The organism is Staphylococcus sp. GDH8C109P (assembly GCF_017893405.1).
GTDB lineage: Bacteria > Bacillota > Bacilli > Staphylococcales > Staphylococcaceae > Staphylococcus > Staphylococcus cohnii.
Genome location: NZ_JAESMX010000014.1, coordinates 285,359 through 343,029, shown reverse-complemented (window position 1 = coordinate 343,029; position 57,671 = coordinate 285,359). Strand labels below are relative to the sequence as shown.

The 57,671-nt window shown below is 31.9% G+C and carries 49 protein-coding genes and 3 pseudogenes (2 of these 52 running past the window's edge); 15 read left to right on the top strand and 37 right to left on the bottom strand.

Features of this window, described 5'->3' with window-relative positions; translation table 11 throughout:
• The 3 genes from KA867_RS08380 to KA867_RS08370 all read right to left on the bottom strand — a co-directional run.
• A protein-coding gene (locus tag KA867_RS08380) for a DUF488 domain-containing protein (protein WP_210137669.1) crosses the window boundary here: on the bottom strand, positions 1–8 show its start. It extends 544 nt beyond the left edge of the window; the window shows 8 of its 552 coding nt (coding positions 1–8); it begins with the start codon at positions 6–8; its stop codon lies off the left edge, out of view.
• A 635-nt stretch (positions 9–643) separates the two neighbouring features.
• A complete protein-coding gene (locus KA867_RS08375) occupies positions 644–1,084 on the bottom strand; it encodes an antibiotic biosynthesis monooxygenase family protein (RefSeq protein ID WP_230623014.1) in 441 nt (146 codons plus the stop codon).
• Between the two features lie 21 nt (positions 1,085–1,105).
• The gene (locus KA867_RS08370) at positions 1,106–2,479 is read right to left on the bottom strand and encodes a cryptochrome/photolyase family protein (protein WP_056936126.1); all 1,374 of its coding nucleotides are present in this window, start codon (positions 2,477–2,479) and stop codon (positions 1,106–1,108) included.
• Positions 2,480–2,662: 183 nt separating this feature from the next.
• Between KA867_RS08370 and KA867_RS08365 the strand changes: the two genes are divergently transcribed.
• Positions 2,663–3,088 carry a pyridoxamine 5'-phosphate oxidase family protein gene (locus tag KA867_RS08365; RefSeq protein ID WP_016911010.1) on the top strand — a complete coding sequence of 142 codons (426 nt, stop codon included), beginning with the start codon at positions 2,663–2,665 and terminating at the stop codon, positions 3,086–3,088.
• A 176-nt stretch (positions 3,089–3,264) separates the two neighbouring features.
• Here the strand turns inward: KA867_RS08365 and KA867_RS08360 are convergent, their stop codons facing one another.
• From KA867_RS08360 to KA867_RS08300, 13 genes and pseudogenes are all read right to left on the bottom strand, one after another.
• A complete protein-coding gene (locus KA867_RS08360; RefSeq protein ID WP_204170906.1) occupies positions 3,265–4,770 on the bottom strand; it encodes a phytoene desaturase family protein in 1,506 nt (501 codons plus the stop codon).
• A complete protein-coding gene (locus tag KA867_RS08355; RefSeq protein ID WP_204170909.1) occupies positions 4,767–5,648 on the bottom strand; it encodes a phytoene/squalene synthase family protein in 882 nt (293 codons plus the stop codon). The genes KA867_RS08360 and KA867_RS08355 overlap by 4 nt, the downstream gene beginning before the upstream one ends.
• Positions 5,649–5,703: 55 nt before the next feature.
• Entirely contained in the window at positions 5,704–6,747 is a 1,044-nt protein-coding gene (locus tag KA867_RS08350; protein WP_239441456.1) for a glycosyltransferase family 2 protein, read from the bottom strand.
• Between the two features lie 66 nt (positions 6,748–6,813).
• On the bottom strand, positions 6,814–8,304 hold the full coding sequence (locus KA867_RS08345; protein ID WP_210137668.1) for a phytoene desaturase family protein: 1,491 nt from the start codon (positions 8,302–8,304) through the stop codon (positions 6,814–6,816).
• A complete protein-coding gene (locus tag KA867_RS08340) occupies positions 8,305–8,778 on the bottom strand; it encodes a glycosyl-4,4'-diaponeurosporenoate acyltransferase CrtO family protein (protein ID WP_204170936.1) in 474 nt (157 codons plus the stop codon). It lies immediately after the preceding gene.
• 4 nt (positions 8,779–8,782) lie between these two features.
• On the bottom strand, positions 8,783–9,283 hold the full coding sequence (locus KA867_RS08335; protein WP_204170916.1) for a TspO/MBR family protein: 501 nt from the start codon (positions 9,281–9,283) through the stop codon (positions 8,783–8,785).
• A gap of 48 nt (positions 9,284–9,331) precedes the next feature.
• The gene (locus tag KA867_RS08330; protein ID WP_204170918.1) at positions 9,332–10,831 is read right to left on the bottom strand and encodes an NAD-dependent epimerase/dehydratase family protein; all 1,500 of its coding nucleotides are present in this window, start codon (positions 10,829–10,831) and stop codon (positions 9,332–9,334) included.
• 191 nt (positions 10,832–11,022) lie between these two features.
• Positions 11,023–11,217, bottom strand: a complete 195-nt coding sequence (locus KA867_RS08325; RefSeq protein ID WP_204170938.1) for a hypothetical protein — start codon at positions 11,215–11,217, stop codon at positions 11,023–11,025.
• Positions 11,218–11,355: 138 nt separating this feature from the next.
• Positions 11,356–11,670: pseudogene (gene isaB / locus KA867_RS08320) on the bottom strand (immunodominant staphylococcal antigen IsaB family protein); the annotation flags it as partial.
• Between the two features lie 316 nt (positions 11,671–11,986).
• Positions 11,987–12,352, bottom strand: coding sequence for a DoxX family protein (locus KA867_RS08315; RefSeq protein WP_204170920.1), 366 nt, complete (start codon positions 12,350–12,352; stop codon positions 11,987–11,989).
• 9 nt (positions 12,353–12,361) lie between these two features.
• On the bottom strand, positions 12,362–13,366 hold the full coding sequence (locus KA867_RS08310) for an NADP-dependent oxidoreductase (protein WP_204170922.1): 1,005 nt from the start codon (positions 13,364–13,366) through the stop codon (positions 12,362–12,364).
• Positions 13,367–13,369: 3 nt separating this feature from the next.
• A complete protein-coding gene (locus KA867_RS08305; RefSeq protein ID WP_204170924.1) occupies positions 13,370–14,035 on the bottom strand; it encodes an SDR family oxidoreductase in 666 nt (221 codons plus the stop codon).
• Positions 14,036–14,056: 21 nt separating this feature from the next.
• Positions 14,057–14,740, bottom strand: a complete 684-nt coding sequence (locus KA867_RS08300) for a type 1 glutamine amidotransferase domain-containing protein (protein ID WP_002511752.1) — start codon at positions 14,738–14,740, stop codon at positions 14,057–14,059.
• 77 nt (positions 14,741–14,817) lie between these two features.
• On the opposite strand from KA867_RS08300, the gene KA867_RS08295 reads away from it, so the two are divergent.
• The gene (locus KA867_RS08295) at positions 14,818–15,165 is read left to right on the top strand and encodes a helix-turn-helix domain-containing protein (protein ID WP_021339344.1); all 348 of its coding nucleotides are present in this window, start codon (positions 14,818–14,820) and stop codon (positions 15,163–15,165) included.
• Positions 15,166–16,050: 885 nt separating this feature from the next.
• Here KA867_RS08295 and KA867_RS08290 read toward each other — a convergent pair.
• On the bottom strand, positions 16,051–16,506 hold the full coding sequence (locus KA867_RS08290; RefSeq protein WP_107383505.1) for a MarR family winged helix-turn-helix transcriptional regulator: 456 nt from the start codon (positions 16,504–16,506) through the stop codon (positions 16,051–16,053).
• 85 nt (positions 16,507–16,591) lie between these two features.
• Positions 16,592–19,441, bottom strand: a complete 2,850-nt coding sequence (locus KA867_RS08285) for a YhgE/Pip domain-containing protein (RefSeq protein ID WP_107386111.1) — start codon at positions 19,439–19,441, stop codon at positions 16,592–16,594.
• Positions 19,442–19,658: 217 nt separating this feature from the next.
• Here KA867_RS08285 and KA867_RS08280 point away from each other — a divergent pair, with 217 nt between their 5' ends.
• A complete protein-coding gene (locus KA867_RS08280) occupies positions 19,659–21,752 on the top strand; it encodes an amidase domain-containing protein (protein WP_210137667.1) in 2,094 nt (697 codons plus the stop codon).
• A gap of 183 nt (positions 21,753–21,935) precedes the next feature.
• On the opposite strand, the gene KA867_RS08275 is transcribed toward KA867_RS08280, so the two are convergent.
• From KA867_RS08275 to KA867_RS08235, 9 genes are all read right to left on the bottom strand, one after another.
• Positions 21,936–23,912, bottom strand: a complete 1,977-nt coding sequence (locus KA867_RS08275; RefSeq protein ID WP_107386113.1) for a GA module-containing protein — start codon at positions 23,910–23,912, stop codon at positions 21,936–21,938.
• Positions 23,913–24,229: 317 nt separating this feature from the next.
• A complete protein-coding gene (locus tag KA867_RS08270; protein WP_210137666.1) occupies positions 24,230–25,384 on the bottom strand; it encodes a nitrate/nitrite transporter in 1,155 nt (384 codons plus the stop codon).
• Between the two features lie 146 nt (positions 25,385–25,530).
• Entirely contained in the window at positions 25,531–26,232 is a 702-nt protein-coding gene (gene narI / locus KA867_RS08265) for a respiratory nitrate reductase subunit gamma (protein WP_115347134.1), read from the bottom strand.
• 42 nt (positions 26,233–26,274) lie between these two features.
• Positions 26,275–26,874, bottom strand: coding sequence for a nitrate reductase molybdenum cofactor assembly chaperone (gene narJ / locus KA867_RS08260; RefSeq protein WP_210137665.1), 600 nt, complete (start codon positions 26,872–26,874; stop codon positions 26,275–26,277).
• Positions 26,871–28,388, bottom strand: coding sequence for a nitrate reductase subunit beta (gene narH, locus KA867_RS08255; protein WP_181187305.1), 1,518 nt, complete (start codon positions 28,386–28,388; stop codon positions 26,871–26,873). The genes narJ and narH overlap by 4 nt, the downstream gene beginning before the upstream one ends.
• Positions 28,378–32,058, bottom strand: coding sequence for a nitrate reductase subunit alpha (locus tag KA867_RS08250; protein WP_181187306.1), 3,681 nt, complete (start codon positions 32,056–32,058; stop codon positions 28,378–28,380). Before KA867_RS08250 ends, narH begins: the two co-directional genes overlap by 11 nt.
• Positions 32,058–32,330: a hypothetical protein gene (locus tag KA867_RS08245; protein WP_096808007.1), complete on the bottom strand. Its 273-nt coding sequence runs from the start codon at positions 32,328–32,330 to the stop codon at positions 32,058–32,060. The genes KA867_RS08250 and KA867_RS08245 overlap by 1 nt, the downstream gene beginning before the upstream one ends.
• Before the next feature lie 18 nt (positions 32,331–32,348).
• Positions 32,349–32,651 (bottom strand): hypothetical protein, encoded by a 303-nt coding sequence (locus KA867_RS08240; protein ID WP_210134301.1) that lies wholly within the window; start codon positions 32,649–32,651, stop codon positions 32,349–32,351.
• Position 32,652: 1 nt separating this feature from the next.
• Positions 32,653–33,072, bottom strand: coding sequence for a hemerythrin domain-containing protein (locus KA867_RS08235; protein ID WP_210137664.1), 420 nt, complete (start codon positions 33,070–33,072; stop codon positions 32,653–32,655).
• Positions 33,073–33,288: 216 nt separating this feature from the next.
• Between KA867_RS08235 and KA867_RS08230 the strand changes: the two are divergent.
• Both KA867_RS08230 and KA867_RS08225 read left to right on the top strand, forming a co-directional pair.
• Positions 33,289–34,258 (top strand): annotated as a pseudogene (locus KA867_RS08230) (FAD-binding oxidoreductase).
• Positions 34,259–34,273: 15 nt separating this feature from the next.
• Positions 34,274–34,447, top strand: coding sequence for a hypothetical protein (locus KA867_RS08225; RefSeq protein ID WP_096808003.1), 174 nt, complete (start codon positions 34,274–34,276; stop codon positions 34,445–34,447).
• 131 nt (positions 34,448–34,578) lie between these two features.
• Here the strand turns inward: KA867_RS08225 and KA867_RS08220 are convergent, their stop codons facing one another.
• From KA867_RS08220 to KA867_RS08195, 6 genes and pseudogenes are all read right to left on the bottom strand, one after another.
• Positions 34,579–35,133 (bottom strand): DUF488 domain-containing protein, encoded by a 555-nt coding sequence (locus KA867_RS08220; protein WP_096808002.1) that lies wholly within the window; start codon positions 35,131–35,133, stop codon positions 34,579–34,581.
• Positions 35,134–35,531: 398 nt separating this feature from the next.
• Positions 35,532–36,152 (bottom strand): hypothetical protein, encoded by a 621-nt coding sequence (locus KA867_RS08215; protein WP_210131811.1) that lies wholly within the window; start codon positions 36,150–36,152, stop codon positions 35,532–35,534.
• Positions 36,153–36,280: 128 nt separating this feature from the next.
• Positions 36,281–37,054 (bottom strand): HNH endonuclease, encoded by a 774-nt coding sequence (locus tag KA867_RS13435; protein ID WP_232165827.1) that lies wholly within the window; start codon positions 37,052–37,054, stop codon positions 36,281–36,283.
• Positions 37,055–37,077: 23 nt separating this feature from the next.
• Positions 37,078–37,703, bottom strand: a pseudogene (locus KA867_RS08205) (type I restriction endonuclease); the annotation flags it as partial.
• A gap of 136 nt (positions 37,704–37,839) precedes the next feature.
• Positions 37,840–38,496, bottom strand: a complete 657-nt coding sequence (locus tag KA867_RS08200) for a hypothetical protein (RefSeq protein ID WP_245340663.1) — start codon at positions 38,494–38,496, stop codon at positions 37,840–37,842.
• Positions 38,497–38,640: 144 nt separating this feature from the next.
• The gene (locus KA867_RS08195; protein WP_210131807.1) at positions 38,641–39,804 is read right to left on the bottom strand and encodes an AlbA family DNA-binding domain-containing protein; all 1,164 of its coding nucleotides are present in this window, start codon (positions 39,802–39,804) and stop codon (positions 38,641–38,643) included.
• Positions 39,805–40,020: 216 nt separating this feature from the next.
• Here KA867_RS08195 and KA867_RS08190 point away from each other — a divergent pair, with 216 nt between their 5' ends.
• From KA867_RS08190 to KA867_RS08150, 9 genes are all read left to right on the top strand, one after another.
• A complete protein-coding gene (locus tag KA867_RS08190) occupies positions 40,021–41,448 on the top strand; it encodes a DUF6038 family protein (protein ID WP_064209798.1) in 1,428 nt (475 codons plus the stop codon).
• A 125-nt stretch (positions 41,449–41,573) separates the two neighbouring features.
• Positions 41,574–43,367 (top strand): cassette chromosome replicative helicase, encoded by a 1,794-nt coding sequence (cch1, locus tag KA867_RS08185; protein WP_210131803.1) that lies wholly within the window; start codon positions 41,574–41,576, stop codon positions 43,365–43,367.
• Between the two features lie 62 nt (positions 43,368–43,429).
• Complete coding sequence (locus KA867_RS08180) at positions 43,430–43,687, top strand: hypothetical protein (protein ID WP_210131801.1); 258 nt, start codon at positions 43,430–43,432, stop codon at positions 43,685–43,687.
• Positions 43,688–43,864: 177 nt separating this feature from the next.
• Positions 43,865–45,214 (top strand): cassette chromosome recombinase CcrA, encoded by a 1,350-nt coding sequence (gene ccrA, locus KA867_RS08175; RefSeq protein ID WP_210131799.1) that lies wholly within the window; start codon positions 43,865–43,867, stop codon positions 45,212–45,214.
• Positions 45,215–45,234: 20 nt separating this feature from the next.
• A complete protein-coding gene (ccrB, locus tag KA867_RS08170; RefSeq protein WP_210131797.1) occupies positions 45,235–46,863 on the top strand; it encodes a cassette chromosome recombinase CcrB in 1,629 nt (542 codons plus the stop codon).
• Positions 46,864–46,950: 87 nt separating this feature from the next.
• The gene (locus KA867_RS08165) at positions 46,951–47,685 is read left to right on the top strand and encodes a glucose 1-dehydrogenase (protein ID WP_070038608.1); all 735 of its coding nucleotides are present in this window, start codon (positions 46,951–46,953) and stop codon (positions 47,683–47,685) included.
• A 566-nt stretch (positions 47,686–48,251) separates the two neighbouring features.
• Positions 48,252–48,590 carry an SAUGI family uracil-DNA glycosylase inhibitor gene (locus tag KA867_RS08160; RefSeq protein ID WP_114604135.1) on the top strand — a complete coding sequence of 113 codons (339 nt, stop codon included), beginning with the start codon at positions 48,252–48,254 and terminating at the stop codon, positions 48,588–48,590.
• Between the two features lie 97 nt (positions 48,591–48,687).
• Positions 48,688–48,996, top strand: coding sequence for a DUF960 family protein (locus tag KA867_RS08155; RefSeq protein ID WP_210123757.1), 309 nt, complete (start codon positions 48,688–48,690; stop codon positions 48,994–48,996).
• A 20-nt stretch (positions 48,997–49,016) separates the two neighbouring features.
• Entirely contained in the window at positions 49,017–49,529 is a 513-nt protein-coding gene (locus KA867_RS08150; RefSeq protein ID WP_210123758.1) for a DUF1643 domain-containing protein, read from the top strand.
• Positions 49,530–49,724: 195 nt separating this feature from the next.
• On the opposite strand, the gene KA867_RS08145 is transcribed toward KA867_RS08150, so the two are convergent.
• The 3 genes from KA867_RS08145 to KA867_RS08135 are packed head-to-tail and all read right to left on the bottom strand — an operon-like array spanning position 49,725 to position 55,534.
• Positions 49,725–52,847, bottom strand: coding sequence for a type I restriction endonuclease subunit R (locus KA867_RS08145; RefSeq protein ID WP_210123759.1), 3,123 nt, complete (start codon positions 52,845–52,847; stop codon positions 49,725–49,727).
• Positions 52,831–54,030, bottom strand: a complete 1,200-nt coding sequence (locus KA867_RS08140; protein ID WP_210123760.1) for a restriction endonuclease subunit S — start codon at positions 54,028–54,030, stop codon at positions 52,831–52,833. Before KA867_RS08140 ends, KA867_RS08145 begins: the two co-directional genes overlap by 17 nt.
• The gene (locus KA867_RS08135) at positions 54,020–55,534 is read right to left on the bottom strand and encodes a class I SAM-dependent DNA methyltransferase (protein ID WP_210123761.1); all 1,515 of its coding nucleotides are present in this window, start codon (positions 55,532–55,534) and stop codon (positions 54,020–54,022) included. Before KA867_RS08135 ends, KA867_RS08140 begins: the two co-directional genes overlap by 11 nt.
• Positions 55,535–55,997: 463 nt before the next feature.
• Here KA867_RS08135 and KA867_RS08130 point away from each other — a divergent pair, with 463 nt between their 5' ends.
• The gene (locus KA867_RS08130) at positions 55,998–57,116 is read left to right on the top strand and encodes a phospholipase D-like domain-containing protein (RefSeq protein WP_210123762.1); all 1,119 of its coding nucleotides are present in this window, start codon (positions 55,998–56,000) and stop codon (positions 57,114–57,116) included.
• Positions 57,117–57,510: 394 nt separating this feature from the next.
• Here KA867_RS08130 and wecB read toward each other — a convergent pair whose 3' ends face one another.
• Positions 57,511–57,671, bottom strand: partial view of a non-hydrolyzing UDP-N-acetylglucosamine 2-epimerase gene (gene wecB, locus KA867_RS08125; RefSeq protein ID WP_210137663.1) — the 3' end only. It continues 970 nt past the right edge of the window; the window shows 161 of its 1,131 coding nt (coding positions 971–1,131); its start codon lies off the right edge, out of view; the stop codon is at positions 57,511–57,513.

Sequence of the window (57,671 nt, the reverse complement as noted above, 5' to 3'; positions counted from 1 at the left end):
ATTGTCACTTCTAACCAATCCCTCCGTCATTTTTAAAGTATAAGTGATGTTATTACAATACCTAATTATCATTATTATTTCGCTTATTAAAGATAAGATAAATTATTACTATTGCTATAGGAATGAAAGCAGAAAAAATAGCCGAATAACTACCATTTTTAATTAAAAACGGTAAGCAGACTGCCATAATTATTAAGCATATAGTTAACACTATAATGGCATAAACTTTACTTTTATTCATCCTGTAACTCTCCTTCAACTTATTATTTTCATAAATATAACAGGTTTTCTTGTGTAAAAGGAGTTCTGTACGCTCCTCTCATTTTCTAAGCTGAAATAAAACATTCTGTATAGATTGGATAAAGTATTTCTAAATTTAACTTTGTATTCGCAATTCTGATACCCACGTATAATCTAATCCATTTCTTAGAGCCATAAAAAACACTCCAGTTATCAAGGCTGTCCATATATTATTTTCCATCAATTCACTTCATATTTTACACAATCTATTTTTTATTTGTGATACGCTTCCCCTTATCAGTGATTTTGCTAAAATTTTTATATCGCTTAAAAAATAGGCAAGTTAGTATTTAAATAACTCGCCTATATGTTTGCAGAAATATCATTTAATTCAAAAATTATGTTATTTAAATTCTAAACTAATATTAAATGATAGGTTTCTGTTTACAATAGATTTATCAGCACCTTGTTTGGTTCCTCTATTTTTATGGGATGCTTTATATTCCTGAGACTCTTGCCAATGTTTGTAAGCTGCTTCGTCTTGCCAAAACGTAATGATAACATGATGTTCATGTGTACTATGTGGCTTTAGAAATAATAGATTTTCAAACCCTTCAGTATTCTCTAGATGTTTATCTCTATTTAAGAACACACGCTCGAAGTCTGCCTCTAAACCAGGATTAGCATATAAATGGTTTAAAACTGCATAACCATATTGTGGCAAATCATTAATTTGTTCTAATATTGTATAGTGATATGTCACATTAAATCTATTAATAGTTACCTCATTATTATTTTTGTCTAAATAAATACGATGTATTTCATTTTTCAACAAATGAATCACTCCTTTTTATTGGATGATATGTCAAAATTGCTTAAATTTATCCATAACATAATCTCTACTATTTTTATGATTCACGATAGTCTGTGGATAATCTTTTCCAATTTCAATATGATAAATTTCTTGTAACTTGTCTTTATATTTAGTTGGATCATGAATGTATTTACTGCTCACATCATTAAATATTTCTAGCTGTGTTTTAATAAAATACCCTTGCGCATCAAAACGCTCACTTTGACGTATAGGATTAAACATTCTGAAATAAGGCACTGCATCTGTTCCAGTTGATGCTGACCACTGCCATCCATGTACATTAGATGCATTATCATAATCTATCAAATACTGTCTAAAGTACTCCTCCCCCCAAGTCCAATCAATAAATAAATTTTTCGTTAAAAATTGTGATACGACCATTCGTAAGCGATTATGCATATATCCTGTACGATTCAGCTTCTTCATTGCAGCATCAACGATTGGGTAGCCAGTTTGACCTTTTTTCCATACTTCAAAATGTGTTTTATTATAAGACCATTGCATGTTTCGATATTTTTCAGAAAAAGATTTAGTTGCCGTTTCTGGATACTGTGTCATTAACACATAATAAAATTCACGGAATAGAACCTCTCTTATAAAAGCTTCATAATTTTTTTCATCGCTCTCATAATCTTCAAGTAAATCATTTATAATTTCACGAATATCGAGTAGTCCATATGCTAAATATTTACCTAATCCACTTACAAAATCCTGCGACACATCGTCAGTCAATTTATCATAATGAGCTATGTCACTATTTAAAAAATCATCCCAAGCTTTACGCGCTAACTTTTCTATATCTTTATTATTTTCAAATTTTAAGTCACTTTGATTTGAACCCTTTTCTGCAATTTGAGACAACTGCTTAAATTGATAACTTTTTTTAGGGGTGTGTACTAAATCCTGACGATTTGCTTTATAAAAACTAGTAAATACTTTATAAGGCTGTTGCTGTTTATTAAAAGTCTTTGTTGGCTCAAAATAATGATTCACGCGCTGTCCAATTACTGTAACTTGGTGATTTTCAAAAGCCTTTTTTACATGAGGATAGTCATATATTTCTTTGTGATAACTCATAATATCTTTTGCTACTAATACGTGAGATAACGCCAATGTTTCGGCTAATTCACCTAGCTTTTCATATGTGACAATATGAGGTTGTATATCATGCTTATCTAAAGCATTTACAAATCCTTTTACAACTTTATAGTAATATTCACGTTTTACTTCTGATGCGTCAGTTAAATCTTCTAAAGGTAAGATAAAATACAATTTATTTATCTCATTTTGATGCTTCACTATATATTGAAAAAGTGGATTATCTTTCGTTCTAAAAACTCTGTTAAGTATGACTCCTAAATGCATTTTATTGCCTCCCAGCTTGTTTCATACAAATTCACTTTATAATTGTCCTTTAACTTAAGATTGTGTTTTCAATCATATACCCGTTTTAACTTTTGTATAATTCACTAAAAAATAAAATAAATTTTAATACCTTACATATTATAGGCAACTTCAGGGTATATTATTATCAGAGGTGATTAAATTATGAATAACGAACAATTACAAAATGAAATTGAAAATATATTAAATACATCAAAAATAGGTGTCCTATCTACTGCACATAACAATACACCTAATAGTAGATACATGGTATTTTATAATGATGGACACACACTTTATACTAAGACAAGCATTGAGTCTAAAAAAATTGCTGAATTTAAAGATAATCCCAAAGCTCATGTACTTATAGGTTACGATGAAACGAATAATCGTAGTTTTCTAGAAATTGATGCTAATGTTGAAATACTGAAAGATCAAGAGACTATTGATTGGATTTGGAACAAACAAGATAAGTCCTTTTTTGACTCTAAGGATGATCCAAACTTGTGTGTAATTAAAGTAATACCAAAATCCATAAAAATTATGAACGATAAAAAATTAGACACACCACAAACCATTACGTTCGATTAGTTAAAAAGGCGAGCCTGGGACATAAATAGATGTCTCAGGCTCGTTTTCAATTTGGCAGTAGGTGACTGAATTGAAAATGCTATTATATCAAGCTTTTTTCAATCCTAGTCACCCTTGCCGGGGTGGGACTACGAAATCTATATTAGAAAATTTGATTTCTGTCCCACTCCCGTTTTTTATATACCATTATTAATATCTTCTAACATAGCATCAACTGTAATTTTAGCACTCGTCAGTACAATTGGCACTCCTGCCCCTGGATGAACACTAGCTCCAGCAAAATACAAATTTTTGTAATCTCTGCTCACATTAGGCGGTCTGTAATAGTTACTTTGCGCTAAAGTAGGCATTAAACCAAAGGCTGCTCCAAATTTTGCATTATAATCTCCTTCAAAATCCTTAGGTGTATAAATAATTTCTGTCACAACTTGCTTTTTCAAATCTTCTAACGCTTTAATCGTAGAAAGCTTATTGTAAATAATATCTTTCACTTGTGTGATTGTTGACTCATCAGACCAATCCGTATCACCTGTTTTCAATTCTGAAACAGGCATCAGCACATAAATACCTGTTTGACCTTCTGGCGCTAACGACTGATCTTCCACACTAGGAGCGTATACATATATTGATGGATCTTGGGATATTTCCCCGGAAAATATTTCATTGATATTATTATCAAAATCCTTTGAGAATATAACATTATGTAACAAGATATCTTCAGATAAATCTTTATCAGCCCCTATGTACATTAAAAAGGCTGAGCAAGAATAGTCCATATTATCAATTTTCTGTGTCGTATACTTCTTAGGATGATGTTCATTTTTAATTAAAGATGAAGTAGCATATGGGAAATCAGCAGTACAAATTATTTTGTCATACTTTTCTATATGTCCGTTTACTTTTAGTCCCTCCGCACACTTATACCTACCATCAATGATAATTTCTTCAACGTTTGCGTTGGTATAAATTTGAGTACCTAATTCTTCATTTAGCGTTTGAAGCGCTCTGACAAAGCTATACATACCACCTTTTATAAAGTGAACACCAAACATTAACTCTATCATGGGTATAATTGAATACAATGACGGGCTTCGTTTAGGGTCGATACCTATATATAATGTTTGAAACGCTAAAATCTTTTGGATTTTTTCATTATCAACATATTTTTCAATTAAATTATCTGCTTTATCAAATGTTTTGAGTTTCATACCTTGATATATAGTAAAAGGATTATAAAAATCTGTAGGTTTCCTAAACGTACGTTCTAGAAAATATTTTCGTGCTATTTCGTATCTTTCGTATATATCTGTTAAAAAGGACATAAAACCATGTGTAGAGTTAGGTTCAATACTTTCAAGCATATCTCTTAATTGAGCAAGATCTGTGGGAACGCGAATTTGATCTGTTTCACTAAAATAAACATCATATATATGTGATAATTGTTTAATTTCCAAGTAATCATTCATATTTTTTTGAGCGTAATTAAAAACGTCTCGATAAATCTCAGGCATCATTACGATGGTTGGTCCCATATCAAATGTAAATCCATCTTGCTTGATCTGATTCATCCTGCCACCTATTTGTTGGTTCTTTTCATATAAATCTACTTGGTGACCGTTTGCTGCTAATCTTGAAGCTGCAGCTAAACCTGAAACACCGCCGCCTATAACTGCAATCTTCATAATGTTTCACTCCTATTATATTTCGCACTAAGTTCACGATAAATTTTCATTTTTTTCAATTTGCTTACATATACTTTCTTATGCAACGTATAGTTTGCCTTCCTTACTTCCACAAGTATTTCATGATAAGCTATCGCAGCTAATTCGATAATGTAACGTACCTCTTCGTCAAAATAATTAATACCGTTTAATGCAATATCATATAACCTAACTGCCTCTGTAGCGTAACTTTCCCACAGTTCTATATAATTTGGCGTAACTCCTTCATAATATATAGAATGTAGATTAACTCGATATTGAGCTAATTCTTCTACACTTAGATAAATTCTTCCATTTTGAAAATCTTCGCCGACATCTCTTAAAATATTAGTTATTTGCATTGCCTTGCCTAAAGCTATCGCAGCTTCTTCAGCTTGCTCGAAATTATTTTCATTTGATGAAGTTAATATAGGAGTTAACAATTCACCGACAGTACCTGCCACACCATAGCAATACTCATATAAATCTGAATCAGTTTTCATTTCTTTTAAAACTAAATCTTCCTTCACATATTGAATTAAAGATTCAAAAGGTTTTTTAGGTATTGAATATGTATTCAATGTATTACTTAAAGCATTCATAATAGCTGCATCACTTTGATACGCTTGAATATAATCACAATCGCTATAAATCACATCTAAATCTCTAGCTATGCCGTTTAATTGCTCAAGATCTTTGTGTTTATCAATACTGTCATCTATAATTCTGCAAACTGCATAAATAGCCCAAATTGCTTTTTTCCTTTTTAAATCCAAAAAATCAAAGGCATATGAGAACGTTTTTGAATGTTCTTTCATTATATTGTGACAATGGTTATAATCTCTCTCTAATTGATTCATTTATTGGCCTCCTCAGTAAGCCTAGAACTTCTTGACATTTGTATAAAAAACTAAGCTATAAATCTATTCTACGGCCTTTCCAATATATACGTTTGAATACATTGATATCTAACCATGATTTAAAAAATATCACGACAAAGCATATGAAGAGCAGTGGATGACATAAACTCGCAACGATATTAAAATTTCCTGTTCTTCGAATAAATATATGAAATTGTATCGCATATATAAAATATAGAGTAATAGCTAATAATATATATAACGAGCCTAAATTAATTGAAAAAATTATCGCTAAAACTGTTGTAAGTGAACCAAATAGCCATAAAAATACAAACGTAAGCGTAGACTTTTTAGTTACTTGAGAGCCAAGTGCAAAGTGTTTACTCCAACCCTCTAGTAGCGCTTTATATCCTTGAGAATACATTCTAAAATTCACTACGCCTTTGCCTTCATGCAAACTAACTGGCAAACCTTGCTGATTATATGCTTTACTTATTGCAAAGCCTTCAATGATTTGATTTTTAGCTTTCAAATGTCCTTGTGTCAATTTATAATCTTGCTTATTTGTCACAAGGACTGGTCCAAACGCGCCTTGCTCATTATTTGCTGATTTCGTGATTGAAAATTGATTCATACCTACGATTGTCATTAAATTAAAAATCGCCGATATATTTTCATATAGCTTTTTTATCTTGTGATAAGGTTGTATTGACAACAAACCTTTACCACCTTGTAAATCATATTGATTGGCTATATTTTGAATACTATCATCACAAGCAAACTGAACATCAGCATCAACAAACATTAATAAATCATGCGTTGCATATTTGCTACCTTGCCAACAAGCATGTGACTTACCTTGCCATGTAGTATCATTTTCAACAGTATATACGCTCGCACCATAATATCTAGCGACAACTTGTGTCTCATCAGTTGAACCATCATCCATAACAATTACTTCTATTTCTTGCTCTTTACTTATACTGTTAAGTAATTTAGGTAAGTTCTCCGCTTCATTTCTAGCAGGTACAATAACACTGACGGCTGTCTGACCTCTTCCTTTTCCGGAGTTATTTATAATCGCTCGACGCGCATACATACACATTCCACTTATTAGTGATAGTATCGTCAATACTATTGCTATTATATAAAGTATCATTCAGCCTCAACTACTTTCTCCATTAATAATAGCTTCTGCTACTTGCATACCACTCAAAGTAACCATAGGCATACCAGCGCCAGGATTTACAGAACCACCTACAAAGTACAAATTTTTGAAGTACTGACTTTTTTTAGGAAATTTAAAACCTTTATTTTTCTTCTTATTGGATACTACGCCATATATAGCTCCTTTATTAGAATTGTATGTATTTTCTATATCATGTGGTGTCCATACGTCTTCATATACAATGTGCTTTCTCAAATCTTTCAAGCCCATGGACTCTAATTTATCCAATATACGTTCTTGGAATTGCAGATATTCTGCTTCACTAAATGACTTACTCTGAATGTACGGTATGTGTGGCAATATTTTTATATTCTCGTGTCCCTCTGGCGCCTGTGTCTTATCTGTTTTATTTGTATTCACTACATAAATAGTCGGATCTTCAGGCAAAACATACTGGTGAAAAACTTGATCATAATTAACTTTAGAATTACTTGAAAAGAAAAAGTTATGATGTTGAAGCTCTGGATAACTTTTGTCCACACCAAGATGCATGACATAACCTGAACTAGCTGGCTCAAATTTACGTTCCAATTTGTTTATTTGGTTTGCATCAAAATTCAATAAATACTTATAAACAGGGATTACTTCCATATTAGATATAATGTAATCTGCATATATTTCCATATTACTTTCTATTGTTATCCCTGTCACCTTATTTTGACTATTATAATTGATACGTTTTACAGGGGTGTTAAAATGTATGCCCACACCTAATTTTCTCGCTAATTGTTCCATCGCTTCCGCTAACTTATGAATGCCACCATCTACGTACCACAAACCTTCCTCATGTTGCATTTGAGGCAATAAACTCAATACAGCCGGAGCATCATAAGATGAGGAGCCGACATATTTTATGAAATAACCTAGCATTTCTCTTAAATAAGGGTTATCCACCCTTTTATTAATGGCTTGTTGCATTGTGTGAAAATAGTCGAATTGTTTTAAAGCTGAAAATGGACCATGATAACGAATGATTGCATACATCGTATCTAACCCCTTATCAAAGTAGCTTTTTTCAGCCACTTGATGTATCTTTTGTGCGTAACTAAAAAACGAAGAAAGTTGCTCTATATCCTTATTTGTTAACGATTCATTATTTGTTAACATATCTTCCATGGATTCATATAAATCTAAAATTTGGCCATCTGGATAAACGTTTCTAATCTGTAAACTTAACTTACGAATGCTAACATAATCTTCTAGCCTTTCATCACATCGTTGAAATAGGCGTTGAAATACTTTAGGCATGGTTAAAATTGATGGACCGAAATCAAATCCATAGTCATCTATGTCTAACCTATTTACCTTTCCACCGATATGCTTATTTTGTTCATATAAATCCACTTGATAGCCTGCTTGAGCCATACAAATTGCACTGGCAATCCCTCCCAAGCCACCTCCTATGACAACCACTTTCTTATTTCCCATTTAATCACCTTTTCTTTTTTGTAATTTATTATAAATACGTATTAACTTAGGGCGATTATAGCGCTGAACAATCATACAAGGCACATTAGCTATAATGACATATATAAAATTAATTATTTTAACGCTTTTTGACGCTTTAAAAAACGCAATAACAGGAAATATGGATAGCAGATGAACCACCTCTGCACGTCTAGTTTCTAATATAAATCGCTGTATATCATTCATATTTTTAGATAAATCGAAAGTCGCTTTACTATTGATATTAGGGTTAAGATTTTGACCGTCTGGCAAATAATCTTTCCAATATTGCACTTTAACTAATTGTTGCCATAATTGACCCTCTTGTTCAATATTCCAACTTCGAAAATACTTATTATCTTTTTCTAAGAACTTATAACTAATACGAGTACCAAGTTGAGCAATAATCATTTGAACTATAAACCAATATAGCGCAATATATATAATCTTTTTCATCAATTTAATGCTCAGATTTCGCTGTATAGCTTGGGTTATCTTTATTTAAATACCAATTACCAGCTGTTAAATAAGTAGCAAAAGCGCTCCAAAGCATATATGGAACTAGTAAAATGCCAGCAACTTTTTTTACATTGAAAAATTTTACAGTTGTTGTAACTACTGCGCCCAGTAATACAACACTCTCTATCAACGCACTAAAGCGTAATTTATATTTGAAGTATAATATCGACCATAGATAATTCAGGCTTAATTGTGAGTAATAAGCACCTTTCAAAGCCTTACTATTAGATTTATTAGTCACTAATGCATAAGCTACGCCCATCGTTGTATAAAGTATTGGCCACACAATTGGAAAGACATAGCCGGGTGGTGAAAAAGGTGGTTTAACATTATTTTTATAATCTTTTCTCGCGTTTTTCACTGCAAATTTCCCTATAAATTTACCACCTGTAATTGGTGTTATAACTTTTATAATTGTTTTAATTATCTCGTTTGCTTTCATAGTTGATCCCCTCTTTTTTGTAAAAGTAACTAGCCTTTATTTTAGCCGTTACAATTCGGCATTGGACATGTTATTTTTTCTAGCTAAATACTTTTTCAATCCATATACTTTCAAAACAATTGCACCTGTAATAACAATTGGCAAAATAAACTTCTTCATATTAAAGTATTCTCCTTTATTATTTTTTTGGCTATTAATCTTGAATTTAAAAAGATTCATTACACTTTTATGAACTTTTGCTTGGGTATACTTATATACCCACCAAGGTAACGTCGGTTCATATTCTTGTAACGCTATGATACATGCGTCACTATTAGGTAATCTTCTAAACTCTAATCTCGCATTACCACCATCTGAATCTAAAGCGAAATCTCCACCAACAATTCGGTATAAAATTCTCTCATTATTAGAAGCTTTAAAATCTTTACTTAATAATAGTAAGTCCTTATTTAAACACGGAACACTAATCGTAAAGTTATCTTCGTTAAAATCACTATTAACGACATTTAATGTAATTCTATTTAAAAAATTTGCATATGATTCTGCCAATTGAATCATATTTACATCTTTAGGTAAGACTACCCTTGATATTGCTCTAACATCTTTAATATCGCCCTTACGTGATGACTTCCCTTTCTTTTGTGTCTTAGTTTCTTCTTCCAAGGCATTACGCACACTTTCCTTATAATCAATCTTGCCTATAGAAATGTCTTTCACAATATTTTCATCATTTCTAATCATATCATGAATTAAGCTATCCATTAGTGGATAAACCATTTCTTTTGGGACACCTGAAATAAGTTTCACCCAATATTTACTTAGCCAAATGGGAATAATAGGCAAATCTATCGTAGGTAATCGTTTATCTAGTACCTCTGCAGTTTGCTTGAATAGATCTTTATAAGTCATATGACTAGGTCCACCAATATCTATCGATTCGTTCTCATTTGGATTACGCTCTACAATTTTATATAAACCGTCAATCACGTCGTCTATTGCAACTGGCAATGTTGTATTATAAGCCCATTTTGGCAGTAACAGGCCAGGTAATCTATCCACTAATTTTTTTAATATAGGGTAAGAACTTCCTTTAGAGCCTATAATCAAACCCGCTCTTAAAGTACTTACTGGTACACCATATGATCCTAAAATCTGTTCGCACTCTAAACGGCTTCTTAAATGTGGTGATAATTCACTTGTATTAGGTATCAAACCACTCATAAATACAATATGCTGAACTTTGTTATAACTAGCGGCTTTAGCAAAATTATCAGCTAATAATGCATCCATATCTTCAAAGCTCGCCTGCGTCAACTTAGCTGAAGGCATCATAGAATGGACAAGATATATAGCGATATCAATATCCTCCATTACCTCAGTGATTTCATTTAAATCAAACAAGTCAGCTGCCTTCCAAGTAACATTGTGTTCATTTGATTTATTTTCTATATTTCTAGAAATAGCTATAATTTCATAGTTATCTTTTAATTTATTCATTAAGTGACTACCGATATATCCCGAAGCGCCTGTTAATAATATTTTTTTCATATATTTAGCCTCCAAATAGAAAAAGATGGGCAGGTAAACTTTACCTCAGCTCATCTTTAACTTAACGAGCTCACTTGCTCATTATCTTAATTGACAAGAGCTCCAAGTCTCTTACTTAATATTGTACCCTTCTTAAAGCTTTTCAGTCTTTATTAGCAAGAATTATGAATTAAGTCTACGAATCATCACAATTATCTAAAAAAGGGGATAATCTTACTTGCTTTAATGATGTCACTAGTATAAAAAAACTCTTTCCCCTTTCCTGTATAAGCTAGAATTAGTATCATATTTGCTTTAGCGCTATATAACCATTCTGGATTTAAACCAGAATTCAATATATCTTGATATTCTTGAAAAATATTTTCCCAATTTAAGTTTATTTTCATTAATTTACCTCCTGAAAAAGCTCCCATTCGATTGTCATCAATTTCTACACTCACTTACCTATTTCCACTTCACAAAAAATTTAAAACTGAAATGAACAATTTTTCGAAAAAGGTTTTTCAAAACCTAAATAAATGTAATAATGGAAACAATTCATTATTCGTTTTATGATTAGAAACCTCGTAATATGTTGGATCGTGTAAATCTTTATTATTTTTAGCTAATGCATTTTTAGTAATCTTGTGATTATTAATCTTGAAGTTATCAGCTTTTTGAGATGTTTTAAAATTCTTATCTAGAATAAAATTACTTTGATTTGCTGTATAACCACTGTAACTATAATAAGGTTTCACAGATTCTTGCGCATGTGCTTGAGTGATATTAAATAATTCGGGCGTTACGAAAAAGCACAAAACTAAACTACTAGCTAAAATAAAGTTAGAAACTTTTTTCATAAAAACCCTCCCTCATATTTGTCTTACAGGTCACGTTATTACATTAATGTTACAATGTTGCGATAGCATCACATGATAAAATACATTTTTTTATTTCTTCTTACACTCATACACGCAAATTAACTTATGCTTTTCTTAATTTAGAAGCTTATCACTATAGAAAAATTGAAAAGTAAATGTCTGATATGAGCTTATTTAAACAAAGAGCCCATAAGCGTTGTCAAGAGAATCATTTGATATACGTCGATTTTAAGTGTAAATATTAAAAAATCGCCTGGAACAAAAAGTAATGTTCCAGGCGTGGCTATGATAAGTCTTATAATAGTTTCGCAAGTGCGACCATGACAAATTGTAATGGTAAACGAATGACATGCTGCTTAACACTATCTGTTTCATCTCTTTCATCTTTGTAAGAGATGTTCTTACGTGCAGCGTAAATATTTGCAGGAAATACGAGCCAAAGGAATCCTTGTACTACTTTTCTTACGCGTGATCTATTTTTATCACTGAGTACATAAAAAGCAATTATAAATTCTAATATGCCCGAATACTTAACTATTGCGTGTTTGAAAGGTAAATAGGACGGCACGATTTTTAAAAACATATCTTTATTTTTAAAGTGTGCAACACCACTTTTATAAAACAGTAAACTAAATATGAATCTTACGATGATATTTTTCATAGTCTTCTGCTATTCTTCAGCGACTTTGACAACTTGTTTACCAAAATTCTCTCCTGTGAATAACTTTCTAAATGCAGAAGGTAAATTGTCAAAACCTTCATCTATCGTCACTTCAAATTTAATTTTACCTTCAGACACCCATTGTGCGAGTTGTTCGCTTGCTTCTTTAAAATGATCAGCGAATTGTGCTACTACAAAACCTTGCATCAATGCTTGATTTTTAATCAACGTTCCTTGGATACGTGGTCCAATATCGTCTTTTTCATTATTATATGCTGAAATTGCACCACATACCGGAACGCGTGCAAATCGATTTAAGTATTTAAACACTTTATCAGAAATTGCGCCGCCTACATTTTCAAAATACACATCAATACCATCTGGTACAGCCGCTTCGAGTTGCTGTGCGAAATCATCTTGTTTATAGTCAACGGCCGCATCAAATCCTAATTCATCTGTTAAATATGTTGTTTTCTGCTTACCACCAGCAATACCGACAACTTTTGCGCCTTTAATCTTAGCAATTTGTCCTACGACAGAGCCTACTGCACCTGATGCAGCTGACACGACAACCGTCTCGCCAGATTGTGGTTGACCAATTTGAAGCAATCCTGTATAGGCCGTCATTCCCGGCATGCCTAAAACACTCAAATATAAATGTAATGGTACATCTTTTGATGGCACAGGGGTCACATCGTCTCCATTCACTGTATTTATCTTTTTCCATGGTAATACGCCTGTGACATAATCGCCGACAGATAGACGTTCATCGTTCGATTGTGTGACTTTTCCAACAATATGACCTTGTAATGGCTCATTCACTTGGAAAGGTTGAACATAACTTTTTGTATCATTCATTCTGCCTCTCATGTAAGGATCTACAGATACATAAATGGATTCTACTTGAACCTCACCTGCATGTGGTTCTCGAGTTTCTATTGTTTCAAATCTAAATACATCGTCTTGAGGGATACTTTGTGGTCGTTTTGCAAGTACAACTTGTTGATTATTCATTTATTATTCCTCCAGATATTTAGTCGTAGCGTCTGATAATGACAAATCACCGTTGATGATTTGGAATTCGTGACCTTGTAATGCTTCATCAGTTAATACAGAAACAAGCACTTCTGCTACATCTTCTCTTGTAATAGACGGATTTTGTACATTTTCAAATTGCGCACTCATATTGAATTGTTGCGTTTCATGTTCGTTTGTTAAAGTGCCTGGATGTACGATGGTATATTTTAAATTTGCATGTCTTAAGTAGTCATCCGCATAATGTTTTGCAATGGTATATGGTTTCAAGTCGCCTGACGCATCAAACGCTTCTCGACGTGAGTCGTACGTTGATACCATAACAAAGTGTTGACGACCGACGTGTTCACTTGCTTTAATTGCTTTCACTGCACCGTCTAAATCTACTATGATTGTTTGATCGTCACCTGTGCTTCCACCAGAACCGACGGAAAAAAGGATTTGATCATACGGTTTAAATAATTCTATTAATTCATCAATAGATTGTTTTGCGACATCAATGTAAGTTGCATCGATACCATCTGCTTTTAAAGATTCAACTTGTTCTTCTTTTCTAACACCGGCAGTAAAATCAACATCTCGTGCTTTCAGTTTACGTATAAGATGTTGACCGACGCCACCATGAGCGCCAATAATTAATGATTTCATGTGTATCGCTCCTTTATGAAATTATTGATTAGCTAAGATTTTTAAAGCATGTTCAGCAACAGCATGTCCTGATTGAGGATTTTGACCAGTCACAATGCGACCATCTACGACTGCGAAATTGCTCCAGTCATCCTCTTTTTTAAAATGTGCACCGTTACTAATAAATTCGTCTTCTAATAAATATGGCATGTATTCAGTTGTACCATTTGCTTGTTCTTCACTATTTGTAAAACCAGTCACGTCTTTATGACGAACCAGGTAATCGCCATTTTCTTTAATATCGAGTAGACCAGCCGCACCATGACATACAGAAGAGAGAATGCCTTGGTTATTGTAAATACTTAACGCAATGTCGTTAAGTTCTTTGTTATTTCTAAAATCCCAAATCGCACCATGTCCACCTGCAAAGTAAATGGCTTGATAGTCGCTAGGATTAACCTCTTTTGGAGATAATGTTTGTCCAAATTTATTCATATAATCATGATCCGTGTAGTATTCCCAGTCCTCAGCTCCCATCATTTCAGGGTTAAGACTGATAGGATCAAGAGGCACATATCCACCGTTCGGACTTACGAAATCAACATCATAACCTGCGTCATAGAAATCTTTCGCAAAGTGTGTAACCTCTGAGAACCACGCACCCGTAGGTCTGTCTAAATTATCGTATTTCGCAATGTTTGTTACAACAATTAAAGCTTTTTTCATTGTATTTCCTCCTCATTCATGTTTATATAGAGTACAATATCAGTTAAACCTTGGTTTAAGAGAAAGGATATGCTTACATGAAACAATATTACATTGAATATGTCTCAGATTATTGCAATATACCTAAAAGCAAACTGCGTTATTACGAGAAAAAGAATATCTTGAAACACATCGACAGAGATAGAAATAACAAGCGTTTATACACAGACGACGATATCGAAATGATTAAATTTATCCAGTGCCTAAGCAATTTGAATATGCCATTAAAAGAAATCCGAAAAAACACAGACATGCTTTATCAAAACAAAATAGATGTCCCAAGCGTTTTACGCGCACACCTAGAATTCTTGAACGAACAACGGAATTTGATCAGTACACATATCTACTTAATTGAACAAGAATTACAAACTGCCATGACCGAGTGACGAAGGAAAAGGAGGGTGTGAATTAAAAGAACGATGAGAAGAGTATGGAGGGTTAGTGAATGAATAAGCATAAGGAAGTTGTAGATTTTAAAGGTGGAGTGCGTAGATAAAGGACGATAGGTGGATAGGCAAAGCTAGAATGAGTCAGAAAATTGCGTCGGGTGGATAAGCTAGAATAGAATTAGTGGGCGATGGATGGATAGACTAGAACAGATTACACAAGCAATGGCGATGAAGGATAGGCATTGCTTGATTAAGGAAGTTTAACAGCAATTATTTTATTATTACTTAGTAATTTATGTGGCTTTGCAATTCTAATAAATTTATCTCCTAGAAACTTACGTGCATTATGAATAAAAGCAACTTGTGGATCTTTCGTAAGTTTATTGTTTATCTGTAAGTCCCTACTTTTTATTTGTGCTTTAATATGTTGATAATCTAATAAATCTTCACCTTTTTCTAAAAAGATATTTACAGGTTAAAGCTTACCTAAAAAAGTTTAATAGTCTTCACATCCACTTCTAAGTTAAGTACAACTTAATTTCTTGTTTTATTTATTATAGGGCTCTGCTTATCGATTTATGATGCGGTTTTTGGTTAATAAATAGCCGGTTTCAATATGAAACCGGCTAAACAAATTTTATGATTTTTATATATTGGGATAGTAACTACAATAATCTTTTAGCAATATGAACAGTAATTTTAGGATGAATGAATTAACTGATAGCAATCTACATGTATAATACAAATATGTAGCGGTTGGTTTCTTATAATAAATGACTCAATGTTCTTACTAATATGATTACGATTAATAAACGTTAAATTTTTATTTTTTTAAATATCTAAGTTACAGCGGATACTTTAATTTAGTGAAATTAACTTACTCTAGTAGTACTTTTTTAAAAATGTCTTTTCAAAATTCATGAGCTGATACATAAATTTTTCAAAATCTTCTCTAACAAAACAGCTTAATAAAAGTAATTTTATTTCTTTTGTTAAGTTGTTTTTTATTTCTTTTAATAAGCGTTCTCCATTATGCGTCAAACTCACTAATTTAGTACGTTTATCATTAGAATAAACTCGTTGCACATAACCTTTGTATTCTAACTTCTTAACACGTTTTGATGCAGCTGTCTTATAAGTACGTTGCTTATTTGCTAAGTCGTTAATCGATACTTTTTCATTATGCTGAATAAAATACATTGTTTCTATTTGTTCATAAGATAAGTAACGACCTGGTTCCAATTCTTTAACCATGTTAGTAATTGCTTTATTAATATTCGCTGTAGCATCATAGAATTGGTTAATTAATATTTCTAAGTTTCCCTCTTTATCCTCCATATTAACCTTCCTTACTAAACTATCATTTTTCAACCATCATTTATTTTTTAAAAATTAAATATTACTTATTATAAGCATAATAACTTTATTCCATTACATCACTTTCTTCAGCTTTTTCAGTTGCTTTTCTCATCAGTGGATCAGTAATTGGTTTAAAGATAACACCAATTAATAAAAATCCTATACCAAATAATGAAAGTACCACTAATTTTTTAGTTAAAATTTCAGGTACAGGTCCTCCAACTGCTTCTCTTAAAGCATCTATTGAATAGGAGAAAGGTAAATAAGGGTGAATGACTTGGAAGAACTCTGGTGTAACTTGGATTGGGAAGGTTCCACCACCACCTGCTATTTGTAGTACAAGGAAGATGATTGCAATTGCTTTCCCTGGATTTCCTAACAATGACACTAAAGTATATACAATTGAAATAAATACAAGTGATGAGAATACTGATATAGCAATAAACCATACAACAGATTCAACTTGCGCTTTCAGTATCACTATATCTCCAATTGATACGATGAGTGCTTGGATAATACCCAACGTGTAGAACAACCCACTCTTTCCTAGATAAATTTCTCTTGTCGTTAGATGTGGCTCTAATGTTTTATGTTTATTATCTGTCGTTAATAAACTTACTAGTAATAAAGCTCCTACCCATATTGCTAATGCTGTGTAAAATGGTGTGCTTGCTGAACCGTAGTCTTTCACAGGAAATATATCTTTTTGATCTATATTAATTGGATTTGCGATTACATTAGCTTGTTTTTTCAAATCATTTTTCAATAGGTCTACCATTTTATCCACTGCATCGTCGTCTTCAATCTCATCAAATAGTTTGTTCGCTTTAGCCAGATCTTTTTCAACATCTGGTAATTGATTACGGGCAAAATCTGCCAAATTGTGCAAGCTTTCTTTTGCACGTGGTTGATTTGTATCTAAAATATCTACCAAATTATCATAGCGATTAAACAGTGTTGGTATTGTATTGTTCACAGTTGCTGTTGTATCAGATAACTGTTGTTCTAAACCTGGCAAGTCATTTTCAATAAATGATGCTGCGTTAGAAACACTTTGTTTAAATTGTGGATAATAATTTTGAGCAATAGACATTGCATCCATATATCTTTGCTCAATGACTGGTAGTGCACTTTGAATCGTCTCAATTCTATCCTTACCAGTAGTTAAAATACTTTCTCCTGAATTTATAACTTGATCAATTGTGTTTAATTTCGATTGAACAGTTGATAGTTTTATATCGCCGTCATCTAATAATGACATCACATCATTAGATACATCTAATAATTTTTGGTTTAGTTCTGACTTAATATAGTTTCTTAAATCATCTAAGCTACTATTCACGCGTGGAATTTCTTTAAGTAATTCTACTGCTTCTTCTTTACCAGAACTTCCATTCGAAAGTGCTTCACTAAGTTGATTTTGTGTCTTAATTAAATTATTAATTCTATTATTTGCTGATTCTAATTCCTTAATCTCATCAGAAAGATCTACCTTTTCTCTATCTTCAAGCTCTGATAATATATCTATAAACTTTTGATTGGACTTACTTGTTACTTCAAGTCTAGATTTAATATTATCTAAAGTTTCTTTGAAATCTTTTGGCTTATCTGTAGATATAATACCGTAAGTGACATTTTTTAGCGCATTAATATCTTCTTGACTACTTTCCGCTTGTTTGTCGGTATAATTGGATAAAGATAATAATGATTTTGATAGTGAAGATTCCATTGCGCTTACATCTTCACTACTTATTGCTGTTCCATTTTGATTATTCCCAGCATTGTCGCTATTACCATTACTTATTTGCGAAGTTTTAATATTTGAATAACTATCTGACCCTTTAGAACTTTGCTGCTCAGTTTCAACATTTTCTTGTAATCGATTATTAGCATTTTGATTTGCTTCTTGTGCATTATCAACGACTTCTTGATAGCCTTCGACACGCTGTTGCACTGCAGGTAAATATCCTTGCGCTTCATTCAGGCCTTGTAACCCTGCGTCAACCCCTGCGCTTGCAAGGTCTACACCACGATTAATTTTTGGAAAAGCTTCTGGTACATCATTAGATGCAACATTCAAGGCATTTTCAATATTTGGCATGTAGTCATTTAATGCCAATATCAATTTAGCTCGCTCATTTAATGTCGGAATGGCCGCATTAACTTGGTTTAATTTATCTGCAGCATCTATAACTTCACCTTTATGATTTCCTAACGCTCTAAATTCATCAGCATAATTGTCAATCTCATCCTGATTTTCATCTAAATATATTATTTTATCAGCAAAATCATTAATTTTAGGTATAGAATCATTAGCTTTAGATACTGCATCTTCAATTTTATTTATGGTTGGAATTTCTTCCTCAAGTTTCACGCCAAGTCGATTTGCTTCATCTAATAATGCTTTTGTTACTGTCTCATTAAATTGTTCATTTGCTTTTTGAACAATGGCACTCGTCCCTGCATTTGTCATTTTAGGCGCAATCGCATTAAGTTTTTGATTCACTTTGTATTCTACGTCTGCTTGCTGTGGGTTTTTTCGAAGTGTGCCGGTAATTTGGTGCGTAAACTTCTCTGGTATGTAAATGGCCGCGTAATAATCGCCCATCTTCAAATCATGATCGGCTTTTTTTCGACTTACAAATTGCCAATCAAAGTTATCGTCTTTCTTTAGTTTATTGGTAATTTTATTGCCCACGTTCACACTTTTATCTTTAACTGTATCTCCCTTATCCTCATTTACAACAGCTACTTTAATATTTTTAGTATTACCATATGGATCCCATGTCGCTTCTAAGTTAAACCAAGCATAAAAAGAAGGAAGAAGTGCTAAACCTCCTAAAATCACTAAAACAGCAGGCGTCTTAGCAATCTTTTTCAAATCCATTATAAATAATTTTATTGCGTTCTTCATTTATACACCTCTAAAACTGTATCTATTGATTTTTCTTACATAAATTTAAAATTACTATTTGTTAATTTCATATAAGTTGATATAATGAATGCATTAACGAATTTTTCCATTTTTTAGTTGATACACATCAACTATATCTAAGTCTGTTTACAGTGTACCAAGACAAACCATAGTTTGTACATAGTAAAGTAATATATTTTAGAAAAGAGGTATTTTCATGAAGCAACAAAAATTATTAGTCTGTTTGCTTTCAACTTCTTTACTTATTCCATCATTTTCTATCAACGATGTTAGTGCCGAATCTTTAGAAAAAAGTGCCACAACTTCTGAATCAAATGACGTGTATAAGGAAAAAGATGAGGAGCAAGCTAAGCAATCGCATTTATCAAAAAATGGAAATGATGAAAAGAATAAGTCTAGTGATGAAAAGGAAAATAGTACAAAAGATGAAAGGACTACAAAAGATATTAATAATAAAAGACATAAAACTTCTGATAATGAATCATCCAACGAAAAAATACCGAGTTCATTTGAAAATTCATTTAATGATTCATCGTCTTATGATAGTTTGAATGTTTTCAAGCCAGAACCTTTTAAGAGTGACAATGATGGGCTATCTGAATTATTAAATCAACTGTTCTCTAATAATAAAATGAAACAAACTTCTACTATAGAGAATAACAATGTACAAAACGAGAAGAATGAGAGTAAAAATGATGATACATCTATAGATCAAATAAATCCAAATACGACAAATTCGGATGATAGTGACGAATCAAATACTAACAATTTAGAAAAAAATAGTGATAAGGGTTCACTACAAGGTGACATTGATGATGTACAGTCATCTGAGAAGTCAAAGAATGATGATATAGATAATAAGTCTGAATCAAACAAACTTCCAATTGATAAAAATCAAAAAAAAGATGATGGTGAGTCAAAACGATCTTCCCAACAAGATCGATCTTATGAAGAAGCAAATAATGATGCTGATGATCTAGACAACAAAGATAATGACACACCTGCTACTGAAAACGATAATGCCAACAGTGATAACGAAAATGCTGATAAATCAGATACAAAATCTGACGATAAAGTATTAGATGCAATTTTAGACGAGTATAGTGAAAATGCTAAAAATAATAAAAAACAATATGATGCTAAAAAAGATGATTTATCAAATGGAAATAGTAAAAGTAAGGAAAATAATTCTGAGAAACAGGCATCTAATACAAATGCTAACCCTCAATTACCTTCTGAATCACAATTAGCTAAAAAAGAAAAGCCAGCTCAATCATTTGAAAACGACATAAACCAATCAAACATCAGATCTACTGCAATTTTCCAACAATTGCCAAATTTATCGGATGATAGTAAAAATTCTAACGATATAACAATTACTGAAAATAAAAACACACGAGGTTTTATTAAATCAATTGCACAAGACGCTCACGACATAGGTCAAGATGAAGATATTTATGCATCTGTTATGATTGCACAAGCCATATTAGAATCTGACTCAGGAACTAGCAATCTTGCTAGTTCACCACATTTCAATTTATTTGGAATAAAAGGAGCTTATGAAGGTCAGTCGGCTACATTTAATACACTTGAAGATAATGGCAGCCATACGTTTCAAATTTCAGCAAACTTCCGTAGCTATCCAAGCAAAAAAGAATCATTGGAAGATTATGCCAATTTAATCAAACACGGCATCGATGGTAATCAGGACATTTATAAACCAACATGGAAAAGTGAAGCTTATAGTTACCGTTCAGCAACAATGCATTTGGCTACCACATACGCGACTGATTCACAATACGCGGACAAATTAAATAGTATTATCAACCACTATGACTTAACACAATTTGATAATAAAAATATGCCTGATTTAGATAAATACAAAGCGAACAACGATGATTATGATTCAGCTTTCAAACCATTTTCAGAAACAACAAATGACTCTCCTTATCCTCATGGGCAATGTACATGGTATGTTTATAATCGCATGGCACAGTTCGAGAAATATGTGAGTGGTGATTTAGGCGACGCACGAAACTGGAATAATCGAGCAGAAAGAAAAGATTATGCTGTTTCTTCAACACCAAAAGCACACACTGCCGTTGTATTTGAGGCAGGTCAACAAGGGGCAGACCAGATTTACGGTCATGTAGCTTTTGTAGAAAAAGTTAACGATGATGGTTCTATCGTTATATCAGAATCAAACATTAAAGGACTTGGTATCGTTTCTTACAGAACAATTGATGCAGATGCTGCAACTGAATTGAGTTACATTACAGGTAATAACTAGTATGTTTAAATATTCCCTTTATTTTATTTATTAAAGTGTTTAATTTAGCTTTTATTCATTCAAAATACAAATGCTCCATTCAAAGTCCCACTTACTAGTGTTCACTTTGAATGGAGCATTTTAAATATACTATATGAATTAACTCATACTAAAATACAGTATGAGTTAATATTTACAATTTTTCTATTTATTTCGTTTGGTGAACCATATTAATCCACCACCTATAATGAAAAGTAGAATCCCTAATGGAATCGTTGATTTTTTTACTACTGTTCCTGTATCAGGTAAAGAAAAATCACCATTATTGTCAAATAAACCACTTAAAAAGCTACCCGAGGAATCACCTAGAGATAAAGCACGACCAGGCGAAGGATTAGATATATCCTTAATTCCATCTAATATACTGTTTCTATTGAATAAATCGTCAAATAGACTTGGTGTACCAAGTAATTTTGAATTTCCACTTAATTTTCGCATCTGTTCAGCTCTGTCTAACAAACTCCCATCAAATTTATTAGATAAACTTGGCGTATATTTTAATGGTTCAAACAAACCATGCATATCATCTTTAAATTTACTTATGTCTTTATCAGCCTTTAATAGATCATTCAACTCATTATTAATTCCCGATTTCATTAGATTTAATAAGTTATGCTTAGAATCTTCTTTTTTGGCAATAACGTCAGCAAGCGCTTTAGCTTTAGCATCATTTAATTTCGTAGCTAGCATTGTTTCTAAAGCTTTACGTTTATCATGAGATTGGTCCAATATATTTTCTAAAATATCATCACTTGTAACATTGTGCCCAAAATGATGTTTGATTAAAGCTACAATTTGTTCGTTACTAGGATTTTTATGCATTATTTCATCAACGATTTTTGATGTATCTATATGATCAAATTTAGTTAATAGAATTGTTTTAATAAGTTCTTGCTTATCAGTTGTTTTATCAAACATAGATTTTAAAATATCATCACTCGTAGTAGTAGATAAGTTATCTAACTCACTAACAACTTGACTCGCGATTTGTTGATCTGTTTTACCTTTTGTATCTATACGTTCTAAAATAGATTGTGCACTCTTTTCATCAAAAGTACCACTAACAATATCTTTTACAGCTTGTTCTTTATTATTTACAGATTGTAAATGATTTAATACAACGTCATTTTGTTTTTTTAGACTTTGTTGCGTTTTTTCTATTTCCTTTTTCAATTTTTCTTTGTTTTTAGCAGATATTGAGTCTCGTTCAGAAAGCTTTGAATCCAATATCTTTAAATTATTTTCTTTATTTTCGACATAATAATCTAAATTATCTTTTACTTTTGAATGGTTTGTCGTAACTTTATCGATGTCTTTTTTAATTTTGTCTGATTGTTGCATTTGATTACTCTTAGTATTAGATGTATCTTTAAATGCTAAACCGTCTTGGTTGTTTTCTTTAACAGCGCCTTCGTCTTTTTCTGAAGCCGTATTTTTATTTTCTTCACTATCATTCATATCTGCTATATCTTTACTTTCTTCATTTAGTTTACCCATATCAACTAAATTGGAAAAATTAACACTATCATCAAACAAATGAGCTGTATCTTGCTTTGTATCTCTTTGATTTAAATTAGCATCAAACGTATTATCTTGCAGACCTTCTTGATCGAACAATTCATTACTATCTTGTTCTTCAATATGGTTAGACTTTTCTTTGACAGAAGAGGCTATATTTTTTTGACCATCTAACTCACTTTTTACACTTTCCTTATCTTCAGATACTTCCTTTTTGTCATTTTCAATTAAATGACTCTGCACTTTATTCTGTTCAATGATTTTATTATCAACCTTTTTTGCTTTCTTCAATATTGCTTCAACTTCTTCTGTACTTTTAGCTTTTATAATTTCATTAATAGAAGCATCTTTCTGACTATCTTTAATGTTTTTTAGTTTATCAATTTTCTCTTTACCTTCTTGAATGCGTTTTTCTAGCGTATTTTCACTATTCGAATGTGTCTCAATATTTAAATCAGCCTTATCTTTTGCTTCTACTGATGGTGTTGAAGTCACACTATATCCCATTAAAGAAGTGCTAATAATGAGGGCCACACTAGAAAATTTAAATTGATGATTTAATCTAGTTTTATTATTTAAATTATTATACCTTAACTTTTTCATTAAATTCACCTTTCTTCTAATTATTCATCCTCATTATATAGGTTATATAAATTTATTCAAATAGCAATATTGAAATACTATCTCATTTAAAGTAATAAATATTGTACAACTCAACTTTTAGCTTTATTTATTATAGGGTTCTGCTTATCGTTTAATGATGAGGTTTTTGTAAAGTTTAAATAAAGCTCTTATTCATTAATTTATCAATTGAAAAGAAACATAATAAAAAGTATCAACCTTTTAAAGCTGATACTTTTCTAAATATTTTTAAAGCTAAGACTTCGCACAGTAAAGCTTTTAGCTTTAATTTCATTAAATTATATATTATATTCTTTTTTATATAAATGAGTCATTGTAATAAAAGCAATAACACCAAATATAGCTAATAAAATAAATGCTAGGTGACTTGAACCTGTCAAAGATGAAGTATATGTAATTACTAGTGGAGGGAAAAATCCTCCTAATCCTCCCATCATCGATACGACACCATTTGCTGATCCTGCTGCATTTTGAAAGTATGTTGGTACTAATTTAAATATTAGCCCATTACCAATACCTGCGCAAAAACTAATTAGCAGACACCCTATTGTAAATAATGCAATGTGACTTGAGACACCTAATATGACAGAACCAACAATTAAAAATACAAAGTCCACCATTAATGATTTTACAGCATTTATTTTATCACCAATAACACCACCTATAGGTCTTAGAAATGTTGCTAATGCAATAAAAATGCCTGTGCGAATACCTGCGTCTACTTTATCTATACCAAAATGATTGACTAAGTAATTAGGTAAAAATAAACCAAATGCTACAAACGAACCAAAAGTAATAAAATACCAAAAGCTTAAATAATATGTTTTATAGTTAGCGGCAAGTCCAAATATCTGTTTTATTGAAACTTTTACTCTTTTCTCTTTGCCATCACCAAGGAAAAACATCAAAATGGCAAACAAAGCAATTATAATTAAATAAAAACGTACAGTGATTTGCCAACCAAATACACCAGCCATTGGTGGAGCCAAAAATGCAGATATAGCAGTTCCAATGTTACCTATTCCATAAATACCATTTGCTAGACCTATCTTATTTTTGTCGAAATATTTCGGCACAGAGGTAACACCAACCGAGAAAACAGCACCTCCAACACCTAAAAAAAATCCAGAGATCATTAATACACTTGACGATTGTGCTTGTCCTAATAAATAAATCGGGAAAAGTAAAATAACAAAACTCCAGAAAAATACCCATTTAGCACCAATAAGATTGGTCAGGTATCCAAACGGTACTCTTAATATTGAACCAAGTATAACAGGTATGGCTACAATTACAGATAATTGTGTTTCAGAAATTTTTATATCTTGTGATATATAAGGCATAAGTGGAGATATAATACTCCATGCCATAAATCCCACTACTAAACTTAAAGTTTGCAAACCAAGTTGAAAACTACCATTTGTCTTATACATGCTATCACCTTCACCCATTTGTATTTTGTTGATATTTCTAAAATAGATAACCTTTAATTTGAATTACACAAATGAATACTTATAACGCAATTAAGTCAAATTTTAAATGTAAAAAATATCGAATAACTTTCCCTATTTTTAATATTTTATAAATTCTTTTTTCTGCTTTGGTATTGGTTTCTAGCTCTATACTGTTGAGGTACACGTTTTAAGTATTTTATAGGAAAACTGAATATGTGTATCAAATTTGTAAATGGAATAGAAGCAAACAATAAAAATGCTGAAATCACATGTAATCTAAAGATTAAAGGAGCTTCCCCCATTAAATTATATTTAGGTTGGAAAATAAATAAACTTCTAAACCATGGACCTATTGTAGCTCTATATTCATATGCAATGACAGTAGTATTATATATAATTGTCATATAAGCACCTATTGCTGCAACTACTAAAACCATTATCAATGAGAAATAATTACCAAAAGACGTATGAGCGCGAATTCTTTCGTTTGTTATTTTTCTATATAATAAAATAATATCACCTACTACAATCATCAGTCCTGCGAAACCACCGGCAACAATAGCTCCAAAATGATACATATGATCCGTAATACCTATAAGTTCATAAAATTCCATAGGTATAATCATTCCCATCACATGACCAACAAAGGCAAAGACAATACCCCAATGAAATAATAAAGACCCAAATTTTAGTTTTTTTCTCTCAAAAAATTCGGTAGAAGGAGCTGTCCAACTCAATTGTCGAAATGCATATCTGTATAAAACACCCAAAATCATTATGGTAAGCGTAATGTAGGGGAAGATTATCCACCATATAATATTTGTCATAGAATTTCCTCCATATTAATTGGGATGATAAAACAAAATTCCTTATTCATACATTATTGGATAAGGCATATTTTCAGTGTCAGGATCTTCTTTTTTGATTTCTTCCATTTCTTCAGTTGTAGGTTTATCAAACACAAAATCAGTAAGTAAATTTAAAATATTTTTATAAGGATTCTTTTTATCTAGTGATTGATTAACTTGCCATGTAGCCTTTCCTAAACGTTTCATAAGTTTGTTGTGAATCTTCTCATCAGTAGATACGGCTAAAAGTTCATATAAAGATGGTAGATAATCAGCAAGTTGTTTTTCGTCTCGTTCCAATCCAGCTTGACTAATAATAACTTGGATTTGAATTAATCCGCCACCTCTCATAGAATCATCACCATACTCATGAGCTGTTAAATAAAGCCCTGTATCTTCTTGCCAATCAAAAGTACTTACATATAATTGTTGGATGTCTTTTAAAGAATAGCTTTCTAAATCATTAAATACTAAATTCATTAAATTTTTTGCATCTTGTGAATCAACGTCATTTTTATATAAATCTTTCAATTCTCTATATTCACTCAGTCTATTTTTTTCAGGATAATCGAGAAGATATGCCGCGATAAACAAAATAACTTGCTGTTCTTCGCTTATCATTTTCTAGCCTCGCTTCCATATTTCATTCTCATCATAGCTGGATGTAATCCTTCTGGAGGCGCTAAATCTTCTAAACTACAAGCCCCTTGTTCATAATAATTTTCTTCTTTATTTTCTCGACGTCCTGTAGGAATAACAAATCGTTTTTCATATTTCGCTACCCCGAGTAAATCTGCCATATCTTCTAGTTCATCAACAGTCAATCCAGACTCTTTTAACAATTTGCTATGCTCTACTTCACTTATACCACCAACATTTTTTGAACGCATATGAACGCGCATTGCTGCTGTTTTTAGTAAAGTTTGTCGTATAACTTCTGTATCCCCCGCCGAAAGAATAGAAGCTAAATATTCAAGCGGTATACGCATATCATCAACTGCTGGAATATAACCATCTGCACTCAATTGATTTTCATTTGTAATATGACTCATAATTGGGCTTAATGGTGGAACGTACCAAACCATTGGCATCGTTCTATATTCTGGATGCAACGGTAAAGCAATTTTCCATTTTATAGCCATTTTATAAACTGGTGATTGCTGGGCAGCTTCAATCCAAGCATCAGTAATACCTTCTTCTTTTGCTTTTGCAATGACTTCTTCATCAAAGGGGTCACAAAAACAATCTAGTTGTGCTTGATATAAATCTTGTGGATCTTCAACTGAAGCTGCTTCTTTCACTTTATCTGCATCATATAGCACTACACCAATATATCTAATACGTCCTACACACGTTTCTGAACATATAGTAGGCAGCCCTGCTTCCGTTCTCGGATAACAGAAATTACATTTTTCTGCTTTATGTGAATTCCAATTGTAATAGACTTTATGATAGGGGCAACCGCTCATACAAAAACGCCATCCTCTACATTCTTCCTGATCAACTAAAACTACACCATCTTCATCACGTTTATATAATGCACCTGAAGGACATGAAGCTACGCAAGATGGATTTAAACAATGTTCGCAAATTCTTGGTAAATACATCATAAAAGTTTTCTCATATTCCATAGCAACATGCTCTTGTTTCATTTTATCTATGTTTGGATCCATAGGTACAATTTCACTTCCACCCGCTAAATCATCGTCCCAATTTGGTCCCCATTCAGGCTTATCCATAAACTTACCAGTAATTTTTGACTTTGGCCGTGCTACAGGTAAGTTTTTAGTTCTAGGCGCAAAATGAAGACGAGCAAAGTCATGCGTCCATGGTTCAAAATAATCTTCTATTGTAGCCATGTCCGGGTTATAGAATATATTAGCAAGTTTTTGAATAGGACCGCCTGCTTTTAGTTTTAATCGCCCGTTCTTCATTTCCCAACCGCCTTTAAATCGATCTCTGTCTTCCCATCGTTTAGGGTAACCAGGACCTGGACGAGTTTCTACATTATTGAAATACATATACTCTGTCCCTGGGCGATTTGTCCACGTGTTTTTACAAGTTACACTACATGTATGACAACCTATACATTTATCTAAATGCATAACCATTGCTACTTGTGATTTAATCTTCAAGCCAGTCAACCTCCTTAAGTGGTCTAACAATCGAAATTGTATCACGTTGATTCCCTGTTGGGCCGTAATAATTAAAGCCATAACTTAATTGTGCATAACCGCCTATCATATGTGTTCCTTTTGGATGTATGCGTGTAACACTATTATGTGTCCCACCACGTTTTTTATTAATTGTATTACCTGGAACGCCCATTACTCTATCCTGAGCATGATGCATATAAGCAACACCTTGAGGAATTCTATATGTTGTAACAGCTCTTGCAACAACAGCTCCATTACGATTATACAATTCAATCCAATCATTATCATATATCCCTATTGAATTCGCATCATCTTCGTTTAACCACACTGTTTGCCATCCACGGAACAATTGTGTCATTTGATCAGTATCAGTAAACATTGTATGAATACCCCATTTTTGATGTGGCGTCAAATAACGTAGCTTTATTGATTTACCTGTATCTGTTATTCCTTTTTCATTTTTTAAATAAGGACCTGAATATAGTGGCGGGATATATAACGGTAATCCTTCACCGTAATCAAGCATGACTTCATGGTCTAAATAAAAACTTTGTCTACCTGTTAGAGTATGCCATGGTAGTTTAAATTCTACATTAGATGTGAATGGTGAATAACGTCTGCCATCATTTTCTAAACCAGTCCATACAGGTGTTGAAATTGTTTGACGTGGTTGTACAGTAATATCATCTAATGTTAAATCTTCTTCTTCACGACCTTTTGAAACAAATTCAAAATCTTTGCCTGTCGTTTCTTTTAATGACTTCCAACCTTCTACAGCGCGTTTACCATTTGTAGCACCTGACATAAGTAGAATCGCATTACAAGCTTGTTTTGCTGTTCTCATATCAGGGTGGCCTTTACCTATATTTTCCCTATCCGCTTTTCCAAGTCTTTTGAGCAGTTCATCATACACCGGTTGACCCGGTATTTTTACACCTTTGGTACCGTATCCTTTTTTTAAATTTGGGCCTATTGTTGACCACATATCATAAAGGTTTGGATAATCTCTTTCTACAATCGCAAAATTTGGCATCGTTTGTCCTGGAATAGCTTCCACTTCACCTTTTCTCCAGTCTTTAACTTTTCCATATGGCTGTGCCAATTCTGACTTAGTATCATGTCCAAGTGGTTGCATAACTAAATCTTCACTCTTAGGTAAATAATCTTTAGCTAATTCTGAAAATGTTCTTGCAATCTCTCTAAAAGCATCCCAATCACTCTTCGTTTCCCAAGGTGGTGTAATAGCTTGGTTAAATGGATGAACAAATGGATGCATATCCGTTGAACTTAAGTCATTTTTCTCATACCAAGTAGCTGCAGGTAATACAATATCAGAAAATAACCCTGAGCTTGTCATACGGAAATCCATACTTATTAATAAATCAACTTTACCCTCTGCTGGGGTATCATTTAAGTTAATATTTTTTGGTTGCCACGAATTTTTTGTATCCGTTAAGATTGAATCATCTCCGCCAATCATGTGCTTCACAAAGTATTCGTGCCCTTTACCACTATCTCCAAGTAAATTTGAACGCCAATTAAAAAACACTTTAGGGAAGGTGCGTTCATCATCTGGGTTTTCTATAGCCCAATTTAATTCACCTTCTGCTAGTTGTTTAGCGATATCATTAATAGCTTCAGCATCATCAAGATTTCGTTTTCTTGCATCACTAATTACATCTAAGCTATTCTCAGTCAGTTGTGGATATCCAGGTAACCACCCTAATCTCACAGATAACGCATTAAAATCTGCAGGGTGCATATTACTAAATTTTCCACCCCAATCAAAATTATCTTGATCTTCATCAGATTCATATCTGAATTGATCTGTTGCAAAGTAAAAATACGAAGTACCATTCATATGTCTAGGTGTACCTTTCCAATCATTGGCGAAGGCGACTTGAGCAAATCCTTCCGAAGGTCTTACTTTTTCTTGACCAACATAATGAGCCCAACCACCTCCATTAACACCTTCTGTACCACACAGCATAATAATATTAAGTATTGCTCTATAAATTTGATCACTATGATACCAATGGTTTGTACCTCCACCCATCGCTATCATAGCCTTACCTTTGGTAAGTTCAGCAGTTTGTGCAAACTCACGAGCTACTTGAATCACATGTTCTTTTTTTACACCAGTAATTCCTTCTTGCCATGCTGGTGTATAAGGTACAGTAGAATCATCATAAGTAACATGTGTATTTTCATCTAAACCTCGGTCTACACTTGTATGAGCCATCATCAAATCATACACCGTAGTCACTAAAATATCATTACCATTCTTATCTTTAATTACTTTAGTTGGTACTTTATGCGTTATTGATGAATTATCTTTTGTTGCAAAATGTGGGAAATCAACTGAATCTATGTTGTCAGATATATCTATAAAACTAAGCATAGGATTAATTGCATTCCCTGATTCATCTTCTAATTCTAAATTCCAATTTTGTTTTCCATCCCAATGGTGACCTGCACTACCAATTGGAACAACAGGTTTTTGTATATTTTCATCCCACACTACTGTTTTCCAATCTCCTAAGCTATATTCATTGGATAAATCAGCAGCCCTCAAGAAATTGTCAGCTCTCAGACTACCGTTTTTATCTTTCAATTGAACAAGAAATGGCAAATCTGTGTATTGTTTTACATATTGAGTAAAATAAGGTACTTCTCTATCAACATAGAATTCTTTCAAAATAACATGTGTCATTGCCATAGCAAGCGCACCATCTGTGCCTTCTTTTGCTGGTAACCACATATCAGCAAATTTTTCATATTCAGCGTAATCAGGACTAACACCAACAACTTTAGTACCTGCATAGCGAGATTCAACCATAAAATGTGCGTCAGGCGTTCTTGTTTGTGGTAAATTTGTCCCCCATATGATGAAATATTTAGAATTATACCAATCTGCACTTTCTGGAACATCAGTTTGATCGCCCCACACTTGAGGAGAAGCAGGAGGTAAATCAGCATACCAGTCATAAAAACTAATAATTGTTCCACCAATTAAAGATAAAAATCGAGTCCCTCCTGCGTAACTTATCATTGACATAGCTGGAATAGGTGAAAATCCAGCAATACGATCTGGACCATATTTTTTTATAGTATAAATAGATGAAGCAGCTATCATTTGACAAATACTCTTCCAATTTCCTCTTATAAAACCGCCTTTTCCGCGTGCTTTAATATATTTCTGCTTTTTTTTCTTATCACTGACAATATTTTCCCAAGCTTGAACTGGGTTTTGTACTTCTTCAAGTTCGTTTTCCCATAATTCATATAAGTCTTTACGAATATATGGATATTTAACTCTAGTTGGACTATATGTATACCATGAATAGCTTGCTCCCCTAGGACAACCACGAGGTTCATATTGTGGAAAATCGTCTCCTGTAGAAGGGTAATCAATTTGTTGTGTTTCTTGAGTGACAATACCGTCTTTCACGTAAATTTTCCAACTACAAGATCCAGTACAATTAACACCGTGTGTCGAACGTACTACTTTATCATGTTGCCAACGATTTCGATAAATACTTTCCCAATCGCGAGGTCTAGGACTTTCTTCAGTCCAATTATTGTTTATTAAATTTCCACGTTTTAAATGTTTAAGTTTATGTAGTAATTTATTATGCTTTTTATCCATCAAGACATCTCCCCATCACTCTTAGAAATCGGATTAAATCTTTCACCTGTAATTTTAAATGCTCCGTTACCCTCTTTTAGTTCTTCAATAAAAATTTCAAATGTTGGTGCATTTGCAGCAACTAAGATGAGTCGTTCAATTGTATTATTGTCGTTAATATTATAGATTTTCTCTATCATTTCACCAGAAATTGAGCCAAATCTCATACGCAAAATACCTATTAAGTCTTCTCTATCCTCTATAAGCATTGCTTCATTTTCCATTGAAAACATATAATCCCCCCATATTCATTATGGCATTATCATTTTGAAATATTCTGAAATAAATATTCGATGACATGCTGCTGTTGTATATTTAAAAAAATTCAATATATCATTATATGGCGCTTCAAGCGCTTGTTTCTTAAAATAACAACTTGTACCATGTTTAAATGTTTCACCATAACGGATAGAAATTTCTAAATTATCCCCATCTACAATTGCAGTAGCATCAACGTCAAAAAAATGTATATTATTCTTTTCCAATTCATTCACCATTAAGTTATATATATCTTCATTAACAAATCTTAATGGTTTTTCCTTTTTTTGTATCATTTTATCCCTTCTCCTTACTCGCAACCCAAGCTTCTTCATCTTCATTGTGTAAATCATCCACTTCTATCATGGTATAAAATTTTACCAATACCTCATGATTCATTTCCTCATTTTTTAACGCTGATTTAATTTGTTTTGCTAATTCTCTTAATAAGTCATGATCTCTTTGAAGTCTATGCATAATTTTTATTTGAGAAGGATCATTTCCTGCTAATTCAGGATACAATCCTTCTTCTTCAACATCAGCATGAGCAAGAACTCTTGCTTCCCAATGTTCTAATAAGACATATGCAATTTCTAAAGCTTTGTTTCTTTGATTCATCGTTTTTTTTAGCACTGCTGTAATCTCTCTAGCTTCATTTAAAGAAGCTTCATGAATAGAATTATGACTTTCGGACTTTTTCAAACTAGGACCTGCCATTTAACGTTCCCCCTATCATATATGCTTATATTATCTCCTTATAATGTAATGCTACACCTTATTGTTATTGTAAGCAACTCTATTCAAAACAAAATTTTACATGTTTGTTTTAAAAGTATGAAAATTGCTAAAATTTTCACAATTTAAGCCAATAGTTTATTGAATTGTATTTATTTTAGTGGTTCAATGGAATTAAAGAACAAAAGGAGGAATTTGATGCTTACGAAAGAAGAAAAAGATATTATTCAACAAACCGTACCTCTATTACAAGAAAAGGGTGTAGAAATTACTTCAATTTTTTATCCTAAAATGTTCAAAGCTCATCCTGAATTATTAAATATGTTTAATCAAAGCAATACAAGATGTTACAGGATTAGAAGATAATGATCCTATCATCCAAACATGGGTTAAAGCTTATGGAGAGCTTGCAGATGCATTTATACAGATTGAAAAAAGCATATATGATCAAATGTTATGGATTGGCTTTAAACCTTTTAAAGTTTCTAAAATCAAACAAGAGTCTCAAGATGTTAAATCATTTACAATTGAATCTTCAGAGTATGATTTAAGCCAATTTAAACCTGGACAATATATTACTGTAGATCTTTCTAGTGAAAAACTACCTTATCGAGCTAAACGTCACTATTCAATTACTTCTGGTGATGAAAATCATTTAACTTTTGGTGTTAAACGGGATACAACTGACGAATACGAAGGAGAAGTTTCAACCATTTTACACGATGAAGTCAATGAAGGTGATATGATTAATTTGGCTGCACCTGTCGGTGGCTTTGTTTTAGAAGATACAAGTCATCCAAAACTATTCATAGGGTCTGGAATTGGAGTAACGCCTTTGGTTGCGATGTTTAATCAAGCCTCTTCAGAAGGCCTTGAATCACAAATGATACAGGTTGGAAGTGATGAGGCACACTTACCTTTTAAAGAAGATTTTGAAATGATTGCTCATAACAACGTTAGTGCAAAATTAGAGACACATCTGAAAAGTAAACATGGCTACTTCAATTCTGATAATCTAAAAAACTACTTAATAAATGACCCTGAAATTTATATCTGTGGTGGAACGAGCTTTTTACACTCCATTATAGATGCATTAAAAGCTCTAGATCATGATATGAACCACGTTCATTATGAAACATTTGTGCCGAGATTAAGTGTCGAAGTTTAAAGGGAGTTATCAAATATGAAAATCAATCAAAGATATATTAAAGTATTTGTGCTGTATTTAATAAGTAATTTAATTTCAAATATACTCGTTAAAAATAACAATTTAATTAAAGTAATGTCTCAAATATTTATAGGTTACACACTTTTTGCTTTAGGTTTAAAATATTTAAAAAAATTAAAAACAAACTAAATTTTTATAAATTTACCAATCAAGGTTAAGTATATTTATACTTAACCTTTTTATTATAGTTAATGATAGTTTAACATTTAAAAAATGGTAGCTTGCTTTGTTAATATTAAATTTGGATTATTTATATAAAATTACTCTGTTGTAGTTGGATATACAACTTCTCCGTCATATTCAATAATAGGTAAAGCTCCCCACTGCCCTAATTCATGCGGTATTAGCGCTACTTTATCATTATTATTTACAATAATATGAACGACTTTTTCATTATGCAACTCTAGCCAATTACTAATAATCAAACGATGACATCGTGAAGGATGACGTTCTGCACATAACAAAGCAACCATATGATTTTCTTTCTCTTTCATCAATATATTGATACCTTCTTTAAAATTTTTAGTCAAAGTATAATCTGCATAATTGTGAAATGATTGATTTTGCCACCCAGCATTCAAATTTTCTCCAACTATATTTGAACGTTTGCTTCTTCCACCTAGCAATGAAATGTGTTTGTATTTTACATTATGTTCTTTTAACCAAACAGAGAACTCATTTCGATTATACTGTGGATTGTTTTTACTATTTGGAAATGATCTCACATCAATAATTTTTGTTATCTTCGCTTGTTCTAACATCTTTAGAAATGTATCAAGCGTATAATTATAATGGCCTATCGTAAATATTGTCATTTTATTTTACTCTCCATGACTTATAAAATATAAGTATTTTTAAGAAGTATATATCACACAATATGATTTTTAGTTTTATTTGTGGTAGGGCTCTGCTTATCAGTTAATGATGCGGTTTTTGAAAAATAACTACAGAAATTTATAGAAGAACAACAAGACTCAAACACTATATCATATAATAAGTTCTTAGAAGCTTACAAAGTAGACACGTCTTCTGATTAAACTAATACAGTTGATGAATTAACAGAAAATCCAGTATGTATTGAGTACATAAGAGATCAAACAGAAGCTAGAGAAAAAGGTCAAGGTAGAACTTATTAAGCATATTAAATTAATTAACTTGATACTTTTCAATAAAAAACAGAGCACCCCCATAACGTGGAGGATGCTCTATTTTTTTATAACGCATTTACTAATCTTTCAAATTCATCTTTATTAATATTAATACCTTCAAGATTAACATTTGCTAAATTAGGGTGTTGACCGCTTGTTAGGACATATACTTCAATATGTGGACATGTTTCATTAACGATAGGCATGATTTCTTCATCAAACCGCTTCGGTCCATTGTTTTCACTGTAAATCACAACATGAAATCTAATATCATCAGCTATATTCATAGGAATTCTGTCTTCTCTCTTTCTAGACAATACACACTGTTTTCCTACGATATTTGAAATCCATTCTTCTTTCTTTCGGCAATAATCTATAAAATCTTTTCTTTGATATCCTAAGTCCATTTTAACTTCTAGTATATTTTTAATTTCATTATCTTCACAAATTAATAAATCCGGATATCTTGTACTTAAAGATTTATCAATCATAGATAAAGGTTGATCAATAAATATTTGGACACTTTCCAATCTACTAATCAAATAAGCACCCAGCAAGTCTTCTCCAATACCTGAAATACTATGATTACGTCCTCGATATAAATTTTCATGGGGGTAAGTAGGCTTTCCTGCTTCTTTATATGCCTTTACAAGATGTTCGATAACTTCCACTTCAGTGAATTTCATACTCAATCACCCTATCTATAGATACTCTATATTTCAACAAACAAAGTATATCACACGTTTGAAAGCACAAATGCAAAAAAACTCCTAATAAATTAAGAGGGTTGAATGATAGTTTATAAAATATTAAATTATTTGCTATTATAATTAACTATTTTGGTTAATTCTTTAATCGTTAAAGGTTGTTTAGTATTTCTATGAATCATTTTATGGCAATTAGAACATAGTGGGACTAAATCTTTTTGTGGATTTACTTTTATTTCTCTTTTTATTGAAAACATTGGTTTTAAATGATGAATTTCAATAAAACCCTCACCTAAATCGCCATACTTAGCTTTAAAATCAAATCCACATACTTTACATGTAGTTCCATGAATTTTAATAGCTTCATTTCTTAATGCCTGATTTCTTTCATATTTAATACCGTACTGTACATATGGTTTACCTTCGACATATTCAGTGTTTTCTAACTCATTATCTAAATTTAAAATATTCGTTTTCAAGACTTTTTGTATATAACTTTTTAAAGGTTCCTTTAAAGTCATAGGACCTTGAACATTACCTTTTAACCCATTATCTTGTAAAAATTCTAAATCTAATTGGTCATCATCAAGTTTGTTTAATAACTTTAATTCCATGTAATTACCATAGTTAATATAATTATCACCCTTGATAACAAATTGACTATCATCAATTGTTGACTTAGGTTTGTTAACTTCTTTAATCAAACATTGATATTTAATACTCTTAATAGGTGCGGAGATGTATATATAAAGAACATCACCTTTCTTGGCCTTCTTTAAATTCGGACTTTGCTTCCAATCAATAACATCTAACTTATCAAACGCTGCAACTACATTATAGAATTTAACATTACAAGGTATAACCCATTGAGTATTTGTCATATTCATTCCCCTTTTGTAATAACTAGTTGGCATGGCCTTAAAAATCTATTAGTAATGTCACTCAAATTATTAATACGATTGTTATCTTTATCACTCCAATAAAACATATGGCTTTTTAATATATTACCATCATTATTAGAGATATAATGCGTTTCTACGCATTACTTAAAACGAATAATTGTATGTATCGAAATAGACCTGTATAGTTTTGTTTTCGATAACTCATAACTTGATTAATTGCTTCATTTATGTCTACACCACGACGCTTAAGTTCAATTTGAGCTAAAGGCAATCCATTCACTAATATTGCGACATCATATCTTGCTTTATATTTATCATTTATCGATAATTGATTTGTAATTTGGAATTTGTTTTTACACTAATTTTTTGTGTCTAAAAAGGATAAATATTCTTCGGTTTCATCATTACGCTTTAAAGGCAATTTATCGCGTAGAATACGTGCACTTTCAAAAATACTTTTCCCATTAATCATCGTTAATAAGCGTTGAAACTCTTTATCTGTTAATGGTTGATTTTTGAATTTATCAGCATGACGTTCATTGAGAATAGCACGGAAATTATCCAATAATTGCTGTTCATTTCTAATCGTTACAGTTTCATAGCCATTTAATTCTAACTGTTCCATCATTTCATTTTATAGAGCAAATTCACTTTGGTATACCATAACATCCCCTACCTTTGTTTCTACTACAATTAATTATACTATATTATTGTATTCATATTGTTTGAGTTTTATAAATATTTTTTATGAGTATTTCTTTATTTTAAGCAAATAATGTAACCTCCGCTTTGATAGGATCATAGTTCAGTTTAAACCTTTGGATTTGGATTTCCATCGGTAAATCTTTTCCTGAAAGAGTCTCACCTTGTATCTTTACAAGGAGTTTTGGTGGGCTGATAATATAGCCAAATAGATAGAAATTAGTAGCATAACTAAATTCACTCGGTATACTAACTAAAAGATCACTTTCTTTCGAAACGCCTTTTATTTTCATTTGTTTTGTATGTGTATTGAACGTAATTTCTTTGTTTGAAAATCCCCATTTATCATGTTCTGAGTAAAGATTACATATATTGTCATCACAATTAAATTCTCTTTTATAATCCTCAAATAGAATTCTTTGCTTGTGAGTTTTAAATTCATCCTTGTCCCATATAACTTCAGATTCGACAATTACATTCTTAGCTACTCCACCAACATTTTTTAAATATATAAATTTTTTTTTTTGCCCTATAAAATGTGTTTTAGCTTTATCATTTGTTACTAAAGATGATTCATTGCTAAAGTTAAATATATCTATCTGTATACTATTCTTTATAAAGTCTTTATTTAGCTCATATGAGTATTTAGTGCTATCAAACAAAAATAGTGGAGTATTAGAAATTCTTTTATGTTCTTCGGCTTTACCGTTATAATACATATTCGTTAAAAACGTAAGTAAGGAGATCACTAAAGAAAAGTTGGATATATACTTTGCTGTTTCTGATTTAATAAGCATGAAAATTATTAATAAGATTAAAAATATAATGACAGTGTATAAAATTTTTACATTTTCTACTCCTTATTAACTATTAATTTGTCTAAACTTTTCAAGTTCATCTTTTAAAACTTTAACTGTTTTTATTTTTTTAGTGATATCTTCTTTTGCACGTTGTGACAAATGTTCAGTTCCAAATACACGTTTATTATTTTCATTAATTGACTGATTAACTTTATCCCAATTATCTAATATATAATTTTCAAAAAGTTCCTTTTCTACATCACTTTTATAAACCAAAACACATTCTACAAATTTATCCATTGCAAATTTCTCTTCCATCGAATCACCCTTATACATAAAAAGATGAATATTATAAAGCATCGTCTCTTCAATGAAATAACGATAATAAATAGTATCATCTCTACGCATATTAAAATTTATCGCACCTGGCTCAGGTACTGGTGTTGTGTAGATACCTGAATCCAAAGAGATACACTGCCTACTATATAAAACTGTACTATGATATTTGAATTCATAATATGAATATAAAGTGTTACTATTTGTCTGATTATACGCATAGAATGGGCTTCCTAAACTGGAATAATCTTCTTTTTCTGCCATTTCTTCATTTTCATATACGATATACTCTGGTGCTTCACTATAAAAATAACCAGTTGAGTTTAGCATCCATTTCTCAGGAGTTAGTAAATAATTTTGTAACCTCTTTATAGGACTAGGATATAAACCAAAATGCATTTTCCATAGTATCTCTGTATCTAATGGACTTGCAGTAGAATTAATTGGTGTATTTTTATCTTCAACTCTTGTATAAATGCTACCTGCATTGACTGTTTTGTTTTTTCCACTTTTTTTATCGGTTTCTGCTTTCTCCAGATAGTATGGTACGTATCCTTTAGGATTTATTATAATGACATCGATTTCTTTTTCTTCATATTCAAACATCATTAATGAGACCTTGGGGTACCTAGCCGCAGCAAACTTTTTTCCAGTAACAAATGATATTAATTCTTCTTGGGTTTTTCGGTTTGGATCACCTGCAACCCCCAGGATGTGACCATTATCAGCCACTCCCAAAATCAAATAAGCTTCCTGATTTGATAAGTTATTCGACAAACAAATTATATCATGTAATAATTCAACTTTATCTTTATGATATTCTGCTTTAAAATCCCAGTAACACCCTTCTCTCTTTTCTTGTATTAAATTTATTATTTGATGCTTTAACATCACATTAGACTCCCCCTTTTAATTAAGTATTTTCTTTCGAAACCAATTCTATAAGTCCGAATTTTAAAAAATAGTAAAACTATCACTCATTTTCCATTTGCTCTCTTATTTGCACACAAAACAAGAACAAATGTTCCCTTTATTACTATTAATTCTACTTTATAATATAAATAAAGTAAACATAACCAGTAAAGACGGTTTGAAAGGACTATCATTTTGAATTTTGAAAATTATAAATATTTTACAGGAAAAGATTTAATGAAAGAATGTAACTTAAGTGAAAAAATGTTTAAGAATAGTATGGATAAACTCGAACGAGTTTATAAGTTAGATATCACTAGATACAAATCCAATCCATCAGCAACCAATAGCGGTTACAGTTTTAACTTATTTGAATTAGAATTATTTAAAATTTTGCTAAATAATATTGAGGACTTTCCTGTTCCAACATCTGCTAAAAAATTTGATGACATAGATTTAAGAGAGGAAGCATTAAAGAAAAATAATAGTCAATTTATTAGCTATATTACTAATATCAGCGATTCAATTGATAATATTAAAAATGATGCATTAAAAGCGCAAATTTATGCATCTGAAAACTATTCTTTTACTTTAGAATGGCTTAGTGCTCAGTCAAAGTGTAATGATGCATTGTCTTCATTTTTTAATTATACAAATTCTCTAGATTTAGATAAGAGTTCAAAATTATATAGAAAATTAGCACATAGAATTGACGAGTTACTGTTTGAAACATTAATGGAAGATAATATGACATTTGATAATGACTTCAATTTCAAGCAATTATATAAAGCTCATCAATATAATAAAGAAAACAATCCCGAAAATTTTATTATATACAACCAAGTAGAACCTGATGATTCCAAGTATTCAAATGTAAATCATGAAGTAGCTAGATATATATCAAATGAGCCAACTATAGATGAGTATAGTGAACGTACTGATAACAAATTATTAGATTTTTTCATTATTGATATATTAAACAAACTCTACCTTCCAAGTTTGAATAAAAGAATCAATCATAAAATTGTGACTGATGATATACAAAATGATGAATCGAAAATCCGTGAAAAATTAAGAAAAAAAGAAATTGTAAAATACCCATTCAACGTTAATGGATACTTTCTCAGTATTGAAAACGACTTATTTTCTAACTATCAAAGAATTATTAATACTATAAATCAATATAAAAACAGTACTTTTGATTTACAAAATTTTGAATCACGTCTAGACAATATAATAAATAGCTCCAAGCCATTAATATCAAACGATAAGTTTCTCAATATTTATAAAGAATTTTATTTGTCATTATCTAAATTTTCTAACCTATTTTATACTAATCGCCAATCTTATATTGATGATGGTATGAGTCCAAATCAAGTAGAGAGCTTCTTAAATGACTTGTATCGAATTCATCTTTTATTAGATAAATATTCATTTAATGAAGATATTGAGCCACTTTCAAAAATAAACATTACCGAATTAACGAACGCTTTCCACTTATTTGAAGAAATAAAATCTACTCAAATTAAAGACGAAATCGTCAGTAAACAAGTCAATGATTTATCTAGTTGGTCTATCGCAAAAACTCTAAGTGAAACCTTAGACAATTTAAAATTTGAATAGCACTACCAAAGGAGGTCGTCCATTTTTTTTGTTTATGGACGACCTCCTTATTTGCGTTTAATTCTCCTTTAATATGTATTTAGCAACACAAATTTAATGCTTATATAGCAAAGGAGAGATTAATTATGAGTAACAACATATTCAAGCAATATCCATATTTTTTAAATTCAAATGGCTTTTATGAAGTGATTCCACCTAAAAGTAACAATGATGTAGAAAAAATCATTCAATTGTCTAGTCCCATCATTATTGAAAATAAATTTCTCGACCCATCTACAGGGGTTGAGAAGTTAATTATTACAGATGGAAAAAATATTGAACGTATTGAAGCATCAGATATCTTAACATCTTTCAAGCTACCTGGATTGATTAAGTACGGCTTCAACATCAATGAACGGTACATTAAATCATTAAGCTATGCGTTACAATCGATGCGCCAGTCACTTCCATTATCTAAATTATATACCGGCGTAGGTGTATTACAGTCTGATGATGAAGGTATGGTCATTTCATTGGATAAACCATACTTTTCAAAAGAAATAGAGCAATCTCAAGCTAATGAAATCATTTGTGAAACACACTATGATTTACAACCAAAAGGTACTTTCAAAGGCTGGTGGGAGCTGTACTTAAAACAAGTTAAAGGGAACTTACTACTAGAACTTGCAGTAGTATTTGCTGCTTCTTCATTAGTTACTGCGTTCCTAAAAACAAGACATGAGGTCGAGTTTGCGGGAACCATATTCTCATTTATGGGAAATTCAAGCACAGGTAAATCGACTGCAGCTGCTTTAGCTGTTTCAATAGCCGGCAACCCTACTAAAGGTAGTAATACCCTGTTTAGATCATGGAATGGTACTAGAAACGCGCTTGAAGGATATTTAAGTAGCAATTATGGTTTGCCTATCGTATTGGACGAATTATCGGCTGCAACCTTCAAAGACACTACTGGGTTGTTGTACAGTCTGGCAGAAGGACAAGGCCGACAACGATCTAATATAGATGGTAATGTCAAAGCACTCAAAAATTGGGGGACCTCAGTGATAAGTACGGCAGAACACAGTGTTTTAAATAATAGTGCACGTAATGATGGATTAAATGTTCGTACCATTGAAATATCAGAAGCTTTTACGACGAGTGCTGACAATGCTGATGCAATTAAAAGGGCTACATCGGTCAATTATGGCCATATAATGCCATTAGTAGCTGAATATCTTTTAAAACGTGAAGACGAAGTAATTAAATGGTTTCATGCGGAACATGATTGGTTCAAAAACCAACTAAAAAATGAAACGAGTAATACTGGTATTCGTATGTTCAAACGCTATGCAACAATAACGACATCAGCACGAATATTAGAACGTGTAATTGCAACCCCTATCGATTTGGTCGCAGTTAGAGAGTACCTAGTTAGTTATCATGTAGATTCCATAAGTGAGCGCAGTTTGGGAGCCAAGGCGATTGATAGTGTAGTTCAGTTCGTGGCACGCAATCGTAGTAAGTTTGCGGAAAATGAAAAACTCTCCATAATGACTGAAAATTATGGCCTTATTGAGCTGAAAGACGATCACATTCAAGTCAAGATGCTTAAAGATGTTTTTAAACATATGTTGGAAGAAAACCAATACCAAGATGTAAAAAATGTAATAGATAGTTTAAGAGCAGAAGGATATATCCAGATGGATTCCGATCGGATAGCTATCAAACGTAATGTCAAAGATACTCAAGGCAAAACAAAAACGATCTTGTTCTACCATCTTATATTGCCTAGTGAGTTTGCATCTGTTCTCGGTTTAAGCTCAAATTCTGAACCATACACACCACCGCAATTTGATAATAATACAACAAATAAGGAATTACTCAACAAATTTGTTAAAGATGCTAGAGAATGGGAAGAAAAGGGCGACTTAGAACTCTAAATATGAATATCGCTACAACGCGCTATGCGTTGTAGCTCATTAAATTAATCGGAGGCATAAAAATGAAAACAAATGTCAACTTATTAGATTATACAATTGATTCGGTAGAAGTCGATGATAATCAAAAACCTATTGTCGTTAATTATATCGACAGATACTACCATATTCAACAATATGTATTAACTGAAACGGAACAGAAGCTACTAAAATTTTATCACTTGTACCCTGAATTCATAAATGAAAAAGAGATAACTGAACATTTTGTCCCAAGTACACGGCTAGAACGAATAACAATGCAACATGTTATCAATTCAATATAATTTAATATTTGGAGGTTGAACCATATGGACGAATTAATCACATTACTCGCTAATTTAGTGATTGAAGAAATCAATCACGCTGATGACTAATAATAACGCCCAACACCAGGCAGGTGTTGGGCTCATCTATCAATTCGTTCATAAATATATATTATCACTTTGGAAGGAGGAAACACGATGAAACAAGCAATGGGTTACTTACGACAGAGCACTACAAAGCAACAATCCTTAGCAGCACAAAAACAAACCATCAAGGCATTAGCCGAAAAACATAATATTCAACACATTACCTTTTATAGCGATAAACAATCAGGACGTACTGATAAGCGGAATGGTTACCAACAAATCACCGAACTAATTCAACAAGGACAATGTGACGTATTATGTTGCTATCGTCTAAATCGACTTCATCGTAATTTGAAAAATGCATTAAAACTCATGAAATTGTGTCAAAAATACCATGTCCATATCTTAAGCGTTCATGATGGCTACTTCGACATGGATAAAGCATTCGATCGGCTCAAACTCAATATTTTCATCAGCTTGGCCGAACTAGAATCTGATAATATAGGCGAACAAGTCAAAAATGGAATCAAAGAAAAAGCGAAACAAGGTAAACTGATTACAACACATGCACCCTTTGGGTATCACTATCATAATGGTACTTTCACGATAGACACAGTAAAAGCACCAACAGTAAAAGCTGTGTTCAATTATTACCTTCAAGGTTATGGTTATAAAAAAATTGCGCAATACTTAGAAGCTGATGATAAATTCATTAATCGCAAGCCCTATCAAGTGCGTAATATTATCCTTAACCCTAATTACTGTGGCCGTGTTATCAATCAATACGGACAATATGAAAACATGTTCCCAGCTATTGTCAGTACAACGATATACGAAGAAGCTCAAGTTACCCGAACTCAGAAACAAGTCAAACGTAAGCCGTCAGAAAACCAACTCAAACAAAAAATCAAATGTCCCTATTGTCATTCGACACTCACAAACATAACTGTCCGAAAAACAGATCATTCATTGCGTTACTATGTCTGTCCGCAAAATATGAATAATGCTCGCTTTGTTTGTGAATTTAAAGGAATCAACGCACAAGAATTAGAAACAAGTGTTTTAGCGACTTGTCAGGACTTCTTTCAAAATCAACAGCTCTATTCAAAAATAAACCATACTATTCATCAACGACTCAAAAGACAAAGGATGCATGATACTAGTAACACATTAACTCAGGAAAAGCTTATTGAAAATTTAGCACAAGGAAAAATTGATGTAGAAACATTCAGAGAACAGTCCCAATCAATTAATCTACAGAATAAACCTATACAAGCAATAAGTGATATTCGTATAAAAGCATCACTACAAAAGGTTATACAGAAAAGTTTCACGTTAAACATGCTGAATCCCTATATTGATGAAATTCGCATTACAAAAAACAAAGCCCTTGTTGGGATCTATTTCAAAAATGAACCATTGAACATTGTGAACCAAACCTCGCAATCATCGATTGTTTAATCAGAAAGGATGAAAAAATCATGCAACAACTCAAACAAAAACGTGTCGGTATCTATGTTCGTGTATCAACGGAAATCCAAAGTACTGAAGGCTATAGTATCGATGGACAAATCAATCAAATCAAAGAATATTGTAACTTTCATCATTTCGAGGTCAAAGATATATACGCCGATCGTGGTATATCAGGAAAGTCTATGAACCGTCCTGAACTTCAACGTATGTTACATGATGCAAATGAGGGTCTCATCGATTGTGTCATGGTATATAAAACAAATCGACTCGCACGTAATACATCAGACTTACTCAAAATTGTTGAAGACCTTCATCGTCAAAATGTCGAATTCTTCAGCTTATCTGAACGTATGGAAGTCAATACTTCTTCTGGTAAGCTCATGTTACAAATACTTGCAAGCTTCTCAGAATTCGAACGTAATAACATTGTCGAGAATGTATTCATGGGCCAAACCAGACGTGCACAAGAAGGCTACTATCAAGGGAATTTGCCACTAGGATATGACAAAATACCGGATAGTAAACATGAACTCATGATAAACCAGCATGAAGCGAATATCGTCAAATATATATTTGAGTCATATGCTAAAGGTCATGGATATCGTAAAATGGCTAATGCACTTAATCATAAAGGTTATGTAACAAAGAAAGGTAATCCATTCAGTACTTCAGCTATAGCTTATATCCTTTCCAATCCCTTCTACATTGGTAAAATTCAATTTGCGAAGTATAAAGATTGGAATGAAAAGCGACGTAAAGGCCTTAATGATAATCCTGTAGTAGCTGACGGGAAGCATTCGCCTATCATTAGTCAAGAACTATGGTATAAAGTACATTCACGTATGAATCAAGTTAGTCAAAAACCTCAAGTTCATGGAAAAGGAACCAATCTATTAACAGGTATTATTCACTGCCCACAATGTGGTGCACCAATGGCAGCTAGTAACACAACGAACACATTGAAAGATGGTACCAAGAAGCGAATACGCTATTATTCTTGTAGTAACTTTCGAAATAAAGGCTCAAAAGTATGTTCTGCGAATAGCGTTAGAGCTGATGTGATTGAGAAATACGTGATGGATCAAATACTCGAAATTGTCAAAAGTGATAAAGTCATTAATCAAGTCTTAGAACGTGTCAATCAAGAGAATAAAGTCGATATTGGTGCATTGAACCATGATATCGCTTATAAACAACAACAATACGATGAAATTCATGCGAAACTAGACAACTTGATTAAAACCATTGAAGATAATCCAGACTTAACAACAATACTCAAAGAAACAATCCATAAATATAAAACACAACTGACTGACATTACGAATCAAATTAATCAACTTAAGCAACAACAAAATCAAGAGAAAACATCATATGATACGAAACAAATATCTGCTATTTTACGTCACATATTTCAAAACGTAGAATCAATGGATAAATCACAACTCAAAGCGTTATATCTCACAGTCATTGACCGAATCGATATTCGTAAAGACGAACATCGTAAAAAGCAGTTCTATGTCACATTAAAACTCAATCATGAAATCACTAAACAACTCTTCCATAATACCCCTATCGACGAAGTGCTCCTCAGCACTTCGTCTTTATTTTTATCTCAAACACTCTATATTCATATATAAGTATAAGTGACTTTTTTAGCTTCTTGATTGAGTTAGATATACAATAACATTATGAACAATATTAATGATGAGGAAGGATGTTTTAAAATGGGAAAATTACAAGATAAAGTCGTCGTTATTACAGGTGGTGCACAAGGTATGGGAGAACTTCATGCCAAAAAAGCGATAGCCGAAGGCGCAAAAATCGTGATAACTGATATTAATGATGAATTAGGTCAAAAAACAGCTAATTCTCTTGGAGACGATGTTTTATTTATCAAACATGATGTATCTAAAGAAGCGGATTGGAATCATGTCATTCAAGAAGTTATGAACAAATGGAATCGAATTGATGTATTGGTTAATAATGCAGGAATCACATACAATAAAACAATTGACCAAATATCATTAGAAGATTATATGAAAATTGTAAATATTAATCAAGTATCTGTATTTTTAGGCATCAAAACTGTATCAAAAATTATGAAAAGTCAAAAACAAGGGTCAATCATCAATATTTCTTCAATGAATGGTCTTGTTGGTGGTGCAATTGGCTATACAGATACAAAATTTGCGGTCAGAGGTATGACAAAAGCTGCGGCTAAAGAATTGTCTCCATACAATATTCGAGTTAATTCAGTACACCCAGGTGTTATAAAAACACCAATGTTAGAACAAGACGATGTTAAAGAAGCCGTTAAAGAATTCGAAAAAACAATTCCAATGCGAAGAGTTGCGCAACCCGAAGAAGTATCTAACCTTGTATGTTTCTTAGGGTCTGACGATGCTTCTTATTCTACAGGATCAGAATTTGTTATAGATGGTGGTATTACTGCACTATAAATTATAAATCAATTAAAATATAAATAGTTCTCTTGAATAAATTTTAGGCGAAGTGCTCCTCAGCACTTCGCCTTTATTTTTTCCTTAAACAAGCTAAATTTATACTTACTGTCCTTTTGTCATACAATAACACTTTTCTAACTTATAAATTCAGTTTACATATAAGTACAACTCAATGTGAAGCTTATATTGATATGACAAAAGAACATCCCTAAATAATAAACCAACGGGATGACAATGGGATTTGATAAATACAAGTACGAGAAGGATTACGCATGCGTAATCCCGAAATCCCATTATTATTTATAAATAAATAATATAAAAAGGGAAAGTAAGTCACAATTACACCTACAAATCTAAATTATATAAATATATGGCTATATTTCCTGAGAAATAAGCGGGATAACGGGATTTCCTTGTCATATCAACCTTTCTCACAAATATTGCTTGGGATATTTTCTGAATAACAATGGGATTCACAAACGAAACAAACTTTTTTTAAAGCATATATTATCTATATGGTGTATTACATGTATACATCAAAAACATTATAGGAGGTCATAACCATGACACTAGAAAAACAACTCAAGCACTATATCACACATTTATTTAGCCTACCCAAAAATGAAGTGTGGGAATGTGAAGCAATCGATGAAGTCTCCGACAACATACTACCTGATCAATATGTAAGACTTGGCCCACTCACCAACAAAACACTTCATACGTATACTTACTACTCTGATACCCTTCATGAAAGACATATATACCCCTTTATCCTCTACTATCAGAAACAACTCATTGCGATTGGTTATATTGATGAAACAAACGATATGGACTTTTTATACCTTCATAATACAGTTATGCCACTACTAGATCAAAGACACTTACTAGGAAAAGGAGAATGACAATAATGAATAAATGGATTTATATCGCAGAAATAAGTATCACTATTATTACCGAAGTGATATCAGTGATGAAAGATATAGAAAAGGAGCAATCATGATGGAACGTTATATTACGAGAGGTATTGCCTCTAACTTACCAGAACCATTACAAAAACAATTATGGAAAATTGTCTCATATAGAGAGGATGAACAAGCTAAAGAACTAGCCACAGATTATTTTCATATCTTCCAATTTAATATGTATAATGAGCAACTTTACATCAAACATAAACAAGAACGACCTGATTATGTCAAAATTCATAAAGCAAATTATAAACAACCTATCAATATCAATAAAGTCTACGTTATCCGTGAAGATGATGTAGGCTTTTCCTATTATGTCATGTTATTACCAGAAGAATATTAAATAAAGGAGTTAGATAAAAAATGAAATCAATCAAAAGTGTATTAGAAACCGAAGCGATATTTAGTGAGGATAAAATGCATCGTTATCTTCTCAAGAAAACTTGGGATATTGATAAAGAAGTACTCACAATTATAACGATGTATCCTCATTATGATGGTGTTATCAACGTTGACCTTACAACGCAACTTATTATCAATAAAGTAGCTGAAAAAGATGAATATGGTGGCGTTAATTTTATAAACCTGTTTTCAAATATTGATACACCCATTAATTTAAAACATATCGAAAACAGCCATGACAAGCATACGGATATTCACATTATGAAAGCTGTCAAAGAAGCCGATAGTGTTTTATTGGCTTGGGGTTCCTACGGAAAGAAACCTCTTGTGGAAAATCGAGTGAATGATGTATTAGACATGTTAAAACCTCACAGTAAGAAAATCAACATATTAACAAATCCTCAAACAAATGAAATCATGCATCCATTAAATCCTTATGCACGAAAAGATTGGACAATAAAACCACTAGGTTGAATACGAGTACCCATATAGATAATATTTTAGTAATAGAATTGTCTTAATTATTTTCATTATATTGGAAGTAATCGATCCTAATAAAAAATAAGATTTTAAAGTATCATTTACTTTTAAATTATTAAAATAGAAGTATAAATATAGTTAAAAATACGAGCATCTTCCGCTTTACTTGGAAGATGCTCAATTATTTTTTTATTGCTGACTTGCCATTAATTCTGCTTGTTCTACTACTTGTTCTACTGCTATTTTCTGAAGATCTGGTGGATAGCCATATTTCTTTAATAATCTACGAACTTGTACTCTCATTTTAGCTTTGGCACTATCACGTTTAGACCAATCCACACTCATGTTATCCTTAACGGTTTTAGTTAACTCATGTGCAATGGCTCTTAACTCTTTATCACCCAAAGCTTCTTTAGCTGTTTCACGTGAAGCTAATGCATCATAAAAAGCAATTTCTTCTGTACTCAAGCCTAAATTTTTACCTCGTTGCTGCTCTTGATTAATTTCTTTTGCCATTTGAATCAGTTCTTCAATGACCTTGGAAGCTTCAATAGAACGGTTATTGTATTTTTGAATAGATTTACTTAGCATCTCAGAAAATTGTTTAGATACGGTTGCGTTCGTTTTCATTAATGACTTAACTTGCCCTTTAAGTAATTTATTCAATAATTCAACTGCTACATTTTTCTGTTGTAATCCTTCTACATCTTTTAAGAAATCGTCAGATAAAATAGAGATATCTGGGTTTTCTAAACCGAGTGTTTGATATATATCTACAACTTCTTCAGTTACAACGGATTTTGATATCAACTGATTAATTTCAGCTTCAACTTCAGCTGGGGATTTTTTACGTTCATCATCTCCTGGTGGTGGGGCTAATAATTTAATGATGCCTGCTTTAACGGCTTTTAAGAACGCAATTTCACTATTTAATTCTTGAGCTGCTTCTTCTGTTGCACATAACGCGAATGCTTTACCAAGTTCAGTGACTGTATTCACAAATCTTTGTCTTTCTTCTTCACCTAAGCCAATTACATAATCCATCGTGCTTGAGATTACATTATATCGATCAGATTTTTTATCTGATTCGAAGTCAGAATAATCATGATTATATAACATATCTTGAATAACATCGTATTTCATTAACATAATTTCTAATGCTTTATCTGTATCAACACCGGTTTGTTCTTTATCAGAATCTGTATACTCTTTTAAAGCTTCTTTAAGACTTTCAGCGATACCTACATAGTCCACAATTAAGCCACCAGGTTTGTCTTTAAACACTCTATTCACACGTGCAATTGCTTGCATTAGATTATGGCCATGCATTGGTTTATCAATATACATGGTATGCATAGAAGGTACATCAAAACCTGTTAACCACATATCTCTCACAATAACGAGTTGTAATTCATCTTCAACATCTTTCATACGACTCTCTAATAGGTTCCTTCTTTTTTTAGGACCAATGTGTCTCTGGAAGTTTTTAGGGTCGCTTGAGGAGCCTGTCATCACAACTTTGATAACACCTTGGTTATCATCATCTGAATGCCATTCGGGTTTTAATCTTACAATTTCATCATATAAATCAACCGCTATACGGCGACTCATTGTGACAATCATGCCTTTACCTTTCATCGCCTTTTGTCTTGTTTCAAAGTGATTGATAATATCAGTTGCTAAAGAATGGACACGTTGTTCTGAGCCTGATAATGCTTCTATGCGAGACCATTTAGACTTCAAACGTGATTTTACGTCGTCTTCTTGACCAGAAGTAATATCATCATAAGCTGCATCAATATCTAAATCAGTCGGTAAATTTAATGGGATTATTCGACTCTCATAATAAATTTTAACCGTACTACCATCTTCAACAGCTTGTGTCATATCATACACATCAATATAATTACCGAATACCATTTGCGTATTTTTGTCTGTTGAAGATACAGGAGTTCCAGTGAATCCAACAAATGAAGCGTTAGGTAAAGCATCTCTTAAATATTTGGCATAACCATATTTAATACCTTCACCTTTTTCGTCGTAAGATGCGCTAAAACCGTATTGTGTACGGTGTGCTTCATCGGCCATTACAATAACATTTCTACGTTCTGTTAAGGCATCCATAGTAACTTTGCCTTCTTCTGGTTCGAATTTCTGCATTGTTGTAAATACAATACCTCCAGACTCAACTGACAATAGTTCTTTCAACTCTTTACGAGAATCTGCTTGTTTAGGTGTCTGTCTTAATAATCCTTTACCAGAACGACCCTTAGATTTTACAAATGTACTATATAATTGATTGTCTAGGTCATTACGGTCTGTTACAACAACTAAAGTAGGGTTATTTAACTTTTGAATTAATTTTCCCGAAAAGAAAACCATCGTCAAACTTTTACCTGAGCCCTGAGTATGCCAAATAACGCCACCTTTACCATCTCCCTGGTCAGAAGTGGCTTCTATTGCGCGATCAACGGCTTTATTAACCGCATAATATTGATGATAAGCAGCTAAAATTTTAACAATATGTCCTTTGCCATCATCTTGGAATAAAATGAAATGTCGAATTAAATCTAATAATACTTCTTTATTTAACATGCCATGGATTAATACATCTAAACTTGCCATTGTAGACGAAGCTTCAGTCTTACCATCTTTTGTTCGCCATGTCATGAAACGATCATAATCTGCAGTCATAGAGCCCGCTTTTGTATTAATACCATCACTTGTCACCAATACAGCATTGTGATTAAATAATTGAGGAATTCTCATTTTATAAGTTTCTAATTGATGATAACCATCTTCTACACCCACAGATTCATTAGTCGAACTCTTAAGTTCAATGACAACAACAGGTAAACCATTAATGAATAATACAACATCTGGCCTTTTATTATAATCACCATTTACTACGGTCAATTGATTCACAGCTAGGAAGTCGTTATTCTCTGGATTATTAAAATCAAATACATAAACTAAATCATTGATTGTTTCCCCATCGTCATTATAATGTTCTACTTCAATCCCATTCGTGAGCATTTCATGGAATATTCGATTATTTTCAATTGAATTTGGTGATTTTTCTATGGATATTTCATGAATTGCTTGTTGAATAGCATTATTGTGTAAATCTGGGTTAATACGTCTTAAAGCGTTATCTAAACGGTTATCAAGCACAACATCCTTATCACTCTCTCGTTCAGGCGTAATACCTGTTTCACTAATTTCTCGACCTTTTTTAACTGTATAACCAAGTTCTTCAAACCATTCAAGAGCAACTTGTTCTAAATCGTCCTCACTAAATTGAAAGCTCATCTTCATTCACCTCGATATCATCAGGTATCTCTATTTCACCCGACATTAATTTTGGTAGTAACGTATCACGTAGTTGGATTAAATCGTTATTCTCACTATATAATTCAACTATTTTTTTATAATTACTTCTTGTTAATTGACAATATCTATCTATTGTTTTTTCATCAGCCCATAATATCTTTATGCTTCCAAATTTAACAGGTGATATATTCGCTTGAGCACTTCCAATTGCTTGATCAAGAGTTAATCTTCTAATTCTATCACTTTTTAATAAATGATAAATATATACATTATCAATATTCGATGTGATAAGCCCTACTCGTTGATTAACAAAAGCAAGCTCTTTTAACTTTGGAACAATACCAAGTTTACCTGCTGTTGCCCCTGTTAAAGCTATTAATATTTCCCCTCCATAGACTTTGAAATTAGATGCTTTTTCTACATAAATTTCATTTACTTTATCTAATCCGGTGATATCTATCGAATTATTATTAATATCTTTAATTTTTATGACATTGTACCCATCATCAGACCACCATTTACTTTTAAAAGCGTAACCTGAGTATATTTTTAATAATTCATTTATATTTTTAACACTCCAAAGTTCAGGCATTTCACCCAATTCACTATCGATCATTTTTCCACCACTTGATTTGTATGGGTTCTCGTTTTCATCAGGAAATTCAAAATCAACAAACCACCGTTTGAATAGTGTTTGTGAGAGTTCTTCAAGGTTTGCTATAATTTTTTGATTATTTTCTATTTTTTTATCAATAGTATTTAATATATTAACTACTTTTTTTTGCATGTTTTTTTTTGGCAAATCTATATCTATTTTATACAGCGTTTCTGTTCTCAAACTAGGGATTGTAGTTCCTTCATTATAATAATTAAAGTCTATTTGACTTAACTTATAGTATAAATATTTAGGTATCACAAGATTTTCATTAACAATAGTGTAAAACAATGTATCAATAGTCCAAAAAGGTTCTTCTATATATTTTACCTTGCCGATACTCCCTTTTCGACCAATTAAAACACTTGGTTTATCGTACAGAAAGTCGTCTGCGTAATCCATTATTCCTCCAGTCCCTAAAATTGGATATTCTCCACGAGGATTTTTTACATTTTTTTGATTTTTTCCATACTTAATATCAACTAAATCTTTTAATTTATACTCCATAACCCAATCCCTCCAGTGACTTACGGATTTGGTCTTCGAGTTCTTTTGATTTTGCAAATTGTTCACTTAAATCCGCTGTAATTCGATCCATTTTTTGTTCAAAGGGTTCTGAATCTTCTTCTATTTTTGCTAATCCAACATAACGACCTGGTGTTAAGATATATTCATTATCTTTAATTTCGTCAGTCTTTGCTACTTTACAAAAGCCTGCTTTATCTTCATATTGATTATTATTTGTTCCGCGCCATGAATGATATACACTTGCTATATCTTTAATTTCGTCATTAGAGAATTCTTTTAGTGTTCTAGATACCATACTTCCAACATTTCTAGCATCTATAAAGAGAACTTCTCCTCTACGTTCATTTTTGCCATTTTTATCTTTATCTTTTGAAACAAACCATAAACAAACTGGAATTTGTGTTGAGTAGAATAATTGACCTGGTAAAGTTACAATACATTCTACTAAATCTTGTTCGATTAAGTTTTTACGAATTTCTAATTCATCTTTACCGCTTGTAGACATTGAGCCATTTGCTAAAACAAATCCTGCTGTACCACTTGGCGCTAGCTTAGAAATCATATGTTCTATCCATGCATAGTTGGCATTTCCTTTTGGTGGGATACCAAATTTCCAACGATAGTCATCTAATAATCTTTCTTGTCCCCAATCACTCGCATTGAAAGGTGGGTTGGCGAGGATAAAATCTGCTTTTAGATCTTTATGTAAATCATTATGGAACGTATCTGCATGATGTTCTCCCAAGTCACTATCAATACCTCTAATAGCCAAGTTCATTTTTGCTAATTTCCAAGTTGTTGGATTTGATTCTTGACCATAAACAGCAATGTTGTCTAAACGACCTTGGTGACGCTCTACAAAACGCTCACTTTGTACAAACATACCGCCTGAACCACAGCAAGGGTCATAAATTCTACCTTCATAGGGTTCAACCATTTCAACAAGTAATTTAACAATTGATGCAGGTGTATAGAATTCCCCCGCATTTTTCCCTTCAGCACTCGCAAATTTTGCGATAAAGTATTCATAAACACGACCTAAGACGTCTTGCTTCTTACTTTCAGAGTCTCCAACTTTGAATGTAAATAGGTCAATAATATCGCCTAATTTTTCTTTATCTAATGCTGGTCTAGAATAATCTTTAGGTAAAACACCTTTTAATGATTCATTTTCTTTTTCAATTGCTATCATTGCTTTATCAATAATTTGACCAATTTCTGGTTTCTTTGAATTATCGTTAATATATTGCCAACGTGCTTCTTTAGGAACCCAGAAAATATTCTCTGCTAAATACTCATCTTTATCTTCTTGGTCTGCATATTCATCATTTTTCAATTCTTCATACTTTTCTTCAAAAGAATCAGACACATATTTCAAAAATATAATACCTAACGCTACATTCTTATATTCTGCTGCATCCATACTTCCACGTAATTTATCTGCAGCTTGCCATAACTTTTCTTCGAATTCAATTGTCGCCATCTACAAAACCTCCTAAATAACTTCACATATTATTTATATTTTAGCATTTTCATAGAGTTTTTGTTTAAAATGAAATAAAGACTAAATCAACGATTAAGTGTAAAATGTTATTGTGCTTTGATAGAATTAAGCAAAATAGATTGATAGATAAAGCAAAGGAGGAGGTAAATGGCTAATGTATATGGGGGTATTCCTTACAATATAATTTTATAGAAGCATTTAATAAGTTAAAAGGTGTTGAATGTATGTAAGATAATAATTTAAATATTGTGTAAAAAAGATCTATTCATTTACAAAATTAAGTCAATAAAAGTAATTAAATAAAAATACGTGATTAATCAAGTAAATCAGAAACAAATTTAGAGGCTCCCAATTTGCAATTTGTAGAGATAACTACCTAAACTGAGGTTTTATATAATTAGAGAGAAATATTAAATATTTAACTTAATGGAGGTATAATATTTTGCGAAAAGAACATGTTATTGAGAACGGAAAATTTATATTTAGTGAAAATGAAAATAGTTTCAAAGAAGTATTGGACAGTTTTAAAATTGCTAATGAAATTATAATTACTACATACAACGTATCAAAAAGTGATGACTCTTTAATACAATCTCTGAAAGATTTGAATCAAAATCAACATGTTAAGTTATTTACAAATATTCCTGGAAGGTTCGACTCTTATTTTAAAAGTAATTATAAAAGTCAAGCAAAAAAGATAATTAATAATTATATCGAAAAATTAGATCCAAAATCTTTTAACTGTAACCTTGAGGTGTATTTCTCTTTCTCTAATCATTCGAAAATTATTGCTACCGATTCTGTAGCATATATTGGTTCAGCAAATTTTTCTAGTGAATCAAAGAATAATTTTGAAGCAGGAGTTCTTTTTAAGGATGAGCATTTTATGAACTATTTAAATAAAGAAGTACTACCTGGACTAATTGAAAAGTCTTTCGAATATTATTTGAAAGAGGAAGTAAAGAATGTAAGCTTAGTCTATTACTATTTAGAAACTATTAAGAAGGCATCGGAGGAGTTATCAGAGTCATTTTACATGCCAATCGAAGTAGCTGGGCGAACTATAGGTAAATCGTTTAGATTAAAATTTTTAGATGGTTCATTGGTTAATATGAACACTTTCGAATATTATTTAAGTGAGATAGAAAATCTTTTGAATTGTTTTTTGGAAGATATGGTAATGTGTGAAGACTATGAAGATTCTTATATAGAAGCAGAATCAATATTGAGTTCACTTAATATAATTGATATCTTAAAATTACTTGATGAAAATTCTGATTTATATAAATTCATAAATGATAGTGAAGAAAAATTTATAGAAGATGCAATACAAAGTGAAATGGAAGATTATGGAGAAATTAACCCAGATAGTTTAAATGACCATGCGCACGAAATATTGAATGGATTTCTTAAAGATAAAGAAGAAGAGATAGAAAAAGTAATGTTGATGTTTGAATATCAAGTTAGTAAGCTTTATCAAGATATTAATAAATTTTTAGATTTGTTACCAATTAATATGAAAACAAACAGAACATTGAATCCACATATAGACAATACTTAAAAATGATATAAAAAAATTATAAAAATTCGTTGAGAAAAAAGAGATGATTTTTACTAATATAGGTAATGATAAATAAAAAAACTATGGTGATAACAAAATGAAAGAGCTACATTTAATTAGAAGTATAGTAATTTTATCGTTTATACAATTTTAATAATATGAATTCATTTACTTAATGAGATTTATTTAGCTAAATCACAAACAAGGGGAAGCTTATCAAAAACCGCATCACTTATGATACGCTTCCCCTTGTTAGTGATATTGCTAAATTAATCATCTTCCATCATTTAATTAATTCTCTATACTGAAAAACGAATCTGAAAATAATTATTTCAGATTCGTTAACATCTTATTTTTGTATTTTTATTATACTTTTAAAATCCTAAAATAAAAATTAGTTAAAAGGTAATGGCTTTTCACTTAAAATACCAAAATGATATTTAATATTTTCACAAATTCTTTGAGAAGCATAACCATCACCATATGGATTTCGTGCTTTACTCATTTCACTATATAATTTTTTATTTTCTAATAAAGTCTTAGTAGTTTTATAAA

Bases quoted from the DNA above. Each gene is read 5' to 3' on its own strand.
- KA867_RS08370 (WP_056936126.1), bottom strand. From the start codon at position 2,479: ATGCATTTAGGAGTCATACTTAACAGAGTTTTTAGAACGAAAGATAAT.
- KA867_RS08365 (WP_016911010.1), top strand. From the start codon at position 2,663: ATGAATAACGAACAATTACAAAATGAAATTGAAAATATATTAAATACA.
- KA867_RS08360 (WP_204170906.1), bottom strand. From the start codon at position 4,770: ATGAAGATTGCAGTTATAGGCGGCGGTGTTTCAGGTTTAGCTGCAGCT.
- KA867_RS08355 (WP_204170909.1), bottom strand. From the start codon at position 5,648: ATGAATCAATTAGAGAGAGATTATAACCATTGTCACAATATAATGAAA.
- KA867_RS08350 (WP_239441456.1), bottom strand. From the start codon at position 6,747: ATGTATGCGCGTCGAGCGATTATAAATAACTCCGGAAAAGGAAGAGGT.
- KA867_RS08345 (WP_210137668.1), bottom strand. From the start codon at position 8,304: ATGGGAAATAAGAAAGTGGTTGTCATAGGAGGTGGCTTGGGAGGGATT.
- KA867_RS08340 (WP_204170936.1), bottom strand. From the start codon at position 8,778: ATGAAAAAGATTATATATATTGCGCTATATTGGTTTATAGTTCAAATG.
- KA867_RS08335 (WP_204170916.1), bottom strand. From the start codon at position 9,283: ATGAAAGCAAACGAGATAATTAAAACAATTATAAAAGTTATAACACCA.
- KA867_RS08330 (WP_204170918.1), bottom strand. From the start codon at position 10,831: ATGAAAAAAATATTATTAACAGGCGCTTCGGGATATATCGGTAGTCAC.
- KA867_RS08325 (WP_204170938.1), bottom strand. From the start codon at position 11,217: ATGAAAATAAACTTAAATTGGGAAAATATTTTTCAAGAATATCAAGAT.
- KA867_RS08315 (WP_204170920.1), bottom strand. From the start codon at position 12,352: ATGAAAAATATCATCGTAAGATTCATATTTAGTTTACTGTTTTATAAA.
- KA867_RS08310 (WP_204170922.1), bottom strand. From the start codon at position 13,366: ATGAATAATCAACAAGTTGTACTTGCAAAACGACCACAAAGTATCCCT.
- KA867_RS08305 (WP_204170924.1), bottom strand. From the start codon at position 14,035: ATGAAATCATTAATTATTGGCGCTCATGGTGGCGTCGGTCAACATCTT.
- KA867_RS08300 (WP_002511752.1), bottom strand. From the start codon at position 14,740: ATGAAAAAAGCTTTAATTGTTGTAACAAACATTGCGAAATACGATAAT.
- KA867_RS08295 (WP_021339344.1), top strand. From the start codon at position 14,818: ATGAAACAATATTACATTGAATATGTCTCAGATTATTGCAATATACCT.
- KA867_RS08290 (WP_107383505.1), bottom strand. From the start codon at position 16,506: ATGGAGGATAAAGAGGGAAACTTAGAAATATTAATTAACCAATTCTAT.
- KA867_RS08285 (WP_107386111.1), bottom strand. From the start codon at position 19,441: ATGAAGAACGCAATAAAATTATTTATAATGGATTTGAAAAAGATTGCT.
- KA867_RS08280 (WP_210137667.1), top strand. From the start codon at position 19,659: ATGAAGCAACAAAAATTATTAGTCTGTTTGCTTTCAACTTCTTTACTT.
- KA867_RS08275 (WP_107386113.1), bottom strand. From the start codon at position 23,912: ATGAAAAAGTTAAGGTATAATAATTTAAATAATAAAACTAGATTAAAT.
- KA867_RS08270 (WP_210137666.1), bottom strand. From the start codon at position 25,384: ATGTATAAGACAAATGGTAGTTTTCAACTTGGTTTGCAAACTTTAAGT.
- narI (WP_115347134.1), bottom strand. From the start codon at position 26,232: ATGACAAATATTATATGGTGGATAATCTTCCCCTACATTACGCTTACC.
- narJ (WP_210137665.1), bottom strand. From the start codon at position 26,874: ATGATAAGCGAAGAACAGCAAGTTATTTTGTTTATCGCGGCATATCTT.
- KA867_RS08250 (WP_181187306.1), bottom strand. From the start codon at position 32,058: ATGGATAAAAAGCATAATAAATTACTACATAAACTTAAACATTTAAAA.
- KA867_RS08245 (WP_096808007.1), bottom strand. From the start codon at position 32,330: ATGTTTTCAATGGAAAATGAAGCAATGCTTATAGAGGATAGAGAAGAC.
- KA867_RS08240 (WP_210134301.1), bottom strand. From the start codon at position 32,651: ATGATACAAAAAAAGGAAAAACCATTAAGATTTGTTAATGAAGATATA.
- KA867_RS08235 (WP_210137664.1), bottom strand. From the start codon at position 33,072: ATGGCAGGTCCTAGTTTGAAAAAGTCCGAAAGTCATAATTCTATTCAT.
- KA867_RS08225 (WP_096808003.1), top strand. From the start codon at position 34,274: ATGAAAATCAATCAAAGATATATTAAAGTATTTGTGCTGTATTTAATA.
- KA867_RS08220 (WP_096808002.1), bottom strand. From the start codon at position 35,133: ATGACAATATTTACGATAGGCCATTATAATTATACGCTTGATACATTT.
- KA867_RS08215 (WP_210131811.1), bottom strand. From the start codon at position 36,152: ATGAAATTCACTGAAGTGGAAGTTATCGAACATCTTGTAAAGGCATAT.
- KA867_RS13435 (WP_232165827.1), bottom strand. From the start codon at position 37,054: ATGACAAATACTCAATGGGTTATACCTTGTAATGTTAAATTCTATAAT.
- KA867_RS08200 (WP_245340663.1), bottom strand. From the start codon at position 38,496: ATGTATTATAACGGTAAAGCCGAAGAACATAAAAGAATTTCTAATACT.
- KA867_RS08195 (WP_210131807.1), bottom strand. From the start codon at position 39,804: ATGTTAAAGCATCAAATAATAAATTTAATACAAGAAAAGAGAGAAGGG.
- cch1 (WP_210131803.1), top strand. From the start codon at position 41,574: ATGAGTAACAACATATTCAAGCAATATCCATATTTTTTAAATTCAAAT.
- KA867_RS08180 (WP_210131801.1), top strand. From the start codon at position 43,430: ATGAAAACAAATGTCAACTTATTAGATTATACAATTGATTCGGTAGAA.
- ccrA (WP_210131799.1), top strand. From the start codon at position 43,865: ATGAAACAAGCAATGGGTTACTTACGACAGAGCACTACAAAGCAACAA.
- ccrB (WP_210131797.1), top strand. From the start codon at position 45,235: ATGCAACAACTCAAACAAAAACGTGTCGGTATCTATGTTCGTGTATCA.
- KA867_RS08165 (WP_070038608.1), top strand. From the start codon at position 46,951: ATGGGAAAATTACAAGATAAAGTCGTCGTTATTACAGGTGGTGCACAA.
- KA867_RS08160 (WP_114604135.1), top strand. From the start codon at position 48,252: ATGACACTAGAAAAACAACTCAAGCACTATATCACACATTTATTTAGC.
- KA867_RS08155 (WP_210123757.1), top strand. From the start codon at position 48,688: ATGGAACGTTATATTACGAGAGGTATTGCCTCTAACTTACCAGAACCA.
- KA867_RS08150 (WP_210123758.1), top strand. From the start codon at position 49,017: ATGAAATCAATCAAAAGTGTATTAGAAACCGAAGCGATATTTAGTGAG.
- KA867_RS08145 (WP_210123759.1), bottom strand. From the start codon at position 52,847: ATGAGCTTTCAATTTAGTGAGGACGATTTAGAACAAGTTGCTCTTGAA.
- KA867_RS08140 (WP_210123760.1), bottom strand. From the start codon at position 54,030: ATGGAGTATAAATTAAAAGATTTAGTTGATATTAAGTATGGAAAAAAT.
- KA867_RS08135 (WP_210123761.1), bottom strand. From the start codon at position 55,534: ATGGCGACAATTGAATTCGAAGAAAAGTTATGGCAAGCTGCAGATAAA.